47 protein-coding genes and 1 pseudogene (1 of these 48 running past the window's edge) are annotated in these 57,671 nt (G+C 60.9%); 27 read left to right on the plus strand and 21 right to left on the minus strand.

The window, feature by feature from the left end:
- Positions 1-870: 870 nt before the first annotated feature.
- The 4 genes and pseudogenes from ACR0LW_RS15130 to ACR0LW_RS15145 form a co-directional block, all read left to right on the plus strand.
- A complete protein-coding gene (locus ACR0LW_RS15130) occupies positions 871-2,346 on the plus strand; it encodes a hypothetical protein (RefSeq protein WP_480883132.1) in 1,476 nt (491 codons plus the stop codon).
- A 2-nt stretch (positions 2,347-2,348) separates the two neighbouring features.
- A complete protein-coding gene (locus ACR0LW_RS15135; protein WP_480883133.1) occupies positions 2,349-3,353 on the plus strand; it encodes a caspase family protein in 1,005 nt (334 codons plus the stop codon).
- Complete coding sequence (locus tag ACR0LW_RS15140) at positions 3,334-4,767, plus strand: hypothetical protein (RefSeq protein ID WP_480883134.1); 1,434 nt, start codon at positions 3,334-3,336, stop codon at positions 4,765-4,767. Before ACR0LW_RS15135 ends, ACR0LW_RS15140 begins: the two co-directional genes overlap by 20 nt.
- A gap of 73 nt (positions 4,768-4,840) precedes the next feature.
- Positions 4,841-5,335: pseudogene (locus ACR0LW_RS15145) on the plus strand (IS6 family transposase); the annotation flags it as partial.
- A gap of 176 nt (positions 5,336-5,511) precedes the next feature.
- Here the strand turns inward: ACR0LW_RS15145 and ACR0LW_RS15150 are convergent.
- The 6 genes from ACR0LW_RS15150 to ACR0LW_RS15175 all read right to left on the minus strand — a co-directional run bounded on the left by ACR0LW_RS15150 (position 5,512) and on the right by ACR0LW_RS15175 (position 11,216).
- A complete protein-coding gene (locus tag ACR0LW_RS15150; RefSeq protein ID WP_480883135.1) occupies positions 5,512-6,675 on the minus strand; it encodes a tyrosine-type recombinase/integrase in 1,164 nt (387 codons plus the stop codon).
- Between the two features lie 331 nt (positions 6,676-7,006).
- Complete coding sequence (locus tag ACR0LW_RS15155; protein WP_480583588.1) at positions 7,007-7,549, minus strand: DUF3833 domain-containing protein; 543 nt, start codon at positions 7,547-7,549, stop codon at positions 7,007-7,009.
- Positions 7,546-8,163, minus strand: coding sequence for a DUF3833 domain-containing protein (locus ACR0LW_RS15160; RefSeq protein WP_170521123.1), 618 nt, complete (start codon positions 8,161-8,163; stop codon positions 7,546-7,548). Before ACR0LW_RS15160 ends, ACR0LW_RS15155 begins: the two co-directional genes overlap by 4 nt.
- A complete protein-coding gene (locus ACR0LW_RS15165; protein ID WP_480883136.1) occupies positions 8,160-9,383 on the minus strand; it encodes an MFS transporter in 1,224 nt (407 codons plus the stop codon). Before ACR0LW_RS15165 ends, ACR0LW_RS15160 begins: the two co-directional genes overlap by 4 nt.
- On the minus strand, positions 9,383-9,931 hold the full coding sequence (locus tag ACR0LW_RS15170) for a hypothetical protein (RefSeq protein ID WP_480883137.1): 549 nt from the start codon (positions 9,929-9,931) through the stop codon (positions 9,383-9,385). The genes ACR0LW_RS15165 and ACR0LW_RS15170 overlap by 1 nt, the downstream gene beginning before the upstream one ends.
- Complete coding sequence (locus tag ACR0LW_RS15175) at positions 9,882-11,216, minus strand: NAD(P)/FAD-dependent oxidoreductase (protein ID WP_480883138.1); 1,335 nt, start codon at positions 11,214-11,216, stop codon at positions 9,882-9,884. The genes ACR0LW_RS15170 and ACR0LW_RS15175 overlap by 50 nt, the downstream gene beginning before the upstream one ends.
- Positions 11,217-11,401: 185 nt before the next feature.
- Between ACR0LW_RS15175 and ACR0LW_RS15180 the strand changes: the two genes are divergently transcribed.
- Positions 11,402-12,127, plus strand: coding sequence for an SDR family NAD(P)-dependent oxidoreductase (locus tag ACR0LW_RS15180; RefSeq protein WP_480883139.1), 726 nt, complete (start codon positions 11,402-11,404; stop codon positions 12,125-12,127).
- Positions 12,128-12,130: 3 nt separating this feature from the next.
- Here ACR0LW_RS15180 and ACR0LW_RS15185 read toward each other — a convergent pair whose 3' ends face one another.
- The gene (locus ACR0LW_RS15185) at positions 12,131-13,783 is read right to left on the minus strand and encodes a DUF6504 family protein (protein WP_480883140.1); all 1,653 of its coding nucleotides are present in this window, start codon (positions 13,781-13,783) and stop codon (positions 12,131-12,133) included.
- A gap of 61 nt (positions 13,784-13,844) precedes the next feature.
- On the minus strand, positions 13,845-14,132 hold the full coding sequence (locus tag ACR0LW_RS15190; protein WP_170453529.1) for an I78 family peptidase inhibitor: 288 nt from the start codon (positions 14,130-14,132) through the stop codon (positions 13,845-13,847).
- 130 nt (positions 14,133-14,262) lie between these two features.
- Here ACR0LW_RS15190 and ACR0LW_RS15195 point away from each other — a divergent pair, with 130 nt between their 5' ends.
- Positions 14,263-15,375 (plus strand): S-(hydroxymethyl)glutathione dehydrogenase/class III alcohol dehydrogenase, encoded by a 1,113-nt coding sequence (locus tag ACR0LW_RS15195; RefSeq protein WP_170735689.1) that lies wholly within the window; start codon positions 14,263-14,265, stop codon positions 15,373-15,375.
- A gap of 116 nt (positions 15,376-15,491) precedes the next feature.
- Positions 15,492-16,193: an NYN domain-containing protein gene (locus ACR0LW_RS15200; RefSeq protein ID WP_480883141.1), complete on the plus strand. Its 702-nt coding sequence runs from the start codon at positions 15,492-15,494 to the stop codon at positions 16,191-16,193.
- Positions 16,194-16,202: 9 nt separating this feature from the next.
- Here ACR0LW_RS15200 and ACR0LW_RS15205 read toward each other — a convergent pair whose 3' ends face one another.
- From ACR0LW_RS15205 to ACR0LW_RS15215, 3 genes are all read right to left on the minus strand, one after another.
- Complete coding sequence (locus tag ACR0LW_RS15205) at positions 16,203-17,141, minus strand: DMT family transporter (protein ID WP_170453532.1); 939 nt, start codon at positions 17,139-17,141, stop codon at positions 16,203-16,205.
- Positions 17,142-17,285: 144 nt separating this feature from the next.
- Positions 17,286-17,699, minus strand: a complete 414-nt coding sequence (locus ACR0LW_RS15210) for a group III truncated hemoglobin (RefSeq protein WP_480883142.1) — start codon at positions 17,697-17,699, stop codon at positions 17,286-17,288.
- 48 nt (positions 17,700-17,747) lie between these two features.
- The gene (locus ACR0LW_RS15215; RefSeq protein ID WP_480883143.1) at positions 17,748-20,666 is read right to left on the minus strand and encodes an error-prone DNA polymerase; all 2,919 of its coding nucleotides are present in this window, start codon (positions 20,664-20,666) and stop codon (positions 17,748-17,750) included.
- A gap of 109 nt (positions 20,667-20,775) precedes the next feature.
- On the opposite strand from ACR0LW_RS15215, the gene ACR0LW_RS15220 reads away from it, so the two are divergent.
- Positions 20,776-21,240, plus strand: coding sequence for a DUF1203 domain-containing protein (locus ACR0LW_RS15220; RefSeq protein ID WP_170453535.1), 465 nt, complete (start codon positions 20,776-20,778; stop codon positions 21,238-21,240).
- Here ACR0LW_RS15220 and ACR0LW_RS15225 read toward each other — a convergent pair.
- On the minus strand, positions 21,237-22,226 hold the full coding sequence (locus ACR0LW_RS15225) for an ABC transporter ATP-binding protein (protein ID WP_480883225.1): 990 nt from the start codon (positions 22,224-22,226) through the stop codon (positions 21,237-21,239). The genes ACR0LW_RS15220 and ACR0LW_RS15225 overlap by 4 nt on opposite strands.
- 87 nt (positions 22,227-22,313) lie before the next feature.
- On the opposite strand from ACR0LW_RS15225, the gene ACR0LW_RS15230 reads away from it, so the two are divergent.
- The 3 genes from ACR0LW_RS15230 to polA all read left to right on the plus strand — a co-directional run bounded on the left by ACR0LW_RS15230 (position 22,314) and on the right by polA (position 25,909).
- Positions 22,314-22,490: a zinc-finger domain-containing protein gene (locus tag ACR0LW_RS15230; protein ID WP_480883144.1), complete on the plus strand. Its 177-nt coding sequence runs from the start codon at positions 22,314-22,316 to the stop codon at positions 22,488-22,490.
- A 91-nt stretch (positions 22,491-22,581) separates the two neighbouring features.
- On the plus strand, positions 22,582-23,043 hold the full coding sequence (locus ACR0LW_RS15235; RefSeq protein WP_480883145.1) for a hypothetical protein: 462 nt from the start codon (positions 22,582-22,584) through the stop codon (positions 23,041-23,043).
- A gap of 70 nt (positions 23,044-23,113) precedes the next feature.
- Positions 23,114-25,909, plus strand: coding sequence for a DNA polymerase I (gene polA / locus ACR0LW_RS15240; protein WP_480883146.1), 2,796 nt, complete (start codon positions 23,114-23,116; stop codon positions 25,907-25,909).
- Between the two features lie 45 nt (positions 25,910-25,954).
- Here the strand turns inward: polA and ACR0LW_RS15245 are convergent, their stop codons facing one another.
- Positions 25,955-26,185 (minus strand): DUF2798 domain-containing protein, encoded by a 231-nt coding sequence (locus tag ACR0LW_RS15245; protein ID WP_480883147.1) that lies wholly within the window; start codon positions 26,183-26,185, stop codon positions 25,955-25,957.
- A gap of 73 nt (positions 26,186-26,258) precedes the next feature.
- The gene (locus tag ACR0LW_RS15250; RefSeq protein WP_480883148.1) at positions 26,259-27,011 is read right to left on the minus strand and encodes a hydroxypyruvate isomerase family protein; all 753 of its coding nucleotides are present in this window, start codon (positions 27,009-27,011) and stop codon (positions 26,259-26,261) included.
- Between the two features lie 174 nt (positions 27,012-27,185).
- On the opposite strand from ACR0LW_RS15250, the gene ACR0LW_RS15255 reads away from it, so the two are divergent.
- Positions 27,186-28,130 carry a DMT family transporter gene (locus tag ACR0LW_RS15255; protein WP_480883149.1) on the plus strand — a complete coding sequence of 315 codons (945 nt, stop codon included), beginning with the start codon at positions 27,186-27,188 and terminating at the stop codon, positions 28,128-28,130.
- On the opposite strand, the gene ACR0LW_RS15260 is transcribed toward ACR0LW_RS15255, so the two are convergent.
- Positions 28,127-28,708 carry a DUF1285 domain-containing protein gene (locus tag ACR0LW_RS15260; RefSeq protein ID WP_480883150.1) on the minus strand — a complete coding sequence of 194 codons (582 nt, stop codon included), beginning with the start codon at positions 28,706-28,708 and terminating at the stop codon, positions 28,127-28,129. The two genes, ACR0LW_RS15255 and ACR0LW_RS15260, sit on opposite strands and share 4 nt — an antisense overlap.
- Positions 28,709-28,772: 64 nt before the next feature.
- Between ACR0LW_RS15260 and ACR0LW_RS15265 the strand changes: the two genes are divergently transcribed.
- The 4 genes from ACR0LW_RS15265 to ACR0LW_RS15280 are packed head-to-tail and all read left to right on the plus strand — an operon-like array spanning position 28,773 to position 35,450.
- Positions 28,773-29,780 (plus strand): AAA family ATPase, encoded by a 1,008-nt coding sequence (locus ACR0LW_RS15265; RefSeq protein ID WP_480883151.1) that lies wholly within the window; start codon positions 28,773-28,775, stop codon positions 29,778-29,780.
- On the plus strand, positions 29,777-30,652 hold the full coding sequence (locus ACR0LW_RS15270; RefSeq protein WP_480883152.1) for a DUF58 domain-containing protein: 876 nt from the start codon (positions 29,777-29,779) through the stop codon (positions 30,650-30,652). The genes ACR0LW_RS15265 and ACR0LW_RS15270 overlap by 4 nt, the downstream gene beginning before the upstream one ends.
- Positions 30,649-33,411: a DUF4159 domain-containing protein gene (locus ACR0LW_RS15275; RefSeq protein WP_480883153.1), complete on the plus strand. Its 2,763-nt coding sequence runs from the start codon at positions 30,649-30,651 to the stop codon at positions 33,409-33,411. The genes ACR0LW_RS15270 and ACR0LW_RS15275 overlap by 4 nt, the downstream gene beginning before the upstream one ends.
- A complete protein-coding gene (locus ACR0LW_RS15280; protein ID WP_480883154.1) occupies positions 33,408-35,450 on the plus strand; it encodes a hypothetical protein in 2,043 nt (680 codons plus the stop codon). Before ACR0LW_RS15275 ends, ACR0LW_RS15280 begins: the two co-directional genes overlap by 4 nt.
- Here the strand turns inward: ACR0LW_RS15280 and ACR0LW_RS15285 are convergent.
- Genes ACR0LW_RS15285 through ACR0LW_RS15295 form a run of 3 tightly spaced genes read right to left on the minus strand, consistent with a single transcriptional unit; the run spans position 35,447 to position 43,801 of the window.
- On the minus strand, positions 35,447-36,292 hold the full coding sequence (locus ACR0LW_RS15285; RefSeq protein WP_480883155.1) for a 2-keto-4-pentenoate hydratase: 846 nt from the start codon (positions 36,290-36,292) through the stop codon (positions 35,447-35,449). The two genes, ACR0LW_RS15280 and ACR0LW_RS15285, sit on opposite strands and share 4 nt — an antisense overlap.
- 12 nt (positions 36,293-36,304) lie before the next feature.
- Positions 36,305-38,341, minus strand: coding sequence for a penicillin-binding protein 1C (gene pbpC / locus ACR0LW_RS15290; protein WP_480883156.1), 2,037 nt, complete (start codon positions 38,339-38,341; stop codon positions 36,305-36,307).
- Positions 38,342-38,377: 36 nt separating this feature from the next.
- Positions 38,378-43,801: an alpha-2-macroglobulin family protein gene (locus ACR0LW_RS15295; RefSeq protein WP_480883157.1), complete on the minus strand. Its 5,424-nt coding sequence runs from the start codon at positions 43,799-43,801 to the stop codon at positions 38,378-38,380.
- Between the two features lie 116 nt (positions 43,802-43,917).
- Between ACR0LW_RS15295 and ACR0LW_RS15300 the strand changes: the two genes are divergently transcribed.
- Complete coding sequence (locus ACR0LW_RS15300; protein ID WP_480583654.1) at positions 43,918-46,122, plus strand: response regulator; 2,205 nt, start codon at positions 43,918-43,920, stop codon at positions 46,120-46,122.
- A 146-nt stretch (positions 46,123-46,268) separates the two neighbouring features.
- Here ACR0LW_RS15300 and yaaA read toward each other — a convergent pair whose 3' ends face one another.
- The 3 genes from yaaA to ACR0LW_RS15315 form a co-directional block, all read right to left on the minus strand.
- Positions 46,269-47,039 carry a peroxide stress protein YaaA gene (gene yaaA, locus ACR0LW_RS15305; protein WP_480883158.1) on the minus strand — a complete coding sequence of 257 codons (771 nt, stop codon included), beginning with the start codon at positions 47,037-47,039 and terminating at the stop codon, positions 46,269-46,271.
- A gap of 33 nt (positions 47,040-47,072) precedes the next feature.
- Complete coding sequence (gene recQ, locus ACR0LW_RS15310) at positions 47,073-49,112, minus strand: DNA helicase RecQ (protein ID WP_480883159.1); 2,040 nt, start codon at positions 49,110-49,112, stop codon at positions 47,073-47,075.
- Between the two features lie 78 nt (positions 49,113-49,190).
- Positions 49,191-49,478 (minus strand): YggT family protein, encoded by a 288-nt coding sequence (locus ACR0LW_RS15315; protein WP_170521175.1) that lies wholly within the window; start codon positions 49,476-49,478, stop codon positions 49,191-49,193.
- A gap of 130 nt (positions 49,479-49,608) precedes the next feature.
- Between ACR0LW_RS15315 and ACR0LW_RS15320 the strand changes: the two genes are divergently transcribed.
- From ACR0LW_RS15320 to smpB, 10 genes are all read left to right on the plus strand, one after another.
- Complete coding sequence (locus ACR0LW_RS15320) at positions 49,609-50,976, plus strand: MFS transporter (protein WP_170735725.1); 1,368 nt, start codon at positions 49,609-49,611, stop codon at positions 50,974-50,976.
- Positions 50,973-51,836, plus strand: a complete 864-nt coding sequence (gene mepA, locus ACR0LW_RS15325) for a penicillin-insensitive murein endopeptidase (RefSeq protein ID WP_170735727.1) — start codon at positions 50,973-50,975, stop codon at positions 51,834-51,836. Before ACR0LW_RS15320 ends, mepA begins: the two co-directional genes overlap by 4 nt.
- Positions 51,809-52,693: an esterase-like activity of phytase family protein gene (locus tag ACR0LW_RS15330; RefSeq protein ID WP_480583666.1), complete on the plus strand. Its 885-nt coding sequence runs from the start codon at positions 51,809-51,811 to the stop codon at positions 52,691-52,693. Before mepA ends, ACR0LW_RS15330 begins: the two co-directional genes overlap by 28 nt.
- Positions 52,694-52,784: 91 nt before the next feature.
- Entirely contained in the window at positions 52,785-53,429 is a 645-nt protein-coding gene (locus tag ACR0LW_RS15335) for a queuosine precursor transporter (protein WP_170521184.1), read from the plus strand.
- Positions 53,430-53,691: 262 nt separating this feature from the next.
- Positions 53,692-54,111, plus strand: coding sequence for an alternative ribosome rescue aminoacyl-tRNA hydrolase ArfB (arfB, locus tag ACR0LW_RS15340; protein WP_170453558.1), 420 nt, complete (start codon positions 53,692-53,694; stop codon positions 54,109-54,111).
- A 57-nt stretch (positions 54,112-54,168) separates the two neighbouring features.
- Positions 54,169-54,915, plus strand: coding sequence for an SDR family oxidoreductase (locus ACR0LW_RS15345; RefSeq protein ID WP_170735729.1), 747 nt, complete (start codon positions 54,169-54,171; stop codon positions 54,913-54,915).
- An 81-nt stretch (positions 54,916-54,996) separates the two neighbouring features.
- Entirely contained in the window at positions 54,997-56,010 is a 1,014-nt protein-coding gene (locus ACR0LW_RS15350; RefSeq protein WP_480883160.1) for a P1 family peptidase, read from the plus strand.
- A gap of 114 nt (positions 56,011-56,124) precedes the next feature.
- Complete coding sequence (locus ACR0LW_RS15355; RefSeq protein WP_170453561.1) at positions 56,125-56,538, plus strand: cytochrome c family protein; 414 nt, start codon at positions 56,125-56,127, stop codon at positions 56,536-56,538.
- 201 nt (positions 56,539-56,739) lie between these two features.
- Complete coding sequence (idi, locus tag ACR0LW_RS15360; RefSeq protein ID WP_170453562.1) at positions 56,740-57,282, plus strand: isopentenyl-diphosphate Delta-isomerase; 543 nt, start codon at positions 56,740-56,742, stop codon at positions 57,280-57,282.
- A 58-nt stretch (positions 57,283-57,340) separates the two neighbouring features.
- On the plus strand, positions 57,341-57,671 hold the 5' portion of the coding sequence (smpB, locus tag ACR0LW_RS15365) for an SsrA-binding protein SmpB (RefSeq protein WP_170453563.1). The gene runs 146 nt beyond the window's last position; only the first 331 of its 477 coding nucleotides appear in the window; the start codon lies at positions 57,341-57,343; its stop codon lies off the right edge, out of view.

Here is a 57,671-nt window from a genome sequence, read left to right on the forward strand (position 1 = left end):
CAAAAGCAGCCCAACGGCCCCACCAATGTTGACCGCATTCCCGTCGCCCAACACCTGAACAACAACGTTCCCAGCACCAGAAACGGATGCCTCCTGCATCGGTGAAACTATCCTCAAGCCTATGTCATCAAATAATATCGTATAGAGTGTATCTGCCTGATGTTATCGAGTCGAGAGTTTACGCCATTGATTGCTTTACAATAGTTTTGACAAAGAACCGACCCGCGTTCTCACCGTTGTGAAGGCCGAACAGGCGGTCGCGCCTAACGATGAGCGCACAATTTTAGATGGAGCAATCGTGAGCCACCTCGTCACCAGGCCTTTGAGTTCGTTGCGGCATGTTTTTACTTTCGTAGGCACCTACTTCTCATCAAAACCTAAAAACGCGCGAAATAAGCGAAATACCTGCATGGATTCCGATTTCCCTAAAGCACTCACTGGTCGAACGGCGGGTTTGTCCCGCGTCTAGGTTGTCGGATCAAGCTGCGGCGAAAGAAAGGTATAGGTTGAGTCGAAATCAATACCCTTGAATGACCGGATTGGCACTCCTGTTGCCCGCCGCGCTCGCGGCAAATCCCGTTGCAACGAATGAACTCAACACATTTCGCAAAAGCCAGGCTGACACGCACCGCCGTTCTAGCCGAGTGGCGCGAACTTGGTACGGCATAATGAGCAGCTATACTGGCCTAGCTGAGACGGGTTCGAATTTGTCTGTTAGCACCGGTGGAACAGGTTTGGCCGATGTTTGCTGCAGAGATAGCCCCGCCATCAAGCTACGACTTCGGGCACTGGCATCGCTTTTATACTGTGCCTTTTTCGCGTAAGCTATCGTCGATTGAAAAAAACAATTGCAAAACAAAAGGTCTCTTCATGACTGACAATATTATTCACCTAGCAAATGGGAAGTTGCACGCGGACACGCCCTTATCGAAAGTCGATGATCTCGTCACGCAAGCAATCGAAAGTGGCAACGTCACTTTGCACTTTCATGGCGGGCTGGTTTCAGAGGCAAAGGGCCGTCAGATCGCCGATTTTCTCGCTCCTAAATATGAGGCGGCCGGTGGGTTCCCAATCTTCTTTGTTTGGGAAGCGGGCGCCTGGGAAACCGTTCGAAACAACCTTAGAGAAATAGCAAAAGAAGTGCTTTTCCGGCTCGTGATGAAGCGCGTGCGCTCAATCCTAGACCGAAAAGCCGAACAAACGAACGGTGACCGCGCTGTTGGTGTTCTGCCACAAGTCGATTCCACAGCCCGCGACGCCGAACTTGATGCCGCACTCGATACAATTGGTGGCCCGTCTGTAATTGCGCCGCCTGAGCCATCCACTCCGTCAAGTCAACTCAACCTAATCGAAGAAACTCAACTCGAAATGGAACTCGGTGCGGACTTCTTGCTCCAACAAGCAGTACAAGCGGCGTCCAATGGTCTACGCAAACCGGAAGAGATCTCCTCAGACGCGGCATCCCGCTCTGCAACAACAGTTCAGGGTTCGACTACGACTCTCATGGACCCTGCAAGCCTGGATCGTATGGTGGAGCGCCCGACGGTCGATGCACGTGGTTTGATCTCATCGGCACGAGTGGCCAAAGCGATTATCGCTGTGGCACAGCGTGTGATTGCCCGGTCCTTGGCGGGGCGGGGCCATGGCTTACACGCGACGCTCGTGGAAGAGGTGTTGCGCGAGTTTTATCTTGCCAATGTGGGCGGGTTGATTTGGAAGCATATGAAACAGGACACGAAAGACAGCTTTGGCGACGACCAAAGCTGCGGTGGCACAGCAGTCCTGAAATTGCTGAACGACAAAATCGGGGACGATGATGATGTAACGATTACCCTGGTGGGTCACAGCACCGGTGCTGTCTACATCGCTCATCTTCTGAAAAAGGCGGCCGAGATTCGTCCAGGCGGTTACAACTTCAATATTATATTCTTAGCGCCAGCCGTCACACACGAGTTGATGCATCAAGCCGTGGCGAACTACGGTGATCAAGTCGCCGGAATTCGCGTATTCACCATGACTGATGAGAACGAAAAGAACGATGTTTTGGTTCCGGTGCTCTATCCCCACTCGTTGCTGTATTTCGTTTCTGGTGTAGTAGAGTTCGAACCCGACGCACCGCTTGTTGGAATGGCAAGGTTTTTTGAAGAAGGCGCATTTCCCGACGCCGACTATCCTGCGTTGGGATCGGTGCGAGCCTATCTTAAGCGAGGCGGTGAACGCGTAGTGTGGTCAGTCACACAGGGGGCACCGGCGGGCAAGAATAGCGCCGCTCTCAAACACGGTGATTTTGATAATGAGAGTGAGACATTGGCGAGCGTGGGTCACATAATTGCCAATGGGTTCTAAGCATGGCTGACCATGGGATAATTATTGGTATAGATTGCTATCCCGGAATTTCCGACCTCAGGGGATCCTGTAACGACGCGGATCGGTTTTTTAATTGGTTGACAGACCCCGCGAAAGGAAACGTCGATCCAAACAACGTGCAAAAGGTACGTTCATCGGATTTTCCGGCTCCCAACTCAGCGAGCGAAGCGCATCCTGTCTTGTCTGAGCTGTCTCAGTTGTTTCGGCCCTTCGCCGAAGCCGCGCTTAAAGGCGAGCATCATGACGGACGCTTGTTTCTGTTTGTTGCGGGCCATGGGTTTGCAGACCACCAGGACCCGGACTCAGCGGCGCTTTATGCTGCAAACGCGAGCGTCGCATTTCCTGAACACCTGGCGATGAAGGCCTGGGCAGATTTTGCACGATTGCATTGGTTGTTCGATGAGGTCGTGCTGGTTTCGGATGCGTGCCGCAACACGTTGCCGTTCAATCGGCTTGTTAAACCCTCGCTGCCAGAATTTCCGGCCCACGCCAATGCTAGCAAGGTCAAGCTGTTTCAAGGATATGGGACGGGTTTCAACCAGCTAGCGCGCGAGCGGGATTTTGATGGTGTTACCCACGGCATTTTCACAGAATCTTTGATGGATGCTCTGGAAATGGCCCGACCAAATCACCTTGGTCGCGTAACGGGAAAGGTGATTAAGGCGCATGTGCACAATGTGATCGACTCCAAAGCGGGTGACGTCGAAATAGATCCACCCGACATCCGAGTGGATGAAGATAAGGACGTACTCTTCATTGAGCGGGGGGCGCCTCCGGGTCGTGATACCACTTTTGTGACCGGGCCTGAACACCAGGGAAACACAATCGTGATCGAAGCCTGGCCGGAAGATGAGCAAGCCCGTGCAGTCATAGAAGCCGAGCAAACGGTTCTACCGCTCCAGCCTGGGCTTTATCGGGCCCGAATAATTGAAACCGGCGACAAGACAACCTTTGAGGTACCAGGTGATGCAATCGTCACGCTATGAAACCGTTCAGTTCCGCGCCAAGGCAGCTGATCTAGCAACCGAGATATTCTTAATTGATGCATCCTTGCGGCGTATCGAAACAGGTGTGGGCAGGTTGGATGCGCAAATTCGCCCCGGGTTCTACAAGGTGCGTTTCCGCGCTGGGACAAGCCAAACTGACGAACTTATCGAAGTTTCCGGAGAAGAAGAAAAGGTAGAAATCACAGGCAAGCCGGTCCTGATTAGGTCTTCAGCACCCATTCTCTACACAGTCGCATTCGACAACGAGCAAGCTACGCAGGCCTCCAAGTGGTCACTCCAGTCGGATGAGATCGGGACCGGGGCTAAGTTATTGTTGTTTTTGCGCACGGAAACGGCGGATACGGAATTCGACGTTGCCGGAATAACGTTGCATGACTTTGAGGGCACCCAAATTGCGGACTTGGCCAATGGGCGGCACAATGCCGCCGCCAAGTGCGCTGGTCTTTCGCTTCGGCTTGATCCAGGGACTTATCGCCTGCGTGTTTCAAAATCTGAAATTGGCGACTATGAGATCTTTGTAACGCTGAGTCACGGGTGGCAGACCCAAGTTTTCCTCGCTCTAGAGGACTTCTTAAGGGGCGACGAGCGAGTTCAGGCGCCGTCGTTGCGTCGGGCTGCAATCTTCATGGCGAAAGAAAAACATGGATTTAATCCCGATGACGCCAATAAGCGGTTTACGGAGCTGGCCAAGCAGGCGCATTTGCAAGGACGCAATATTGTTTCCACCAAAATGATCAACAAATTTCTGGACAAAAAATATGTAGACCCAATGATGGGTATTTTTGCTGCACACATTCTGATGAAAGCCCGTCGCCGGAACACGGAACTGATCCAAATTGTCCTGTATAACCTTAAGAGAATGCTAGGTGACACGCCAGATATCAGGGCTTTGTTTCTTGCGCTTGACCAAGATAATCGAGACCATCAGCCAATTGATAACCCGCCACTTCTGGCTGCCAGTTGGACGATGCTCTCCAAAGCGACCCGCAAAAATGCGCGATTGATATCGCCACATAGTGTGCCAGGCCAAGTGGCGCACAACATCGTCGATGGCGGCGTTTGGCTGTTGCACAGGGTGGTGGACGGAGCCGACGTAAGTCCCCAATCCTTGGTGCATTCTGAAAAGATGTTTCGCGAGATGCTGAATTTGTCGACTGAAACCTTGCGGGCTATTTTATCTGATCGAAGTCGAGTGGCAGAATTGAGCGGGTTGGAGCAAAGTGTGCTCGGTCTGTTGGTCTCAAAAACCTCTATGCGGGAGTCGCTTGAGGACTTGCCGGAAATGGATCGTGGCACGACTGACCCCGGACGACTCATTTGGCGCATTCAAGCCCCGACCTACTCTGTCGCGGCAGCTGTAGAGAGCCTGAGTAAGAAAATGGAGGAATTTTGAGATCCCTAGGCTCAGAGGTCTTGTCAGAAGAACATTGCTTGAGGCGGGCAGGGGGCTTTCGTAGCTTTTGCCCATGACCAAATCTGCCTCTTTCAAGTGCTTCAGAACCAGCCCAGAGATCATCCGCCTTGCGGTGATGCTGTACATCCGCTTCTCGCTGTCGCTTCGGAATGTCGAAGGTCTGCTGCACGAGCGAGGCATCGACGTGAGCCACGAAACTGTCCGATATTGGTGGAACAGGTTTGGCCCGATGTTTGCTGCTGAGATCAGACGGAAGCGTGTTCAGCAACTGCGCGCATTCTCCAAATGAAAGTGGCACGTGGACAAGGTTTTCGTGAAGGTGAATGGCAAGCGTCATTGTCTTTGGCGGGCTGTTGATCACGAAGGCGAAGTGCTGGAAGCCATTGTCACCAAACGTCGAAACAAGCAGGCAGCATTGAAATTCCTCAAGAAATTGATGAAACGACACGGCAAAGCGGAAACCGTCGTCACGGATCGCTTAGCGTCGTATCGGGCTGCCCTCAGAGAGCTCGGCGCTACCGAAAAACAGCAGACGGGCAGGTGGCTTCTGTCCGACTAGTCTGCCTTTGTTCCAGGGCGGACGACGCGTTGTGACAACGGAAAGTAGCGTTTTGGACATCTTAGGTCTCCGTCCAGCCCCTTCCGTCCTAAACATCGACACCATGCCGACAGCTGCAGTCTAATTGCTGCTTGCGTGTTTTCAGCACAGGAAATTCTCAGGTTTCAGGAACTGCCACCGCTGATCTTCTTACCCATCACATCCGCTGCCTGCCGCAACGGGTCATCTGCGAGGTGCGCGTAGCGTTGCGTGGTAGACGGGTTCGTGTGTCCAAGCAATCGACCGACTATAGGCAGACTCAGACCGCTGGAAACGAGATGCGACGCATGCGTATGCCGATTGTCGTGGATACGGTAGTCTTGAAGACCTGCTGATGTGGTGACCGAGCTCCAAAATTTCTTCAGATCTTTGTACGGTTGGTCCGGAGAGCGCCCCGGAAACAACCAACGACTTTCAGGAGATGCCCCTGCTTTCATTGCCGCAAGCAAATCACAGGTTGCTGACGAAATCGGCAGGTGCTCTCGTCGCTTTTGCTTTGTGTGGTGCGACGGCTTTGTCCAGACCGCGCGGTCCAAATCGAAGTCTTCCCATTTTGCCTTCAGCACTTCGCCGATCCGTGCGCCTGTCAGGAGCTGCAGGCGAATAGCGTTCGCTGCAACCTGATTTGGATGCTCTGACAGAGCCACCAAAAGTCTTTGCAGCTCACCATCTGACAACCAGCGGTCCCGCTTTTCCTCGGGGAACTTTTCTATGCCGCGCGCCGGATTGTCAGAACGCTGACCCCAGCGCACAGACAGTCCAAACATTTTCGACATGAGCGCCAGAGTGCGATTGGCTTGGTAGGGCGTATCACGCATTTGATTGTGAAGCTTCTGAACATGCTGATGCGTCACTTCAATAACTTTAAGATCCCCAAGCTTGGGGAGAATGTATCTGTCCAGCATTGACCGATCATTCCGAACGCTACCGGGACGTTTCTTCGGTTCCGCATGTTCGGTCATGTATTGCGTGGCAAGTGAGTTCACCGTTGGTGAATGCCTTAGGCTTTGAGCATCGGCGACAGGATCTGCGCCACGTACCACGTCAGCAAGAAGCGCGCGTGCTATTTCGCGGGCGGCGCCCAAAGACAAGGTCGGCCCATATCGCCCAAGTGTCTTGCGTTTCGACCGACCGGTTTGTTTGTTTCGATATTGAACTAAGAAGCTTTTGACGCCGGTCGTTTTCACGCGGAGTCCAAAACCCGGCAGACCGTCGTCCCAATAGATCGTGTCCCGGTTTGTTGCTGAAATGCGATCGACACTTGATTTTGTTAATCTGACGTTGGGCATAGTGCTTCCAGATGAGATAGGTAAGCACAAGGTAAGCAAAGTGCGGTGAGTTGGGAAGAGCCTTATAGAAATCTCAGCGCGCAATAACTACTGTAATTTAAGAAAATATACTGCCCAATCGATTTGGATATAATGCTATCGAAAATGGGCCAATAAGACTTTTAATCAGTGGGTCGCAGGTTCGAATCCTGCACGGCTCACCACTTTTTCCGCAAGGCAAGCTAGAACAGGCGGGATTTTCCCGCGTCTGCTGCAATCAAGCGGTAGGGAACGGCATAGAAATATGCAAAAGACCGTTGGGGTCGGACGTAGGCGCACCCCACACCTGAAACTACTTCTTCTCGAAGAACAGGATGACCTCTCCGATGCGGACACCGAAGCGTGAGACATAGGCGCGGTTCAGCAGGCGGTCATCCTCCAGCAGCCACATCCAATCGTCGAACTTCACGCGCATGGTGCCGTCCTTGATCGGCAGGTCGATCTTGTATTTCCAGTTGAAGGTGTCACCGCGTTCGATCCCTTCAGCGGTGCCAAGCACGCCGGGGGCGGTGCCGGTCCAGGTATCGGCGTCGGTTTTGGTCAGGGTCCAGATACGCTGCTCGGTCGCGCCGTCATCATAGACGAAATCTTCGACCAAAGTGAGCGTTTCTCCGTCCCAGGTGCCGTCGATATCAACGGTAAAGCGGCGCGGGACGTTGCCGAGGATGTCCTGAAACTGACCGTAGGCAACGGTTTTGCCTTCGAAAAACTCCTCAAGGTTCAAGTCGCGATCCGACAGGAAGGATTTGGGAACCCTCGGTTTGGCCGAGCACGCCGCCAGCACCAACAGACAGGCGATCGCGGCAATGGATATGAGCGCGCGGATACGGATCATTGCAACAGCCTGCCGTCCGCGTCGGCATCATAGCCGTTTGTGCCGGACAGATGCGTGGTCTTGATCTCGGGCGCGGGGCGCATGGTGGCGACCAGCTCGGCCACTTTGATGCCGAATTTGCGCATTTCGGATCGGTTCATGATCGCGCCATTTTCGGTCAGGTACATCCAGTCGGTCACATCCAGCGTATGCCCGCCCGCATCTTCGGGCAGGATGATCCTGTAGGTCAGCTTGACGGTCGAGCCCGAGATCTCACCTTTGCCTTCGCCCACGATGTCATCCGCCGTGGCGATGAAAGTGTTGCCGGTGCCCATGGTCAGATACCATTTGCGGGTCATCTGTTTGCCGTTGGAATAGGTGAACCATTCCGCCAATGTGCCCGAGTTGCCGTCCCATTCGCCGACCATTCGCGCCACGAAGCTGTTCGACATCTTGCCGTTGGGGCCATAGATCAAGCCTTCGGACAGGATCTCGCCATTGAGGTGTTTCTTCAGCGAGAAATCCGGGCCGGTGCCCGTGTAATCGGCAGGCGATTGGGAGCGAAAGCTCAGAAACCGGCCTCGGACCACAAGAACAGTGAGGATGGCGAGCAGAAACACGATAAGCGTATTCATTTGGCTGTAACCTCCGTAGGAAGGGTCAGAACCATCCCGAACGCTCCAAGCTTTAGGATGCAGGGCAGCACGGCGTAGGCGAGGTTGAGCGTGTTCAACGCCTCGGCACTGTTGGTTTGACCGGGTGTAAAGCCGCTGCGTTCCAGAAGCGGCAGAGTGAAAAAGGCAGCGAGCGCAAGGCCCAGCTTGCCAGCGAATGACCAGATGCCAAACGCGGCCGAGGCGTTCAGCCCCGCGCGTGTCAGCACGACGGAAAACATGGCAGGCAGCACCACCATATCCGCCCCAAGCGCCGCGCCGGATGCGACGCAGATGATGGCGAAACCGGTGAGATCTCCGGCGGATAGCGTTGCAGCACCGATGAAGCCCGCGATCGAGAGGGGCATGGCGATGATCAGGGTCTTTTTCGGGCCGATCCGATTGCTGAGCTTGGCCCAAAGCGGCACGCTTGCGCCTGCGCTGAGGAAGAAAAGGATCAGCAGCGGCCCCGCCTTGCCGGGCAGTTGCAGGCGATCTTCGACAAAGAACAGGAACAGTGTGGATGTGATGGCGACCGGCAGGCTGTTGACCAGTGCCAATGCCAGCAGACGCAGCGCTCCGGCCTGCCCAAGACCGGCGAAGGACAGGCCCTGACCGGTGATCGGCGTGCGCCGCCAGATCGGTATTGTCAGAACCAGAGTCAACAGCGCCAACAGGCCGAGAAACAACCCGAAAGCGGGGTAGCCTTGCGCTGAAGCCCCCAAGGCCACGAAAAGGGCAGGCGTGCTGGCCGCGATGACCACGCCCGTCAGTTGCCCGCCTTCACGATAGGCGGCGAGTGTCATCAGTTCTTTCGCATCGGCCTTTTTCGCAAGCGTCGCGCTGCGGCCGTATAGAAGGATTGTGCCCAGGCTGTAGGCCGAAAACAGCAGGATCAGAACCACGATCAGGGCTGTGACGCTTGCACCTTCCGGCAGGCCAAACAGCAAGGGAAAGCCGATGGCCAACCCCAACGCGGCCAAAGCTGCGAACAAAAGCTGCCCCCCCGGCCAGCGGTCGATGGCCCAGCCGATCAGCGGGTCCTGCACCAGATCGACCAGTCGGATCACCAGCAAGACCGTACCGATCACCCCAAGGCCAATGCCCAGATTCACCGCCGCAAAGCGCGGCAAGTGAATATAAAGCGGAATACCCGCCGCAGCGAGCATCAGCGCATAGAGGCTGACACGGGGATACAGCATCACTGACCCTTCAAACTCTGCGTAAAGCTGGCCGACCGGGTGTTGTTGCCCAGAAAGATCGACATAAAGGATTTCTTGATGTCGGTACTCGCCAGCGTGCAGGTTTGGGTGCCATTGCGCCAGAACCCGACCTTGTTGGGCCCTTCCGAGATCGCCAGATAGTTGTCACCTTTGCTGACAGCCTGAAAACAGGCTTCAAGCTGTGCCTGTGTGGGCTGTGGGTTGCCCTGACGGGCCATCTCTTCCAGCGTCGATTCCACAAGTGCCTTTTGTTTTAGGTTCTTGCGGTAGGTCAGTTGCAGGCCAAAATCCTCGGCCCAGTTAAACGCGGCCCCGCCGGGGGTGTAGAGTTTCGCGTCGTAAAGCGGCAGACCCAGAAACCGAAAGGTCCCGCTGCCGATCTGCTTGGGGTCTTTCAATTCGCGCGACAGCGGATCCGCTGCCAGCCCAACCGGGGCCAGCAGCGTCAAAGACAAAAGCCCGGCGCGCCAGAGGCGCCTATTCAGCCGCAACAGCAGGGATGGCCGGGTCTTGTTCCCAAGTGCCATGGTCAGCTCCGATCGTTTGCGGGGTGCCCTTGATGCGATCCACGACATGCATCGCGCTGGCAATCCCGTCTTCGTGAAACCCGTGCCGGTTATACGCTCCGGCGAACCAGGTCCGGTTCTGTCCCTGCATCTCGCGGATTTGCCCTTGTGCTTTCAGGGCGGCCTTGTCGAACACCGGATGGGCGAACTCGACCTGATCATAGATTTTGTCCGCGGGAATTTCTGACGACGCGTTCAGCGTCACGAACAGCGGATCGCTGTCTGGAATGTTCTGCAAACGGTTCATCCAATAGGTGACGCCGACATTCCCGGCTTGCGAGCGATAGGTCCAACTGGACCAGCAAGCACGACGCTTGGGCATTTGACCGGGGTCGCAATGCAGGATGGCGCTGTTGGGCTGATAGCGGATCGCTTCCAATGCTGCAGCTTCGGCGGCGGTGGCATTGTCGCCCAGAATGGCGCGGGACTGATCGGAATGGGTGGCCAGAATGATCTCGTCAAACCGGTCGGTGTGGCCCTGACTTGTCACCGAAACGCCCATGTCGTCACGCTGAACATGATCGACCGGAGCACCCAGACGGATGTCACATCCCCGTTCGCGCAGGGCGGCGTCGATGCGACGCACATACTCGATGCTGCCGCCTTTGACCGTGTACCACTGGTGCTGGTTGGCGCGGCCGCTGGCCAGCAAGGCGTGATTGCGGAAGAACTGCACCAGCGAGCGCGCTGGGAACTGATCCACGAATTCAACCGGCGTCGACCAGATCGCGCCGCACATCGGCATCAGATAGTTTTGCCGGAACCAGTGACCCAGACGCATCTGATCCACCAGCTCTCCGATCGTGGTGTCGTCGTCCTTGGCGGCCTCGGGCGCTTCTTTGCTGAAGCGCAGGATGTCGGCGATCATCTTGTAATACGACGGCCGCGCCAGATTGCGTTTCTGTGCGGTCAGGGTGCGCAGGTTGTTCAGCCCATACTCGATCCGACCGTTGTCGATGGTTGCGCCAAAGCTCATCTCGGATTTGGTGACCGGCACGTTCAATTCGTCGAACAGTTTGGTCAGGTAAGGATAGGTCGCATAGTTGAACACGATGAACCCGGTATCCACCGGTTGATCACCGTTCTTTCCCGCCATGACCGTGCGGGCATGCCCCCCCAGCCGGGGTTCGGCCTCGTAAACTGTGATGTCGTGGTCTTCTGAAAGGTAGTAAGCTGCGGATAGACCTGAAATGCCTGCACCTACGATTGCGATTTTCTTACGTACGCCCCGTGTTTCGTCGAACATGTGATCCCCTTAGTGCGACATTTTACAAAGGGATACGTAGCAGGGTTCACGCCGGATCAATCAGATTAGATTAATTTGCCACGTGCTCTAGACTGTGACGTCTGGGCTGAGTTTCCTGTGTGGTTGCGTGATCCAGCCCTTTGGCCCAACCGTAGAAGATACAGCACAACAGATATGGCCCGGGGATGAGCAGTTTTCACGGAAAAACCTATTGGATCGTAGGCGCCAGCGAAGGGCTGGGCCGGGCCGTGGCCGAGGGGCTGGCCCGCGACGGTGCGCATCTGATCCTGTCGGCGCGCAATGCCGACCGCCTGGCCGAAATCTGCGCCAAGCTGCCCAATGCGCGGTTTGTGCCCTTCGACGTGACCGATCTGGACGCCGTACGCCGCGCCGTGGCCCAGGCCGGAGAGATCGACGGGCTGGTCTACAACGCCGGAGCCTATGAGCCGATGCGCTCAGCCGATTGGGATACCGAGGCGGTTCTGGCCATGACCGACGTGAACTACACCGGCGCGTTGCGGGTACTGGGTGAGACGGTGCCGGGCTTCGTGCGCGCAGGTCGGGGGGACATTACCCTGATCGGCTCTTTGTCCGGCTATCGTGGCCTGCCTGCGGCGGTGGGTTATGCGGCCAGCAAGGCGGCGTTGGTGTCGCTGGCCGAGACGATGCGGTTCGATCTGGCGGGTACGGGGGTCACGGTTCGGATCGTCAATCCGGGTTTCATCAAGACCCGCCTGACCGAAAAGAATGACTTCAAGATGCCGATGCTGATGACGCCTGAGGACGCGGCAGAGCGTGTCATCAAAGCGATGTCGCGCCGTCGTTTTCGCACCGATTTTCCTGCGCCGTTTTCCTGGGTGGTCCGGTTGGTGGACTACCTGCCGGATTGGCTGGTGTATCGTGGAAAATAGACTCTAACCAAACTGCCCCTGACAGAACCAGCCCGCTGACATGGTGCCGCCATGGCCGTAGAACAGCCACAGCCGTTCCCCCTGTTCCGTCACCACCACCCAGTAATCGCGCACGCCGCTGCGCCAGTTGGGATCGTCCAGCCACCATTCCGGTGCGATCCGTTCCGGGCCGGTGGCCTGCGCCAATTGCCAGTCGCGCCCGCGCCAGCGAAAGCTGCCGGGCACATCCGGGGTTTCCGGGGCCATCACCGGCTCGGGCTGCCACATCTGCAAAGGGCGCGGACGTGCCGGCGCAGGCCAATCGCGCGCCGGTTCCGACCAGGCCGCCGCCAGCACCTGCGCCGTCTTCTCGGGGATGTGCGAGGCGGCGGGGTGCCGCCGTGTGATCGCCTCAAGCCCGACCCGCGCGCCCAGCTTGCCGATCAGGTCATCCACGGCTGTATTCCCTTCAAGCCGGTTGCGGGCCACCTGTCTGGCCTCGGCATGTCCTGCCATTGTGCGGGCGTGGATAGGTTCGGTCTGGATCGCCTCAAGCCGCAGCATGTCGATGCCATAGCCAGCGTCGATCTTGTCAATTTTCATCTCTAACAAAGGGCGAATGCGGTGTTTGTCATAGGTCGGTCGGGCCAGGCCGACCTCGATGATCTCAGCCGCCTGATCGGCGCGGTGGGCTTCCAACCGCAGGGTCCGGACGCCGCGCCCTTTCTCTTCCAGCTTGGTACAAAGCGTCGGCAGAACGCGATCAACAGCAGCCATCACGTCCTCGATCAACCCGATCGGGTTGGGCAGGGTCATCCGCACCGCAAACTGATGTGGCGGGCGGGCGGGCGAGACGGGCTCGGGCGCGCTGCCCATGGCCTGATCCAGCCGCAGCACCAGCCCGCGTCCGAACCGCCGCGCCAAACTGGCGCGTGGTTGCCCCAGCAGATCGCCGATCCGGCGCAGGCCCAGACGGTTGAGCTGTGCGACCACCTGATCCTCAAGCCGCAGCGCCGCGATGGGCAGCGGGCTGAGCGCGCCGTAGGATTGCCCCGGCGCGGCGATCCGGGCCCCGCCACCCAGCGCCATCACCTGCGGCGCGGCCCCGCCCCTGGTCCAGTGCCGCCGCTTGCCCGCCCGCGCGCGGGTGGCACGGGCTTCCTGACTGATGGCGTCGCCATTGCGATCCGAGGTGGCCTCTTGCCCTGCATAGCGTGCCAGCGCCCAGGCTGCGCCCAGCGTATCCGCGATCCCCATCTGCACGCTGAGGCCCATATCGGCGCAGTCGGTTTCAAGCACGCTCAGCAGCGCCTCTTCCCCGCCGAACAGATGCGCGCAGCCCGACAGATCGACGATCAGCCCGTCCGGCGCTTCCTCGGCCACCCACGGGCTGAACTTGCCCGCCCAGCGGCGCAGAGCAGTCAGAAAGGCGGCCTCGGCCGGGGCGTTGCGCGGGCGCGTCACAAGGTTGGCGCACATGGCATGGGCGTCGCGCACCGGCTGACCCACGCGCAGCCCGGCATCCTGAGCTTCGGCGTTCAGAGAGGTCACGACCTGCATGTTCGACTGTTCGGCCACGACAGCCAAAGGTCCGCTATGCAGCCCCCGCGCGGCGCGGATCAGCCGTTCAGCCCCCAGACGGGGAAACCACAGTGAAAGTATTCGGCGTTTTGGCATCGGCAGACATCAAAATGTTCCCATTTTGTTCTTACCTGAGAATCAGCGCCCGAGTCCACGCCTACCCGCAGGTCAGACGCTGAATGACGCCCGCACCGTTCACGAAGACATTCAGCCGGTCGATGCGATAATCCTGCGTTGCAATGTCGTTTGGTCCCAAAACCCGCGCCCGTTCGGGCAGATCGGCCTGAATGGAAGACACGGGCTGACCGACCGAGTCAGCAAACGGATCGCCCTGACAAAAGGCCAGATCGACCGGCGCGGCTTCGGGCTCGGTCCGCGCCTCTTCCGGGGCAGGGGGTTCGGCGCAGGCCGCAAGAAGGATCAGGATCGGGATAAATCGGTGCATTGGCGCTCCTCATTCCGGCAATGTCGTTTCTGCAATATCAATCGTTTAACCTGCCTGTCATCAAAGCACAGTTGAAAACACCCTGCAATTGGCGCAGGGTCGGGGCAAACAAGACAGGGAGACAAGCACAATGCGCACCCGTGCCGCCGTCGCCGTTCAGGCGGGCAAACCTTTGGAAGTGATGGACGTGAACCTGGAAGGCCCCAAAGCGGGCGAGGTTCTGGTTGAAATCAAAGCGACCGGCATTTGCCACACCGACGAATTCACCCTGTCGGGCGCCGACCCCGAAGGCCTGTTTCCCGCCATTCTGGGCCACGAAGGCGCAGGCGTGGTGGTCGAAGTCGGCCCCGGTGTCACCAGCCTGAAGCCCGGCGACCATGTGATCCCGCTCTACACTCCCGAATGTCGTGAGTGTGAATACTGTCTGCACCCCAAGACCAATCTGTGTCAGGCGATCCGTGAAACGCAAGGTAAAGGCCTGATGCCCGACGGCACCTCGCGCTTTTCGACGCTGGATGGTGATCCGATCCTGCACTACATGGGCTGCTCGACCTTTTCGAACCACACGGTCCTGCCCGAGATTGCGCTGGCCAAGGTGCGCGAGGACGCGCCGTTTGACAAGATCTGCTATATCGGCTGCGGCGTGACCACCGGTATCGGAGCCGTCATCAACACGGCCAAGGTCGAGATCGGTAGCCGCGCCATCGTATTCGGTCTGGGTGGTATCGGCCTGAACGTCATTCAGGGCCTGCGTCTGGCCGGGGCCGATCAGATCGTGGGCGTTGACCTGAACCCTGCCAAGGTGGAAATGGCGACGAAATTCGGCATGACCGATTTTGTGAACCCCAAAGAGGTCGAAGGCGATCTGGTTCCCTATCTGGTCAACCTCACCAAGGGCGGCGCGGATTATACGTTCGACGCCACCGGCAATGTCGGCGTCATGCGCGACGCACTGGAATCGGCCCACAAGGGCTGGGGTGAATCGATCATCATTGGCGTGGCCCCTGCGGGTGCCGAAATCTCAACCCGTCCGTTCCAACTGGTCACCGGCCGATCCTGGCGCGGTACCGCCTTTGGCGGCGCGCGGGGCCGCACCGACGTTCCCAAGATCGTTGACTGGTACATGGAAGGCAAAATCGAGATTGACCCGATGATCACCCACACCATGGGTCTGGACGACATCAACCACGGCTTCGACCTTATGCATAAAGGTGAGAGCATCCGGTCGGTGGTGGTTTACTGATACAATGAAATGATCTTGAAGGGCGGGCTTTTGCTCGCCCTTTTTTGTGCCTAATTTTCGATGATTGAATGATTTTGAATTGAGGATTTGAAGTGGCAACAGGAAGTACCGACCGATTGGCAGTATTGATTGATGCGGACAATGTGCCCGCAAAGCATGCTGCAGAGATATTCGAAGAAATTGCTACGTTGGGTGAAGCCGGCCTTAGGCGGATTTACGGAGATTTCTCTAACGGTTCGCCTCAGGGTTGGGTTGCCGGATCGTTGGCAGAATTTGCCATTGTTCCTCATCAGCAATTCGCAAACACATCCGGGAAGAACTCTAGTGATATTGCATTGGTGATTGATGCCATGGATATCCTTCACAGCAACCGCTTCAGCGGGTTCGTGTTGGTATCTTCCGATAGCGATTTCACCCGTCTTGCCAGCCGTATCCGCGAGCAAGGGCTTGACGTTTATGGCATCGGGGAGCGCAAGGCACCCAAAGCCTTTGTCGCGGCCTGCAACAGGTTTATTTACATTGAGAACATAGAGAAATCCGAACCAAGTGTATCGCAGCCAAAGAGTGCTGGAACAACAAAGGCGAAGCATGAGTTGAATCATGCTTACCAATTGATCCGAAACGTTGTGCTGAACACGAACGAGGCGGATGGATGGGCAAGTCTCGCTTTTGTCGGTAGTCAATTAGGTAAGATGTATCCGGACTTCGACTCCCGTACTTACGGTCACAAAAGGCTGAGCGATTTGGTTAGAGCCATTGGCCGCTTTGAAGAAGGCAACATAAATGGAGGACTCAAGATCAGGTGCAGTGACACCTGAAGCCTTGGTTCAATCCCCCGGTCGCGACGCCCCCGTATCCGAGCGCGGTGAGCGCACCCGCAAAACCGGGGTGTTGGTCGAGGTGGTATTCGACCGGCTCTCGCGCCAGACCACGAATACACCAGACGCGATGATGACACTGGCCCCGACCGCGACCCAGCCGTCCGGGCGTTCACCGAAGAAGATCATGCCAAACAGCGTCGCCCAGATGATCTGGCTGTATTGGCTGGGGGCGACAACGCCGGCGGGCGCGGCGCGGTAGGCCAGGATGATCAGGTGTTGCGCTATGACCGAGAACACGCCGACCAGCGCCATCATCGCCAGATGCAGCAGCGAGGGCGGCTGGTAGACGGCGGGTTGCAGCAAGCTCATGACAACAATAGCCAGCAGCATGGGGTAGAGGATCAGCACGGCCGAGCGTTCCTCATTCCCGATCTTTCGCACCAGAACGGATGCGAAGGCGCTGCAAAACGCAGCCGTCAGGGCGGCGAGGTGGCCCAAAGTGATATCCGTTGAACCGGGGCGCAGCACGATCAGAACGCCGATCAGTCCGACGCCAACGGCGGCCCAGCGCTGGGCGCGGACAACTTCCCCCAGAATCGGGATCGACAGGACCGTGACGATCAGCGGGAAGGAAAACAGCAGCGAATAGACCTCGGCCAGCGGCAGGACCGAGAAGGCGTAAAAGGCGCAGGACATGGCCGTGACCATCAGCGCCGAGCGCAGCAGCACCAGCCACGGGTGATGCGGCAGGAAGTTGCCCGTTGTCCGGTCGGTCAGGATTGTGACCGCCATCGGCACAAAGGAAAACAGCGTGGCGAAGAAGATGATCTGCATCACCGAATAGGTCCCGCCCAGCACTTTGATCAGCGCGTCATGGCTGGCAAAGACCGCGAATCCCGCAAACGCGAAACCAAGTCCCCGAAGGGTGGTGTTTTGAGTGCTCATCGATATGGCCTCGGGTGATGTCGGTGTGGTGGCACTGTGCCGTCGCAGCGCAAAAAGGCTGTCTTGCCCCTGAGTAAACCGATTTTACCGGGGCGCATAGCCCCTATTTTACCGCTAACATCGCAAAGCCGCCATGTTCAGGGATCAACGCAGGATCGGCGGAGCGTCCTTGGGTTGGCGGGCCGATTGCACACCGGCCTTCATCCCGACCCCGATACGCCGGGCCAGCGCGACCCATGGGGTTGCGGTTTCCGGGGGCAGGGTTTGGGCGGCGACCTCTTCGAAGAGGTCCAGCCAATGGGCGAACATCTCGGGCTTCACGTCGGGCCGCTCGATATGGACGCGTTGGGGATTGCCGTCATAGCAGCGCTCGAACAGGATGGCGTTGCGCCAGAAGGCGGCGATCTTTTCCTCATGGCTGGGCCAGTCGGTGACATGGTTGCCAAAGACCGGACCCAGCACAGCATCCTCGCGGACGCGGGAATAGAAGGCGCGGACCTGAGCGTTGATCTGATCGGGCGTTGCCGGAAAGCGCGGCGGCAGGGCGGGTCTGGTCATGAGGGCACCGGTTTCGACTCTGTTCCGGGCCAATATCCCGTTCTGTCGTCACGCGACAGGCGTGGTTTTGTCGCGCTGATCCGGCGTCAGCAGATGCCGCAGCAGGGCGACCGGATGCGCCCGCAGGCTGAGGCGGGTGGCGACGTAATCCTCGACCACCTGCTCGCCCAACGTCATCCGCGGCAGATAGGCTTCGGGTTCGTCCAGCGCCTCACCCTCCAGATCCTGCGAGAACAGCGGCAAGGGTTTGGCGGTGGCAATCGCCTTGGCCTGCCACAACGCCTCGCGCCGGGTCAGATCGCAGGAGGCGAAGGCGTCGGCTTCGGCCAGTCGCTCGATCACCGACGGGCCCAACCCCGCCCGGCGCCAGACGTCATCGACCTGATGGTAGCCGTTGCCGCGTGCGGCGGTCAGCCAACTGGCGTCTTCCTCGCTGAGGCCCTTGATCTGGCGGAACCCCAGCCGCAGGGCCAGCCCACCATGGCCGTCGGGCTCCATCACATTGTCCCAGAAGCTGGCATTGATGCAGACCGGGCGCACCTGAACCCCGTGTTCTCGCGCATCGCGCACGATCTGGGCGGGCGCATAGAACCCCATAGGCTGCGAATTCAGCAGGGCGCAGGCGAAGATGCCGGGGTGATGACATTTGATCCAGGCCGAGGCATAGACCAGCAGCGCAAAGCTGGCCGCGTGGCTTTCAGGGAAGCCATAGGACCCGAACCCTTCGATCTGTGAGAAACAGCGTTCCGCAAAATCCTGTTCATACCCGTTGCGCTTCATCCCGCGCAGGAACAGCGCGCGAAACTCGCTGACATTGCCATGCTTCTTGAAGGTTGCCAGAGACCGCCGCAGCCGGTCGGCCTGTTCCGGGGTGAACCCCGCGCCGACAATTGCGATCTGCATCGCTTGTTCCTGAAACAACGGTACGCCCAGCGTTTTACCCAGCACCTCGCCCAGTTCGTCCGAGGGGAAGCTGACCTCTTCCTCGCCATTCCGGCGGCGGATATAGGGGTGGACCATGTCGCCCTGAATGGGTCCGGGGCGGATGATGGCGACCTCGATCACCAGATCATAGAAATTGCGCGGCCGCATGCGGGGCAGGAAATTCATCTGTGCCCGTGATTCCACCTGAAACACGCCAACCGAATCCGCTTTGCACAGCATATCGTATACTTGGGGATCTTCGGGCGGCAGGGTGGCCAGCGTGTAGCTGGTCTGGTGGTGCTGGCCAATCAGGTCGAACGCCTTGCGAATGCAGGTCAGCATACCAAGGCTCAGCACATCGACCTTGAGGATACCAAGCGAGTCGATATCATCCTTGTCCCAGCAAATGACGGTGCGGTCCTCCATCGTGGCATTTTCGATGGGGACAAGTTCGTCCAAACGCCCCTCGGTGATGATGAACCCGCCGACATGTTGGGACAGGTGACGGGGGAAGCCATCGATCTCATAGACCAAAGACAGGGTCTGTTTCAGGCGGCGATCTTCGGGGTCGAGGCCAATCTCGCGCATCCGGTGCGCCTCGAGCCCGACGGTTGAGAAGAAACCCCATAACTGTGAGGACAGCGCCGAGATCGTGTCTTCGGTCAGACCCATGGCCCGCCCAACCTCGCGAATGGCGCGTTTACCACGGTAATGCACCACCGTGGCGCAGAGGCCCGCGCGGTCCCGGCCATAGCGGTCGTAGATGTGCTGAATCACCTCCTCGCGGCGTTCGTGTTCGAAATCCACGTCGATATCGGGCGGTTCGTCGCGGGCCTCAGAGACAAAGCGTTCGAACACCATCGTGCCCAGTTCGGGGCTGACCTCGGTGATGCCAAGGCAGTAGCAGACCACCGAATTGGCCGCCGAGCCGCGCCCCTGACACAGGATATCGCGGGACCGCGCGAATTTGACGATGTCCCGGACGGTCAGAAAGTAGGGTTCGTATTTCAGCTTGCCGATCAGGGTGAGCTCATGGGCCAGCATCTTCCTGGCCTTCTCGGATGCGCCCGCCGGGTAGCGCCATTTCAGCCCCTCATGGGCCAGACGGTGCAGGCGTTCGGTTGGGGTTTCCTGCGCGCTGCCCTCGCTGGGGTATTCATAGCGCAATTCATCCAGCGAGAAGGTAAGCCGTTCGCTGAGGTCATGGGCGCGGGCGACAGCCCCTTCATGCCCCTTGAAGATGCGCAGCATCTCAGCCTCGGATCGCAGGCGCTGTTCGCCATTGGCCAGTGCGTCCCGGCCCAGATCATCCACCTTGCGGCGCAGGCGGATGGCGGTCAGCACATCGCCCAGTTTGCGGCGGGCTCCGTGATGCATCATCGGCGTGGCGCTGGCGAGGGTGGGGATGCCGAGATGTTTGGATTCAGTCTCTAATAAAGAGAAATAGATGCTGTCTGCGCCATCATACCGGGGGTGCATCAACAGATGCATCCGCCCGGCAAAGCGGCGCGTCAGCTGCTGCGCCTGTGTCCGCCAAGGGCTCGCGCCGCCCGGGGGTCGATCCGCCTGTGGCCAGAGCAGCAGGTGGAGACCGTCGGAAAACTCCAAAAGATCGGACAGGTGCAGGATGCAATCGCCTTTCTCGGCGCGCAGGCGGCCCGCCGACAGGATACGGCACAGGTTGCCCCAGCCCTGCCGGTTCAAGGGCAGGGCGGTGACAGTAGGTGCATCGGTAAAGATCAGTCGCGCGGCTGGGATCAGGCGGGGCACCGCATGGATGGGGTAAGAGGGCGGTTTGGGGATATGGTCCGGGCAGGGCGGGCCGATGGAGGTGTTCTGCGCCTCCCACTCCAGCCGCTCGCGGACCTTGCGGGCGATCTCGCGCCCTTGGGTATGGGCGCGCACGATTCCGGCGACCGAGTTGTCATCGGCAATGGCGATGGCGGGCAGGTTCAGGGTGACGGCACGCTCCATATACTCCTCGGGGTGAGAGGCCCCGGTGAGGAAGGTGAAGCTCGACGTGATCGACAGCTCGGCATACATGACGATTCCACATTATATTCACGTTTTGTTCTTTTTCGAGTCCTTTGCGCAGGAAACGGGTCGATTGAGGCCGATGAGGCGGGCAGGGTCAGGAAAAAGGAGGCCCGATATGTTCAAGATCACCGCATTATCCACCGACGATGTCCGCGCCCTTCAGGCAGGCGGCCCGGATGCCTATGGTGTCCCGCCCGAGCGGGCCGTTTCGACCGGCGCCGGCAATCCCTGCCGCCATTGCCTGCGCAACATTCCGGAAGGCGAAGAGATGCTGATCCTGGCGCATCGGCCCTTTTTAGAGACACATCCCTATGCAGAAACCGGCCCGATCTTTCTGTGTACGTCGCCTTGTCAGCGGTATGAGGGCACGGAACTGCCCGAGATTCTGACCACCTCGCCGGACTATCTGATCAAAGGCTATGGGGTGGACAACCGGATCGTTTATGGCACCGGGGCGATCACGCCCACGGATCAGATCGGCACAAAGGTCCGGGATATCTTTGCCCGCCCGGATATCGCCTATATCCATGTCCGATCTGCACGCAACAACTGCTATCAGGCGCGGATCGACCGGGTCTAAAGCTTGACCCGGTGCATCCCCCGGCGCGGCTGGTCCTGATCGTCCGCCGGTTCATCCGCGCGCGAGGATGTCAGGGCGAGGAAGACATCTTCAAGGTCGGCTTCCTCGGTCCGGACATCGCGAATGCGAATACCTGCGGCGCGGACGGCTTCCAGAACCTGCTCGGCGCTGGTCTGGGCGCTGCGGTAGTTCAACACCAGATTGCCATCGTCACGCAGCGTGGCTTCGACGCCCTCGGCCGCGGGCAAATCGGTGACAGGACGGTCGGGGACAATCACCATGGTGCGGCTGTCCATGCGGCCCAGCAGGTTTGCTGTGCTGTCCTGCGCGATCTTTTCGCCGTGGTTGATGATGGCGATCTGGTCGCACATTTCCTGCGCTTCTTCCAGGTAATGCGTGGTCAGGATGATGGTCATGCCCTGTTCGTTCAGCTTGCGCACATTGGCCCACAGCATCTGGCGCAGCTCGATATCCACGCCCGCCGTGGGTTCGTCCAGCACCAGCACTTTGGGATGATGCACCAGCGCCTTGGCCAGCAGCAACCGCCTGCGCATCCCGCCCGACAGGGTGCGGGCATAGGCCTCGGCTTTGTCGCTGAGACCGACCAGTTCGAGGATCTCATCGCTGCGGCGTTGCGCCTTTGGAACACCGTACAGCCCGGCCTGAACCTCTAGCGCGCCGCGTGGGGTGAAGAACGGGTCGAGGTTCAGTTCCTGCGGCATCACGCCAATGGCGGCGCGGGATTGGCGCGGGTTCTGATCCTGATCGAAGCCCCAGATCGACACATTGCCCGAGGATTTCACCACCAGACCGGCCAGAATATTGATCAGCGTCGATTTCCCGGCCCCGTTTGGCCCCAGCAGCCCAAAGACCGACCCGCGCGGGATGGTCAGATCAATACCCTTCAGCGCCTGTTTCTCGGGCTGGCCCTTGCTGCCGCGATAGGTCTTGCGCAGCCCTTCGATCCTGATTGCCGCATCGGCCATGTGGCTCTTGCCCCCGGTTTGCTCATCGCTCATAAACGCACCTAGTACATGCCCGCGAGGCCGACAACCGCAGAAGGATCGCCAGCCGTGACCATCGAAGCCCCGGAAACCAGGATCGTCGAAACCACCCGTATCGCCTGTGACGGGGGTGAGGGCGCATTGGGTCATCCGCGCGTCTGGCTGCAGATCCCCGAGGATACCGGCTGGGTCGAATGCCCCTATTGCGACTGCAAATATGTTCTGAGGGGCACAGAGCAAAGCTGATCGTCCACGGCTTCGGTCGCTGCCCAAATCTTGCCGCGTTTTTCATGGTAACTCTTTGGTGGGACCAACGCGGGTGAGTGCGATGACCGACATGACTGCTACACAGAACGCCAGCCCGGTTTTTGGCTGGATCGGATTTTGCCTGGCGGCGATGGCGTTGTTTGCCGCGCTGTTTGTGTTCTGGGCCGGGCCGTTTGCGCCGCAGCAATCAACCGGCGTGTCGCTGGGGGAACTGGCCGCCGAGATTGGAAAATCGACCCTCCGCGCTGCCGCTGGGCTGGAACAGCCTGAACCGGTCGCCCAAACCCGCGATCTGGACGATTTCCTGCAAATCGGCGTGGCCATGCTGGGCGGGCTGGCGATTGTTGTCTCGGTAATTGGCATTCTGCGCCACGAACCGATGCGCCCTGCTGTCGCGGGTGTCACCATCGGTATCGGTGCGATCCTGTTCCAGTTCTTCGCCTTTGCCTTTTTCGCCTTCCTTGGCGTGCTGGTGATCATGGCGCTTCTGAACAGCTTCTCGGACGTTTTCAGCGGCCTCTTTGGTGGTTAACCCACGTTCCTGACTGGTCAGTCGCCTGCCCCTGTGGCAGAACCATCCCTGACCGACAGGGAGAGCGCGCATGAGCAATTTCGGAAAAGGGTGTCACCTGCATCTTATCGACGGATCGGCCTTTATTTTCAGGGCCTATCACGCGCTGCCTCCGCTGACGCGCAAATCCGATGGGCTGCCGATCGGGGCGGTTTCGGGGTTCTGCAACATGCTGCAGAAATATGTCGAAGGGAACGCCGGGCCAGATGCGCCGACCCATGTGGCGGTGATTTTCGACAAGGGCTCGCACACGTTCCGCAATGATCTGTACGATCTCTACAAAGCCAACCGCGAGGCGATGCCCGAGGATCTGCGCCCGCAGATGCCCCTGACCCGCGAGGCGACGAAAGCGTTCAACATCGCCTGCAAAGAGGTTGAGGGCTATGAGGCTGACGACATCATAGCCACGCTGGCCGTTCAGGCGCGTGAGGCCGGGGGGCGTGTGACCATCGTCAGTTCCGACAAGGATCTGATGCAACTGGTCGGCGACGGCGTGGAAATGCTGGATGCGATGAAGAACAAGCGCATCGACCGCGATGGGGTGTTCGAGAAGTTCGGCGTTGGGCCGGAACGGGTGGTTGATGTGCAGGCGCTGGCCGGGGATTCGGTGGACAACGTGCCGGGCGCGCCGGGAATCGGAATCAAGACCGCCGCTTTGCTGATCAATGAATATGGCGATCTGGAAACGCTGTTGGACAATGCCGAGAAGATCAAACAGCCCAAGCGCCGCCAGACCCTGATCGAAAAGCGCGACCAGATCGAGCTGTCGAAGAAGCTGGTGCAATTGGATGAGCAAACGCCGCTGAATTTCACGCTGGACGATCTTGAGGTGAAAGACCCCGATCCAGAAACCCTGTTGGGGTTTCTGGCCGAGATGGAATTTCGCACCCTCACCAAGCGCATCGCCGACAAGCTGGGGGCCGAGGCCCCGGTGATTGCTGATGCGCCCGCGCCGGTCGAAGAGGTTGAGGCCGAGGCCATTCCATTTGATGCATCGAAATACGAATGCGTGCGCGATGCCGGGGCGCTGCAAAAATGGATCGATCAGGCCTATGAGCGCGGCTGGGTTGCGGTGGATACCGAGACCACCGGGTTGAACGAGATGATTGCCGATCTGGTCGGTATTTCGCTGTGCATTGAGCCGGGCGAGGCTTGTTACATCCCGTTGATCCACCGGCAAAGCGCGACCGATGATCTGTTTGGAACCGATGCGCTGGCCGAAGGGCAGATGCCGCTGGATGAGGCTCTGAATCTGCTGAAACCGGTATTCGAGGATCCGTCGATCCTGAAGATCGGGCAGAATATGAAGTATGATGCCAAGATTTTCGCGCGGTACGGCATCAACGTGGCCCCCATCGATGACACGATGCTGATGTCTTATGCCATGCATGGCGGCGCGCATGGGCATGGTATGGATACGCTATCCGAACGCTATCTGAACCACACGCCGATCCCGATCAAACCGCTGCTGGGCTCGGGCAAGTCGGCGATCACCTTTGACAAGGTGCCGATTGACGAAGCCACCGCCTATGCCGCCGAAGACGCCGATATCACCCTGCGCCTGTGGCAATTGTTCAAGCCGCAACTGCATCAGGTGCAGGTGACGACGGTGTATGAGACCCTCGAACGCCCGCTGGTGCCGGTGCTGGCCGAGATGGAGATGCATGGCATCAAGGTTGACCGCGATGTTCTCAGCCGCATGTCCAACGCATTCGCCCAGAAAATGGCCGGGTTAGAGGCTGAAATCCACGAATTGGCCGGTGAGAATTTCAACGTCGGCTCACCCGCGCAGTTGGGAGAGATCCTGTTCGACAAGATGGGGCTGGAAGGCGGCAAGAAGGGCAAGACCGGGAAATACTCGACCGGGGCGGATGTGCTTGAGGATCTGGCGACCGAGCATGAATTGCCGCGCCGGGTGCTGGATTGGCGGCAGCTGTCCAAGCTGAAATCGACCTACACGGATGCTTTGCAGACCCATATCAACCCCGATACCGGGCGGGTGCATACGTCTTATTCGATCACCGGGGCCAGCACGGGGCGTCTGGCCTCGACCGATCCGAACCTGCAGAATATTCCCGTTCGTACCGAGGAAGGGCGGCGCATTCGCGAGGCGTTTATTGCCGAGCCAGGCAATGTGCTGGTCAGCCTCGACTACAGCCAGATCGAGCTGCGGATATTGGCGCATATCGCCGGGATTGACGCGTTGAAACAGGCGTTCTCGGACGGGTTGGACATTCATGCCATGACCGCCTCGGAAATGTTTGATGTGCCACTGGACGAGATGACGCCGGATATCCGTCGTCAGGCCAAGGCGATCAATTTTGGGGTGATCTATGGCATCTCGGGCTTTGGTCTGGCGCGCAACCTGCGCATTCCGCGGGCCGAGGCGCAGGGGTTCATCGACCGATATTTCGAGCGCTTCCCGGGCATTCGCCAGTACATGGACGATACGGTCGCGTTCGCCAAGGAACATGGGTACGTCCAGACCCTGTTCGGGCGCAAAATCCATACGCCCGAGATCAATGCCAAGGGGCCACATGCCGGATTCTCGCGCCGGGCGGCGATCAACGCGCCGATCCAGGGGACGGCGGCGGATGTGATCCGGCGCGCGATGGTGCGGATGCCGGATGCGATCAACGGTCTGCCTGCCAAGATGCTGTTGCAGGTGCATGACGAATTGCTGTTCGAAGTGGCCGAAGATGCAGTGGATCAGGTGATCAGTGTGGCGCGCGACGTGATGGAGGGTGCATCGGACCCTGCCGTCAAACTGGATGTGAAGCTGGATGTGGATGCCGGGCAGGGGGCCAACTGGGCCGAAGCGCATTAAGGAAGGCGCTGCTCATCAGGCCCGGCGGGCCCTCTTCGCAGCGGGTCAGGCTTTGGGCCTGACCAGTCTGTCGACCAGCCGTTTCACTGAAGGCCCAAGAACCACAATGACCGCGAAGGCGATGGGCCAGCAGAACATCCACGAGGCCATCCAGTCCGAGACGGTGGTGGGACCCAGCCCCACGGCCTTGACCGTCGCAATACCGGTTACGATGCAGGACATCAGCCCTGACATGATCAGGCAAAACACGACATGCGATAAGCGGGCGGCGGTCATGGGCATCATCCGTTCATTGGCCTTGGCAACATGTGGGGTATTTTGGCCGCAAATGCCAGTGGTTGCTGTCAGGCTACCGCATCCAGCCCAGCGACTCCTTGGTCCGGCGCGTTGAAGGCGTGTATTCCGCGCTGACCCACCCAGAATAGCCGCTATTGTCCATCGCACTGAAAAGCCTGTCGAAATCCGTGTGTCCGCTGCCGGGTTCCGACCGATCCGGCGCGGCCCCGATCTGAGCGTGCACCACGCGATCATGGTATTGATCCCAGACGGCCAACGCGTCGCCATGGATCATATCGGCGTGAAAGCTGTCATATTGCAGACCGATATTGCGGCGATCCACCTGGTCCAGAACCTCCGCGGCCAGCGCGTAGTCGTTCAGGAAGTAGCCCGGTTGGGACACCGGGTTCAGCGGCTCGATGGTGAACTGCTGGGTGGGCGCGATCTCGGCCGCCCATTGCAGGTTTTGCACGAAGCTGGCCATCGCCTGTGGCCCGGACGCATAGCCGGACATGATATGGATGATCTTCGGGCGCAGCGCGTCGGCGTAGCGCAGAACCCGGCGGATATCGGATTGAAACCGCGCCTCGCCGCCGGGAAGTGCTGCGTAACCCGGCTGCCCGCCGGTGTAGTTGGGCGGTGGGGCGTTGATCAGAACCAGTTTCAGCCCATTGGCCAACAGGGAGCGGCGGGTCTCTTTCGCGGCCAGATCATAGGGGAACAGAATCTCGACCGCCTTGAACCCGGCCTCGGCTGCGGCGGCAAAGCGATCCAGGTAGGGCAGCTCGGTAAAGAGCAGCGAGATATTGGCGGCAAATCTGGGCATGAGCAGTCCGGGTGTTTGGTCCCCGGACCTTAGCGAGCGGGCGGTTTTCAGGAAAGGGACTGAAAACGACAGATTGTCGAAAATCGACCAGATCAAGGATCGGGTCTGAGGGACCATCTGCCCCAATGCGGCGAATCATGTCCGGCGTCGCTTTGACAAAAAGGCCCGATCTTTATGGCTTACAGCCCCGACCCCGCGCGCGGGACCGCACTCGCTTTGCCCGCCGACCGCAATGCTGCGCTGTCCGGCAACGGGTTGGCGGTCGCGTCGATGCTGACATGGGCGGCAGGGTTTCCGGCGGCAGAGGTCCTGTTGCAAAGCTGGCCTCCGATTGCGCTGTTTGCCGCGCGGATGGCGTTGGCTTTGGCCTTCATGGTTCCGATCTGGATCTGGCTTGACGGTCCGGCGCGGGTGCTGAACGCCCGCTGGGGCCGGGCGCTGTATGTCGGAGCGGTGGGGTTCGGCGGCGGCATGTTCCTGATCCTTCTGGCGCAAAAGCTGACCGATCCGGTAACGGTGGCGATCATCGCATCCTGCGCACCTTTGGCCGCCACTTTGCTTGAAATGGCAACCGGCACACGACGCCTGCGATGGAACTTTGCCCTCGGCGTCCTGGTCTCGATTATCGGAGGGATCATCGCCACCAGTGCGCTGGCACCGGCACAACTGGGTCTGGGGGCGGCCTGCGCGGTTGTATCCACGTTTCTGTTCTGCTGGGGCAGCATGGCCACAGCGAGGGACTTTCCTGAACTCAGCCAGATGGGCCGGTCGACGATCACTTTTGTCGGCGCGTTGATGATGGCGGCAGTGCTGCTGTTGGGGGCGTATCTGCTTGGGTTTGATCTGCGCCCCTCACGGCCCGTTGATTTTGCCCAAGGCGCGATGCTGGTGATTTATGCGCTGGTCTCAATGGGCATCAGCCAGGTGTTCTTCATTGCCGCTGTTGGCAAAATGGGCGTCGCGCTGACCTCGTTCCACATCAATGTCGCGCCCTTCTACGTCATGATCATCATGCTGGTGCTGGGCGAGGCATGGGACTGGACCCGCGCGCTGGGCGCGGGGATCGTAGCTTTGGCGGTGGTGGTCGCGCAGGACCGCAGGTTCCCGCGCCCGGCCTAAACGTCGGTCAGTGCCTCTGCCGCAATCAACGGGAAAAACTGCCCGCCGGACCAGACACCGAACCACCCCTCGTGCTCGGTCCCGATATCGACCAGCCGGTAAAAACTTTTGCGGTCGATGCGCGCCTCAAGGTTGGCGCGGATCAATATATAGGGTGCGGGTTCCTCTGTTTCGGGATCGGTGACAATGCGGATGGGGTGGTCCGGCCCGGCCACTGCCGTATCGCCCACATGGGTTGTGAATGTCAGCTCCTGCGCGGCGCCTTCGCCCGTTTGGTCAAAGTCCACGGCGACAAAGGGCGCATCCTCGACGGTGATTCCCACCTTCTCGACCGGGGTCACAAGGTAGTATCTGTCGCCTTCTTTCTTAAGAATTGAGGAAAATAGCTTCACCAACTCGAACCGGTTGATCGGCGACCCTAAGTAACTCCAGGTACCATCCCGTGCGATCCGGATGTCCAGATCGCCGCAAAACGGAGGATTCCACAGGTGAACGGGTGGTAAACCCCTGGTTTTGGCCGCTTTGACTGATGCAGCCAGACCATCCGGCGAAGGTTTCACAGGTTTTTGTCCGCTCATTGCTTTTGCCATTTCCTCTTAGCGCGATACACTTCATTTATAATAGTCCACGGAAGGGAAAGTCATGACCGAACCTGCCGACCTCGTGTCCGAGATCGAAGCGCTGGAAACAAAACTGCAAGAGGCCAAGTCCTCGATCACCCGCCGCTTCATCGGGCAGGAACGGGTTGTGGAGCTGACCTTGACCGCGCTTCTGTGCGGTGGGCATGCGCTGTTGATCGGTTTGCCCGGTCTGGGCAAGACACGTTTGGTCGAGACGCTGTCGACCGTGATGGGCCTGCATGGTAACCGCATCCAGTTCACGCCGGACCTGATGCCCGCCGATATTCTGGGGTCCGAGGTTCTGGACACCGCCGATGATGGCACCCGTCATTTCCGCTTTATCTCGGGTCCGATCTTTTGCCAGTTGCTGATGGCGGATGAGATCAACCGCGCCAGCCCGCGCACCCAGTCGGCGCTGCTGCAGGCGATGCAGGAACGCACGGTGACCGTGGCGGGCGAGGATCGCTCGCTGGGTGTGCCGTTCCACGTTCTGGCCACGCAGAACCCGATTGAGCAAGAGGGCACCTATCCGCTGCCCGAGGCGCAACTGGACCGGTTCCTTGTTCAGATCGACGTTGAATACCCGGATCGCCAGACCGAGCGGGATATTTTGTTGGCGACAACAGGCGTCGAAGAGGATGCGGCGCATCAGATTTTCACGAAGGAAGAGTTGCTGGCCGCGCAGGTCCTGCTGCGACGGATGCCTGTGGGGGATTCAGTTGTCGAATTGATCCTCGATCTGGTCCGCGCCTTCCGCCCTGATGAGCCCGGAGCCTCGGAACGTGTCGCCGAAACCGTCGCTTGGGGCCCCGGCCCGCGTGCGGCGCAGGCATTGATGATGACCGTGCGGGCGCGCGCGATGCTGCAAGGGCGGCTGGCCCCGAATGCCGAGGATGTGCTGGATATGGCCCGCCCGGTCCTGAGCCACCGTATGGCGCTGAACTTTGCGGCGCGGGCGCGGGGCGACAGCCTGTCTGAACTGATCGAATCCACCGCCACCGGTCTGATCCGGACCGAGGCTGCGGCGTGAATGCCGCGCTGACCCTTCGCGAAAGATCCGAGGCCGAGGCATCCCGGCTGCCGCCCCTGTTGGCGCGTGCCGAGCATCTGGCCGGAACCGTCCTGCTGGGCGATCACGGGCGGCGGCGCTCGGGGTTGGGCGATGATTTTTGGCAGTACCGCCCGGCGCAGATCGGTGACAGTCGGCGGATGATCGATCACAGGCGATCAGCGCGCGGGGATCAGCAATTTGTGCGCGAACGCGAATGGCAGATTGCGCAATCGGTGATGCTGTGGGTCGATCAGGGTGCCTCGATGCGCTTTGCGTCGAACAAAGAGTTGCCGACCAAGGCCGACCGGGCGCGTTTGCTGGGATTGGCAACCTCGATCCTATTGGTGCGCGGGGGCGAGCGTGTGGGCCTGACCGGCACCACCCTGCCGCCCCGGCGCGGCAATGCGCAGATCATCCGGCTGGCGCAGGCGTGGTCCGAGGATGCCGAACCTGACTATGCCCCGCCCGAACACCGGGCGATGATCCCGCATGCGCGGGCCGTGTTCATCTCCGATTTCCTCGGCCCGATGGATGAGGTCGAACTGGCCTTGACCAAAGCCGCCGACCGGGGCGTGCGGGGCGTAATCCTGCAGGTGTTGGACCCAAGCGAAGAGAGCTTCCCCTATCGCGGCCGCACCATCTTCGAAAGCATTGGCGGCACCGCCCGGCACGAGACATTAAAGGCCGGAGACCTGCGTGATCGTTATCTGGACCGGTTGGCACAGCGCAAGGACGCGCTGACCCAATTGTGCCGCGCAACTGGCTGGCAACTGGGTTTGCACCATACCGGAGATAGCGCACAAGCGGCTCTGTTATGGCTCTATCGGGCGCTGGACGGGGGAATGCGATGACGGTTCTGGCGGGCATCGGTTTTACCGCCCCATGGGTGCTGCTGGGTTTGCTGACCCTGCCGATCCTGTGGCTGATCCTGCGCGCCGTACCGCCCGCGCCGATCCGGCGTTTGTTCCCGGCGGTAACTTTGCTGCTGGGGTTGAAGGATGACGAGAGTGTCTCGGACCGCACCCCGTGGTGGCTGCTCATGCTGCGGATGCTGGCAGCGGCGGCGATCATCATCGGGTTGGCCGGTCCGGTTCTGAACCCCTCACGCGATCAGACGGGCACCGGGCCGTTGCTGTTGGTGCTGGATGCCAGCTGGGCCGGGGCGACGCGCTGGTCGGCGACGCTGGACCAGATCGATGCGCAACTGACCGAGGCCGGGCGTGCAGGGCGTCCTGTCTCGATCCTGCGCCTGACCGAGCCGGAAACGCCGGTGTTTCAGGCGGCTGAGGCGTGGCGGAACCGTTTGCCGGGGCTGGCCCCGAACCCGTGGCAACCGACCGCAACGCAGATCGCACAGGTCTTTGCGGCGCTGGAGCAGGTCGATGGCGGCTTTGACACCCATTGGTTCAGCGACCGGCTGATCTATGAGGGTCACGCCGATTTAGTGTCTGATCTGCAATCCCGTGGCGAGGTCACGGTGTATCAGCCCAATTCCGGCGCGGTGGCGTTGTTGCCTGCGGCCTATCAGGACGGGGTGATCCAATTGACCGCGCTGCGGGCCGAACCCGGATCGGAACAGCGCGTCACCGTTTTGGCGCAGGGTCGCGATCCGGCGGGAACCGCGCGCGTACTGCAATCCGCAGAAATGACATTTGAGAATGGCGCAACCGAGGCGCGGATCGAACTGGCTTTGCCTTCTGAACTACGCGCCCGGATCACCCGGTTCGAGCTTCAGGGCCAGCGTTCCGCCGGGGCCGTCACCCTGACCGACGACAGCCTGCGTCGGCGCGAGGTCGCGCTGATTGCCGGATCGATCAACCGCGAAGGGTTGGAGTTGCTATCACCCTTGCACTACCTGACTCAGGTGCTGGTCCCCACAGCGGATTTTGTCGAAGGCGGGTTGCTTGAGGTTTTGCCTGCGAATCCGGATGTCATCGTTCTGTCGGATGTGGCCCAGATGTCAGCCATGGAAGAGGCTGATCTGACCGCATGGGTCGAACAGGGCGGGCTGCTGCTGCGCTTTGCTGGGCCACGTATGGCGGCCAGCGATCTGGGCCGCGATGAGGAAGATACGCTGTTGCCGGTAAGGCTGCGCAGCGGCGGTCGCACCGTTGGCGGCGCGATGAGTTGGGGTGAGGCCAAGACGCTGGCCCCGTTCCCCGAAGACTCGCCCTTCTATGGGCTGCAAATCCCGGATGACGTGGTGGTTTCAACACAGGTCATGGCGCAACCAGACCCTAATCTGGCGGATCGGGTGATTGCGTCGCTGTCGGACGGAACACCTCTGGTCACGCGCAAGGCGCTGGGTTTGGGGCAGGTCGTGCTGTTCCACGTGACGGCGGATGCGGAATGGTCCAGCCTGCCGTTGTCGGGCCTGTTCGTGGAAATGCTGGACCGTCTGGCTGTCGCCTCGGCGGCCAAATCCCGGCAAGTGGAGCAGTTGCAAGGCACCACGTGGGAGCCGGTTCAGATCATGGACGGTTTTGGCGTGCTGTCCGACGCGGGTACTCTGGCCGGTGTGGACGGGGTGGAACTTGTCTCGGGTCAGATCGGCCCCGACATTCGCCCGGGTCTATATGAAAGCGGCAAGCAGAAGCTGGCGCGCAACGTTCTGTCCGAGGAGTCGGTGCTGAGCCCGGTGGTCTGGCCCTCGGACGTGCCGATCCGGGGGCAGGAGGTCACGACCGAGACGCCGTTGGGTGGCCTGCTGCTCAGCCTCGCGCTGATCCTGCTGACCATCGACGTGATCGCTTCACTCGCGCTGTCGGGCCGGTTGGGTCTGGCCAAGGCGACCGCAGCGGCCCTTGCGGGCATGCTGCTGGTGCCCGAGGCGCAGGCGCAAACGTCGGATGAGACGGATTTCGCCCTGGCCGCCACCCATGAATTGGTTCTGGCCCACGTCCTGACCGGGGATTCTCAGGTGGACGACATCGCGCAGGCGGGCCTGCGCGGGCTGGCGCAAACGCTGTTCTACCGCACATCCGTGGAACCGGCGGAACCCATCGGCGTGGATCTGGAACGCGATGAACTGGCCTTTTTCCCGCTGCTCTATTGGCCGATCACGCCCGATCAGTCGCAACCCTCAGCCGAGGCTTATGCCAAGCTGAACGCCTATCTGCGCTCGGGCGGGATGATCCTGTTCGACACGCGGGACGCCGATATCGCAGGGTTCGGGGCCTCAAGCCCCAATGGGCGCAAGCTGCAACAACTGGCCGGGCCGCTGAATATTCCCGCGTTAGAGCCGATTCCCCGCGACCATGTCCTGACGCGAACCTTCTATCTGTTGCAGGACTTCCCGGGCCGTTATTCAGGCACCGAGGTTTGGGTCGAAGCCGCGCCGTTGGATGCGGAACAGATCGAGGGGATGCCCTTCCGTAACCTCAACGACAATGTGACGCCGGTGGTGATCGGCGGCAATGACTGGGCCGGGGCCTGGGCCGTGGACCGCAACGGGCAGGCCCTGCTGCCGGTGGGTCGCGGCTATGCGGGTGAGCGTCAGCGCGAACTGGCCAGTCGCTTTGGCGTTAATCTGGTGATGCATGTGCTGACCGGGAATTACAAATCCGATCAGGTGCATGTGCCTGCTCTGCTGGACAGGTTGGGACAATGACCGGAACCGTCATATTCGATCCGCTGATCCCATGGCCCGTTCTGGCCATTGTCGCCGCGCTTGCGGTGGGCGGGGTGATTCTGGCCGTCTGGCGCGGCCTGTCCGGCTGGGCGCTGCGGGGCCTGGCGGCTTTGGTATTGATCGCTGCGCTGGCCGGTCCCGTATACCAGATCGAAGACCGCGCGCCCCTGACCGACATTGTCCTGATGATTGAGGATGAAAGCGCCAGTCAGACACTCTCGGACCGCGCGGATCAGACTGCCGAGGCTGCCGAGGCGCTGGCCGCCGAGATCGAATCCCGCGACAACACCGAACTGCGCCGCATTCGCGTTGGCGACGGGGACGGTGATGAGGGCACGCAGGTCATGGCCGCCGTCAACGCCGCTTTGGCCGAGGAACCGCGCGCACGGATTGCGGGCATTCTGGTCGTCTCGGACGGGATCGTGCACGACGTCGATCAGGCCCCGGATCTGCCTGCGCCCCTGCATCTGCTGCAAACCGGGCGCGAAAGTGATTGGGACCGCAGGCTGATCGTCCGCAACGCACCCGCCTTTGCCATCATCGGCGAGCCTGTGACCCTGACCCTGCGCGTCGAGGACAGCGGTGCCGCGCCGGGCGGAGCGCCCAACGCGCCGCTTCAGATCTCGGTCGACGGTGGAGAGGCGGAAGAGTTCCGTATCCCGATCGGTGTGGATGTAGAACTGCCGATCACGCTGCCCCATGGCGGGCGCAACGTGATCCAGTTCTCGGTCCCGCAGGCCGAAGGCGAATTGACCGATCGCAACAACACTGCGCTGATCCAGATGAACGGCGTGCGCGACCGGCTGCGCGTTCTGCTGGTCTCGGGTGAGCCGCATCCGGGGGGGCGCACCTGGCGGAACCTTTTGAAATCAGACAGTTCCGTTGATCTGGTGCATTTCACCATTCTGCGCCCGCCGGAAAAGCAGGATGGTGTGCCTGTCGATGAACTGTCACTGATCGCCTTCCCGACGCGCGAGCTGTTTCTGGAGAAGATCAACGATTTCGACCTGATCATTTTTGATCGGTACAAACGTCGCGGTATCCTGCCCGCGATCTATCTGGATAACGTGACCGATTACATCAACGGCGGCGGTGCCGTGCTGATTGCCGCCGGTCCCGATTTCGCCAGTGCAGACAGTATCTTCCGTTCTCCGCTTGCGCCCATCCTGCCCGCGCAACCCACGGCGCGGGTGATCGAGGAACGCTATGTGCCCATGGTCAGTGATCTGGGGCATCGGCATCCGGTGACCACCAATCTGGGCGATTCCGAAGATTGGGGCGCATGGCTGCGTCAGATCGATGTGAACCAGCGCTCGGGTCAGGTTCTGATGACCGGTCTGGACGAACGCCCGCTGCTGGTACTGGACCGCGTGGGCGAGGGGCGCGTCGCGATGCTGGCCTCGGACCATGCGTGGCTGTGGAGCCGGGGTTACGAGGGTGGCGGCCCGCAGCTAGAGCTGCTGCGCCGGTTGGCCCATTGGATGATGAAAGAGCCCGAGCTTGAGGAAGAGGCGCTATGGGCCGAGGCCAATGGTCAATCCATGCGCATCATCCGCCAGACGCTTGAGGATGAGGTCGGGCCGGTCACAATCACCCGCCCAAATGGCGAAACGCTTGAGATCACGTTGGACGAGGTCACTCCGGGCCGGTTCGAAGCGCAGTATTTCGGGCCTGAGATCGGCCTTTACCGTTTGCAGGAAGGCGAGTTGATGGCGGTGATCGGCCTTGGACCCGCTGCACCCAAGGAATTTGAACGCACCATCGCCACCGGCGATGTGCTTGATCCTGTAATCGCGCAGATGCGTGGCGGGGTAATCCGCTTGGAAGATGGCTTGCCCTCGATCCGCAGTGTCCGGGCCGGGCGTCCTGCGGCGGGACGCGGCTGGATCGGGCTGACCCCGCGCGAGGCTTATGAGACCCGCGATGTCACGCAGGCCGGATTGCTGCCGCCCTGGCTGGTTCTGTTGCTGGCGGGTGGGTTCCTGCTGGGTGGCTGGCTGCGCGAAGGCCGTCGTTAGTCTTCGCTGAAAATAGCGCTGACCGATGGGTTCCCCGGCAGACCCTCATAGCTGACGGACGCGCCGCCTTTGCCTTTGGCCGGCGGAAACAGCGGACCAAAAGAACCGACTGAAACCATGTCGCCGGGCTTAAAGGTGATGCCTTTGGAGGTCAGCCAAATCACGGCATTGGCCGGATGCCCCAGAACTGCCCGCCCCGGCGCTTGCGCCAGTATTTCGCCATCTGCTGCGCTGAGCGTGACCGTCATGTCACCCAGCGCCGTTGTCATGGCCAATGGGTCCGTTACGGCGATTTCCGAGCCTAACACGCCCAGTTTCGGCCCCACACCAATGGCCGTAAGGGTCACCGGGGTGATCGGTTGCCCCTCGGCCAGTGTCAGATCGGACAGTTCGATGAACGGACGAATGGCCGAGACGTTGCGGATGACCTCCTCGGGCGTTGTGGCCTGATTGATTGCGGTATTGCCCACGACAAGGATCAGGTCGGCCTCGAATACGGGCCGGGCCCCCCAATTCGCCGGAACCGTGGCCCCATCGTCCAGCATCATGTCCCGGTACAGAAGACCCTGAACCGGTTCGGACGCCCCAAACCGGTCCTGCGCCGGTGCGCTGGTCAGGCCCGCCTTGTAGCCGATGACCGGGCCCAGATGCGGTTTCATGGCCTCGGCCAGCTTGGCCTGGGTGCACAGCGCATCCTCCATCGTCCCATCCGGCGACAGGGCGGTTGTTGGGGTGTTGGCGAGATAATCGCGCACAAAGGCGTCGATCTGCGCGTCCGAGGCACATTCGGCAGACGCCGAAGAGGCCGTGATCGCGACCGCCAGGGTTATCCATGTCCGCATATCGATCTCCTTTCAGTCGATCCGAACCGAAACCCGGTCAGACGCGCCATGGGCGTCAACCACCACCAGCGCGGAAAACCCCGGTCCCGGGTTGGGTATTTCGAACTCGCGGTGCCGCTGTCCGGTCAAAACCGGAACCCCGTCGGCCAGCAGGGCAAACGGCCCGACCCCGCCGCGCAGCTTGACGGTCAAAGGGGCTCCGCCCGTCTCTAACACGGCATTATTTGGCGGGAAAATCACGTCAGGGGCGCTCGGGTCATCCTCAAACGCCGCTCCGCGGGGCTGAAACCGTTGCAGGGGATGCGGCAGTTCTGCGGCCCCGACAATCAGGGTTGAGGGTGGGGGCGGGCGTAAGGGAGCGGGGATGGATTTCAGATGCCCAAACGCCTCAAACAGCAGGGGCGCGGCCAGTTCGCCGCCAAACGCGCCGGGCACCGGCGTTCCGTCTGCACGGCCCAGCCAGACGCCGATCGCATGCTGGCCGTCAAAGCCAATGGCCCAGGCATCCCGATGCCCGTAGGATGTGCCGGTCTTGTAGGCCAACCCCTGCGCGGCGGCCCCCGGTGGCGGGGCGAGTCCAGCCAATACGTCGCTCACCTGCCACGCGGCGACGACCGACAGGGCGCGGGCGGTTTCGGTCCGCTCGGCCAGTGCGTCATGATGCAGAACCGGCCCTTGCCCGCCTGCCGCAAGCGTGGCGTAGAGTTGCACCAGATCGTGCAGGCTAAGCCCCACACCACCCAGCGAGATGGCAAGTCCCGGTGTCCCGCCGCCAAGTTGCGGATCACTTCCGGCCTGTTGCAGCGCGGCCATCACCCGCGCGGGACCAAGCGCGTCGGTCAGGCGCACCACCGGGATGTTCAGCGACAATTGCAGCGCGTCACGCACCCGGATGTCCCCCCGAAAGACACCATCGAAATTGCGCGGCGCATAGCGCCCGAACATCACCGGGCTGTCGCTGATCAGGGTTTCGGGATGGGCCAGCCCCTGATCGAAGGCCAGCCCATAGATCATGGGCTTCAGCGTGGACCCCGGCGACCGCAATGCGCGGGTCATGTCGACAAAGCCTTGCCGGTCGTCCTGATAACCCGCCGATCCGACCGAGGCCAGAATCTCTCCGCTGCGATGGTCGGCCACAATCAGGGCACCGGAGATTCGCGGCCCCGCTTGATCGGCGGCCTGAGCCACCAGCGATTCCAGGCGGGCCTGCAACCCGGCGTCCAATGTCAAATCCAGCGCCTCGGCCTCGGGGTTTGCACGCTGGGCCCGGTCGGTCAGATGAGGTGCGAGGCGCGGGAAGGCCTTCATCTGCGTGGGAACCGGTTCCGACAGCGCGCTGTGCATCCGGGCGTCAGACAGCACCCCGTGCCGCTGCATCCGTCGCAGAACCCGGTCGCGCGCTTTTCGGGCGGTTTTGGCGGCGCGGTCGGGTCGCCGCGTTTCCGGGGATTGGGGCAGGGCGACCAGCAAGGCAGCCTGCGCGGGCGTCAGGCGAACCGGATCTTTGCCGAACCATGCCCGCGTCCCGGCGCGAATGCCTTCCAGGTTGCCGCCATAGGGCGCATGGGTCAGATACAGGCCCAGAATCTGATGTTTGCTCAGGCGTCGTTCCAGCGCCAAAGCGACCCTAACCTGGCGGATCTTGCCGCTCCAGCGTCCGGTGGGGCCGTCTTCGATCAGCCGCGCGACCTGCATGGTCAGGGTCGATCCGCCCGAAATGGTGCGCCCGTTCCACAGCGCTTGCCCCGCAGCGCGGATCATCGCCACTGGATCAACGCCGGAATGGGACCAGAACCGCTTATCCTCGTACCGGATCAGCATGTCGGTAAAGGCGGGATCGACCGCGCCGGGGCGCAACCGCCAGATCCCGTCTTCGACCGGGAAGGCGCGCAACAACGTGCCGTTCCGGTCCCGCATCTCGACCGAGGTTTCCGCGAGAACCGGGGGCAGGATGGTCGCATCCACCCACTCCGCCGCCCGGTCCCGCGCAAAGGCGGCCAGGTAAAGCACACCGGCCAGTGCCAGCAATATCGCGGCGCTTTTAGGCATCCCGACGCTCTGCCAGTTGATATGTCGGGCGACCGATCACCGAACCTCGACCCGCCCGGTCCCGGTCCGGGCGCGGTTTTGCGGGCGGTACATATCCTCGACCGAGGCCGCCGGGTGGTGGAACGTGCCCGGCGTGACCGCGCGGGCCACATAGGCCAGCGTCACGATCTCACCGCCGGACAGATCAACCGCGGCCAGAAACCGGTCCGAGCGGAACTCGGTATGCGTTGCCTCGGACAGGTCCAACCAGTCCAGCGCACGCACATCGCCCGAACGCAGCAGGTTCGGATTGTCGATCTCGATCCCCGCCGCCAGAGGGTCATCTACCATCAGCCGCGCGCCACCGCGCTCAAAGGGTGTGACCGTCAGGACCGTGACAAACCGGTCACCGGTGGCGAAGTTGGTAGGGTCCAGCGGCTCACCGTCCATCGAATAATAGCTGCGCTCGATTGCATAGCCGGTGCCGCCAGCCTCGGGCGGTGTGGTCGGGATGCCGGTGACGGTCAACGTGATGTCGGTTGGGTTTGCGTCTGTGGCGGTGATGTTCAGCTCATCCGTCAATCCACTTTCCAGCACCTGAACGAAGGGGCCAGAGACCGGCGCGCCGTTCACCATCAGCCCCGACCCGGACGGGTCCGAGACCAGCGCGTGGGCTGCCAGCAGGGACCATGACGCCTCTTGCGTCGACAGATACCCGCGCCCGGCGCTGACGCGCTGAATCAGAGCGTCGCGATCCGCCGCCTGACTGCCCGCGTCCACGGCCAGCGTCAGCAGACCGGCGGCATCGCGCAGATCGGTGCCGTAATCCGCGCGCCACAGGTATTTCTCTTGCGCGGGGCGGCGTTGCAACATTTGGGCGGCACGGGCAAACATGGCGTCAGCGCGGGTCTGATCCCCGTATGAGGCCAGCGCTGCCCCCAATTGAGCCGCAGCCAGCGGAGTGCCGAACGCATCGCCCTTGGCGTCTGCGTAATAGCGCAAATCGCCCATCGAGGCCGCCCCTTCGCGCGCCAGCACCATCAGGGCATAGGCAATGTCCTGACCCCCCTTGTCGAAGTCGGGCGCATAGTTGATGCGGTTGCGCAGGTTGTCCATGGATTGGGCAAAGGCGCGGTCGGACACCGGGTGCCCCTGCGCACGGGCGCGCGACAGGAAGTCGGTGACATAGGCGTCCAGCCAGAAGTCCCCGCTGCCCGCGCGCCACAGGCCAAAGGCGCCGTTCGGGGCCTGCCGGGTCAGGATGCTGCGGATCGAGTCGGTGATGCGCTGATCCATCGCCGGGCCATCCCCCAGCCCCGAGGCTTGCGCGACAGATGACAGATAGAGCAGGGGCAGCGCCTTGCTGGTGATCTGTTCGGTGCAGCCATAGGGGTAGCGATTCAGTTGGTCCAGCAGTCCGGGCGTGTCGAATTTCGCCAGCGCTCCGGCGGACAGGATGGCCTTGGCCGAACCGGGCTGGAACCCTTCGAACACATCCTGTGTAAGCAGGAAACTGTCGCCATCGCCCAGCGAAAACCGCCGTGTTTGAGCCACAACGGGGTCATTTGCACGGATAGGCATTCTCAGGGTCTGCGACAGATCGCGGCCATCCGGAGTGGTGATCGCAACGCTGATTTCGGGGTCGCCAACCGCAAGAGCGCTGACCGGGATCTCGAACGTGGTTTTGCCGCCGTCTTCCAGCACGAAACTGCTGGGCGCTGAGCCCAGTTGCAGCGTGGATGAGGATGTCAGCCCCAGTGCCATTTCCCCGCTTGGCCCGTCGGCATGGACGATTTCCAACAGCATTCGGCTTTGATCGCCGGGGGCTAGAAAGCGTGGCAGGCTGGCGGTGACGACCACCGGGTCGCGGACGATCATTTCGGCCTCGGCCTGACCGACGGCAGCGTTTGACCACGCCACAGCCATCAGGCGCACGGTTCCGTTGAAGGCGGGCAGGGGGATGTCAATCTCGACCTCGCCATTTGCATCGACCTGAACCGGTCCGCTGAAAACGGCCATCAGGTCCTGCGTTGGTGGCGGAGATTGTCGGCGTGTGCCAGCGTTGTCACCGCCCGAGCGGATCGTTCCCATCGCACCGTTCATGCCATCGATCAGACGCCCATAGACATCGCGCAGGTCCACGCCCAGACGACGCTGGCCAAAGAAATATCCCTGCGGGTCCGGGGTTTCGAATCCGGTCAGGTTGAGGATGCCCACATCCACAGCCGCCAAGGTCAGCCAGACCGGGTCGCCTTCGCGCGCATTTTCGACCCTGATACGGGCTTTTTGTGTTTGCCGCGGCGCGGTCACCTGGGGCACGTCGATGGCCACATCCAGCATGCGCCCCACCGGTTCGACCGTCGCATGGGCCACACCCATGGCCCGCGCCGGGTTCTGGCCTGCGGCGACGTCCATCGGGCGGATCACCGTGGCGGTGACATAGGCGCCCGCGCCCCAGTCTTCGGTGATTTCGATGGGGATCACGGATTCGCCTTCGGGCACCTCGACCATCTGGCGGTGGATCAGGCGGTTCGATAGCACTTCGATCTGTGCCATACCGGCCATACGTGGGACGATCCGCAATTGCGCGGTGTCGCCGGGGCGATAGCTGTCGCGGTCCAGCGACATCTCCAACCGGTCGGGCGAGGTGGATGCATCTGCCGCCTGATACCAACCTGCCGAGAACTCAACCGCCGTCTCGGCGTAAGCGCCATCAAGGCGTTGAACGACCAGTTCATACTGCCCCCAATCTACGGGCTGCGTCAGGGTCAGCGGGTCTGTGGTCGTTTCGACCTCACCCGTGGCAATGCGGGTGCGGCGGGTGGTCGGCTCCCAATTCCAGTCGCCGTATAGCTGGTACCACTGATAGCGGGTTTCCACCTTGTTCAGCGTCCAGCGCAGGCGCATGGGTTCCGGGGTCAGGTCGGGCGACAGGCCGACGATCTGAAAGGCGGCCTCGGTCCCCTCGGGGATCACATCGTCGAACAAGGGCCGGACACCGATCATCGCTTGCGCAGATCTGACTGGGGCTGTCAGCCGACGCTCCACCGGACGACCTGATCCATCGGACAGACGGGCGATGACAACCGCTTCGACTGGAGCGCCATCGGTCTCTAACACAGGGATTTCCACGGCAATTGTGGCTTGCCCGGCGGCATCCGTGCGGGCGTCACCGAAATAAGTGCTTTTGGTCGAGGTTTCGGCGTCGTACCGGCCAAAGCGATAGGTTTCATAGCCGGGAACGGTGTCCGCAGGGCGGGCGATGACCTGACCGTCGATGCCCAGATCCGACCCCGGCGCGCCGAACAGATAACGCGCGTCGATCTGCAAGGGCGGCGTGTCGCCGGGGCGCAGCGGGGCGTCCGGCAGGGTCAGGTCAAAGTCGATGCGTTCGGGCAGGAAATCCTCGATCAGAACGGTTTGGCGGGCCAGCGCCGCGCCCTTGGGATCGGACTTGATTTCGATCTTCCACGCCCCGCGCGGCACATCGGCCGCGACGGGCAAAGCAAAGACATGCCCCCCGGCGACCCCACCATCCGAGATTGCGCGGCGGTACTCCACCCCATCCGGGCGCGAAAGAATGGCCGTCAGCGGCAGGCCGTCAATCGCCTGCGCTGTGCTATCGCGCGTCAACGCGGTGACATGGATCACCTCGCCCGCGCGATAGGCCCCCCGGTCGGTGGTCAGGAACACATCCACCGGCCCGGCAGGCGCGCGCCCTTCGACCCCGCGATCCGAAAGGTCAAAGGCCGGGTCGGTCAGAGACAGAAAGCTGAAATCTGTATCCCCGTCGGATACCATCACCAAAGCAGGCGCGCTTGCGCCCGTGCCGCGAGTCAAACCGGGTTCAAACCGCACGTAGCCACTGTCATCGGTCTGCGCCTGGGCAATCACGGCATTGGCGTTGGACACCAGCGAGACGTCGATCCCCGCCCGAGGCGCGGCATCATGAAGCCCACGCACGGTCACATGCAGACCGTCAGTGCCCAAAGCCGTGCTGATCCCCAGATCGGTCAGGACAAACCATTGCGTCGCACCCGGATCGTCATAGGGATCGACGCCCGGAACACGCGCCGTCAGCGCGTAGATGCCTGCGGGCTGCTCGGCAATCGCCTCGGCCATCGGCAGACGGGCGGTCATGGTTTGGTTCAACTCGTTCGAAATATCAGCTGTGCCGGTCCAGATATCCTCGGCGATCTCTTCCGAGAACGTCTCTTCCTGCCAATCGCTTAGCGGGCGGCCAAAGAAATCCTGCTGCACCGCGCGGATCAGGTTGCGGTCACTGACACGCCGCAGGGTCAGGTCCAGAGATGCGGTATTTACCGTTTCGACCGGCAGGGCGGCATCCGCCGATTTCGGCAGCACATAGCTGCGTCCGGGAAAGCGGACCGACGGCGCGCGATCCCGTACGTAATGCGTCAATTCCACCGTGCGGTTCAAAGCCTCGCCCGATGCGGCTGGAAGCCCCTCACGCAAGCTCAGACGATAGCGTTGGCCGTGCGCCACGCCATCAACGCAGAGGTTTTTGCCTTCAACCTGCACCACCAACCCCTCGGTGCTGCGCTGCACATAGGGGTCATAGTCGACCCCGGCCTTGACCAGCGGTTCCGAGAACTCAACACAGATACGCGGCGCGGCGGCGTTGCTTTCAACGGTGCTGTCGATGACGCGGAAGCCATATTTCCCGATTGCCTCATCCAACGCGGCCAGCACATCCGCACGCGGCTGAACCTGTTCCGCCAGACGCAGGGCAGACACCATGTCCCGCCCGCGATCCGCCGCTTCCAGCGCGTCCGCCAGGATCATCAAAGCCGCGATCTGAGTCCCCGGCGCATCCGAACGTAGATACCCGTTGACGGCTGCGTTCAGGGCACGTTCGCGCAACTCACGCCCTTCGCGATAGCCATTGGGGTCCAGCCCCAGCAACAGCCTTGCATATTCCGCCCACAATTCTGGCGCATCGCTGAGGGTCACAGCCGCCCCGGTCCAGAGCATTGCCAACCTGTCGGTATCCGCGTTCCGGGCTGCATCCAGCAAAGTCTGCAGATCACGATCCCCGGCATTGTGCAAAAACCCAAGGTCGCGCGCCTGCTGCGCTGCGCTGTTGAGGTCTTTCTGACGGATGAAGGTCATTGCCTCCGCGCGCATTTTCGCCAGTGTTAGGGTCTGTTCCGACGTCGCCACCTTCTGCGCCGACACTGCGCCCTGATAGGGCTCCTGCCGGTTCACGCCGCTTTTGGGAAAACAGGCATCGGATCGGGTGTTGTAGGTGAACGCTGTGCATCGCTGATTGGCCGAGCACGCCCGAATGCAGGATTGCAGATCCGTGTCGAACAGCGCGTCCAGATCCGAGCCATAAAAATCCGCATCCCGCGTGGTGATATAGCGGAATTCCGGCACCGTTGTCTGGGCCACTGACGCCATGGGCAGGATCAGCAAAGAAAAGGTGTAAACAATTGAAATAAAAACAAAGCGGTGCATCGGGGCCTCCTATTCCCCATCAATCTCGCATGCGGCCCGCGGGTCACGCAACGGCTTAAACACTTTTTCATCGGTTGGCCGGATGCTGGCTGCGGATCAGACCGGAATTGAACATCATGAGCCTTGCACAGAAACTGGCACAGGAACGGCGCGCGCGCCTTGCAGCCGAGCGGATGCTGGAAATGAAACAGGCCGAACTCTACGCGGCCAATCGCAAACTGGGTCGCCACGCCATGGCCCTGACCAAGCGCATCGGTGAGACTCAGGCCGAGGTTGAGACGGTCCGGGATGAAAACGAAAAGGTCAAATCCGATCTGACAGTGGCGCATGCCAAGGTCGAGGTTGCAGAACGCCGCCTGTGGCATTCGATCCAGACGATTCAGGACGGGTTCGCATTTTTTGACGGTGAAAGCCGCCTGATCAGCGCCAACACCGCTTATCTGAGCGTGTTTGAGGGGTTGGATGAGGTCGCGCCGGGTATCTCATACACCCGGATTCTCGACCTGCTGACGACCGAGGGGATCGTGGATATCGGCGATGAGAAAGCCGCCGCATGGCGCGCCCGGATGCAGGATCGATGGGCATTGGCAAATCCGCCGTCCGAGGTAATTCAATTGTGGAACGGCGAATACATCCGTCTGATCGATCAACGCGGCAATGGCGGCGATGTGGTCAGCCTGGCGCTGAACATTACCGCCTCGGTCCGGCACGAGGCTGAATTGCAGGCCGCCCGCGACCGGGCCGAGGCCGCCAACCGCGCCAAGTCGGCTTTCCTCGCGAATATGAGCCACGAAATTCGCACACCGATGAACGGCATCGTCGGCATGACCGAGTTGCTGTCCGAAACCCCGATGGACGAGGAACAACGCCTTTACGTCAACACCATCCGTAACTCGGGCGAGGCGCTGCTGGTTATCATCAATGACGTGCTGGATTATTCGAAGATCGAAGCCGACAAGCTGATCCTGCATCCCGAACAGTTCGATCTGGAACGCTGCATTCTGGAAGTGGCGATGCTGTTGCAGCCCAGCGTGCGGGACAAGGGGCTGACGTTGCTGGTGGATTACGACCTGTTCCTGCCGACGCTGTTTGTGGGCGATCCGGGTCGGGTGCGGCAGGTGCTGACCAACTTGGTGGGCAACGCCGTCAAATTCACCAGCGACGGTCATGTCCTGATCCGGGTCACCGGTGTGCCGCATCCGGACACGCAGGAATGCGACATCCATATCGCGATCGAAGACACCGGCATCGGGATCGAACCCGACAAGATCAGCCACATCTTTGGCGAGTTCAATCAGGTCGAGGATGAGCGTAATCGCCAATTCGAAGGCACCGGGCTGGGTCTTGCGATCACCAAGCGCCTGATCACCATGATGGGCGGCACAGTCTGGGTCGAAAGCGAAGTGGGGCAGGGCTCTTGCTTTGGGTTCCGGGTGTCGCTGCCCACCGCCGAAGGTCCGCAACCCGCGCCGCCTGATCTGGATGGTCGCCTGAAACATGTGATGGTGGTCGAGGATATGGCCGTGAACCGCGCCATCCTTGCCAAGCAACTCGGCCGCCTTGGCGCAGACGTCACCATGTGCGCCTCGGGGGGTGAGGCTTTGGCAAAGCTGGATGCAACCGTTGATCTGGTCCTGTGTGACCACGACCTGCCGGATATGGACGGGCTGGAACTGGCGACAACTGTGAAAGATCGCGGCTGGTCAGAGCTGCCGGTGGTGATCATGTCGGCAAATCCGGGCGTCATCTACGCCGATCCCGCCCGGCACCTGATCGAAGGCGTTCTGCAAAAGCCAATCCCGCGATCCGAGCTTTACAGCCGCCTCATGGCGCTGGGCAGCGCCGCGTTGAAACCCGACATCCCGGATGTGGCCGAAGCTGGCTCTGCGCAGAAACCAGAAAGCCAAAGGCGGATGCGCGTCCTTGCGGCCGAGGACAATCGCACCAATCAACTGATCCTGAAGAAGATGGTGAAAGACCTGAACATCGATCTCCAGTTTGCAGGCAATGGGCTAGAGGCGGTTGAAACCTATCAGGAATTCGCCCCTGACCTGATTTTCATGGACATTTCCATGCCTAAAATGGACGGCAAGCAGGCGACCGCCGAAATCCGGCGGCACGAGATTGAAACGGGCGGCCATGTCCCCATTGTTGCCCTGACTGCGCATGCCATGGCGGGTGACGATCAGGGCATCCTGTCCGCCGGGCTTGATCACTACCTGACAAAACCGCTGCACAAGAAACTGATCCACCAGATGATTCTGGACCACCGCCCGGATGAAGCCCAGCCGGTCTCGGACAGTCCTGCTCCGACAGGCTAGAACCCCTCGCCCCACACACGCCACGCTTCAAACCGCGCAACCGGATCCCCTTCATCTGGCCAAAAATATCCCGGGGAGCGCGAGGGGCAGCGCCCCTCGCTCCGCCATCAACAACCAGGACCACAGGCCGGTTTCATGCGTAAGGTTCAAGCCTGATAAGGGCGCAGGAAAACCGGCTTGTTTTCCTCAGACAGTTCCGGGCGGTATTCATACCCGCCGCTGTCGAAATCGAGCAGCCCTTTGGGATCGGTCAACCGATGTTGAATGATATAGCGCGCCATCGCGCCGCGCGCTTTCTTGGCAAAGAAGCTGACGATCTTGGGTGTGCCGCCCTTGTCTTCCATGAACACGGGCGTGATCACGCGCAGTTTCAGCGCCTTCAGGTCGACCGCACCGAAATATTCCTGACTGGCGCAGTTCACCAGAACATCGCCGCCAATCTCTTCGGCCTGCGCGTTCAGCGCCTTGCTCAACTGGTCGCGCCAGTATTCATAAAGGTTCTTGCCGCGGCGGGTCTTCAGTTTGCTGCCCATCTCCAACCGATAGGGCTGAATCGCATCCAGCGGGCGCAGGACACCGTAAAGACCCGACAGAATGCGCAGATGATCCTGCGCCCAGGCCATCTCGTCCGCGTCCAGCGAGGCTGCCTCGAGCCCCTGATAGGTATCCCCGGCAAAGGCCAGCGCGGCGGGGCGGGTGGCGTCCGCCTCGGGCGCGTCAGAAAAGGCGCGATAGCGGTCGCGGTTCAGGCGGGCCAGATCGTCGCTCAGCTCCATTAGCTTTTTCAGATCGCCCAGCGTCAGGTTGCGGGCGGTTTTTGACAGGCGGATCGCGTCGTCCTGAAAATCGGGTGCTGTGACCTCAATATCCCGCTCTGCCCAGTCCAGCCGTTTGGCCGGGGAAATCACTACCAGCATATCCGCCCTCGTTCCTTGCCTGATGCCGGGTATTTAGCCCGCATCCCGCAGCACGTCCAGAAAGGCCGCGCCAAACCTTTCGTGACGGCGGTCGCCCAGAACCTGTTCGAGCGCGCGCGGATCGTCGGGGCGCAGCTGCGCCACCTTGGCCAATAGCGAGGCGGAGCAGGTCAGCGGTTTGTCGATCCCGTCCGGGCCACGCGACAGCTGAGATTGCACCTCGAGCAAACGGTCATAAATCTCGCCCTGATCGCGGCCTGCCAGCTTGCGGCGCGCGGGGTGAAGGGCCTCGACCGCGCCCGCAATCACCTCCATAAACGTATCGCCGTAGCGTTCCAGCTTCTTCGCGCCGACCCCGCCGATCCGGGCCATGTCGTCCAGCGTCGCGGGGCGGGTCTCGGCCATTTCGATCAGGGTGCGGTCAGGGAAAATGACATAAGCCGGAACCCGTGCGGATTCCGCCAGCGCGCGGCGCTTGGCCTTGAGCGCGGACAGCAGCGGCGCGTCTTCCTCGGACACCATCGCCTTGACCGCTGGCCGCCGGGTGGCCTTGCGGATCGTGTCTTTGCGCAGGTTGATCTGCGTCTCGCCTTTCAGGATCGGTTTGGCGGCCTCGGTCATGCGCAGCGCGCCGTGGCGGTCGGGATCGGGGCGGACCAGATCGTGACCCATCATCTGCCGGAAAATCGCCTGCCATTGGGGCCGTGACCAATCCTTGCCGATGCCGTAAGTGGACAGGTTGTCGTGACGGCGGGCGCGGATCTTGTCGGTCTCATTGCCCAGCAGAATGTCGATCAGATGGCCCGCGCCGAACCATTCCTCGGTCCGCAGGATCGCGGACAGGGCCATGCGGACAGGGGTGGTGCCGTCGAAGACCTCGGGCGGAGTATCGCACAGGTCGCATTTGCCACAGGGTTCGATCTGCTCGCCGAAATAGCCCAGCAGGGTCTGACGGCGGCAAATCAACGCTTCGGCCAGCCCCAGCAAGGCGTTCAGCCGCGCATGATCGGCCATGCGCCGTTCAGGTGGGGCCAGACCTTCGTCGATCTGGGACCGACGCAGGCGGATGTCATCCGGCCCAAACAGGGTCAGCGTCTCGGCGGGGCCGCCATCGCGTCCGGCGCGGCCGATTTCCTGATAGTATGCCTCGATGGATTTGGGCAGGTCGGCATGGGCGACCCAGCGGATATCGGGTTTGTCTATGCCCATGCCAAAGGCGACCGTGGCGACCACGATCAGCCCATCTTCGCGCGCGAACCGGGTTTCGACGATGCGGCGATCCTCGGCCTCCATCCCGCCGTGGTAATGACAGGCCGAGTGGCCCTCGGCCCGCAGCGCCTGCGCCAGCACCTCGGTCTTGTTGCGGGTGCCGCAATAGACGATGCCGGACTGGCCTTTGCGGGCGGCGGCAAAGTCGAGGACCTGCTTGCGCGGGCCATCCTTGGCGCTAAAGGCCAGATGGATATTGGGCCGGTCGAACCCGCGCAGAAATTTGCGCGGGGCCGTGCCGTCGAACAGTTTCTCGACAATCTCGTCCTGCGTTTCCGCATCCGCCGTGGCGGTGAAGGCGGCCAGTGGCACGTTCAGCGCGCGCCGTAGCTCTCCGATCCGCAGGTAATCGGGGCGGAAATCGTGGCCCCATTGGCTAACGCAATGCGCCTCGTCCACGGCGATCAGGCTGACATTGATCCGGCGCAGCATCCCCAGCGCCGACCCGGCAGCCAGACGTTCGGGGGCCATATAGAGCAGTTTCAGCCGCCCGGCCTCCAACGCCTCCCACACCGCATCGGTTTCTTCCTGTGTATTGCCGGATGTCAGCGCCCCGGCCTCAACGCCCGCTTCCTGCAAGCCGCGCACCTGATCGCGCATCAGGGCGATGAGCGGAGAGATCACCACCGTCACCCCGTCGCGCAGCAGGGCAGGCAGTTGGAAACACAAGGATTTACCGCCCCCCGTGGGCATGATCGCCAGCACGTTTTCGCCAGCGGTCACGGCGTCGACGATCTCTTCCTGCCCGGGACGGAAGGCGTCGAATCCAAAGACATCTCGCAGCAAAGGCGCGGAGTCGAACATCTGCGGGGGTGCCCTGTTTTAAGGTTTATCTGCTCTTAAGACAGGACAATCACATACTAAGATTCGGTGAACAAGGCCTCAGACGAAATAGCCCATATTGTTGATCAGAATGATCCGCAGCGCATAGACCCCGATCAGCACCACCAGAGGCGTCAGATCCAGCCCGCCCATATTGGGCAGAACACGGCGGATCGGGCCATATATAGGCTCTAACAAACGGTTCAGGCCGTACCAGATTTGCGCGACCAGTTGTTGATGCAGGTTGAGCACCTGAAAGTTGATCAGCCAGCTCATGATCACATGGGCAAGGATGATGAACCAGACAATGTCCAGGATCAGCAGCAGGATTTGGATCAGCGACAGCATGGGCACTCCGTTCTTTCACCGAACAGAGACCTAAGCGCCCCTGTCGTAAAGAGCAAGTCCGGCCCAACTGAAAGCTTGCGAATTGGGACAAAGCCCCGTCTTATGAAGACAAAGAAGAACAGGGGCAGTCATGGCAGAGATTTCCAAGCGCAAGCGCATCTGGGGCTGGTGGTTTTTCGACTGGGCCAGCCAGCCCTATCACACTCTGCTGGTGACATTTGTGTTTGGCCCCTATTTCGCAGGGGTCGCCGCCGGGTATTACGCCAATACCGGGCTGGGTGCCGAGGCCGCCGCCGCGCAGGCGCAGACGGTCTGGGCAAACTGCCTGACCATCACCGGTCTGATCATCGCATTCGGAGCACCCTTGCTGGGCGCAATGGCGGATGTGTCGGGGCGGCGCATCCCGTGGATATTTGCCTTTTCGGTGATGTACGCGGTGGGCTCGGCCGCGCTGTGGTACACGCTGCCAGATGGCTCGAACATGTGGCTGATGCTGTCGGCCTTTGGTCTGGGCTTTGTAGGGGCAGAATATGCGCTGATCTTCATCAATTCTCAGCTGCCCGATCTGGGGGACGATAACGAAGTGGGCGAGATTTCCGGCTCGGGCTTTGCGTTCGGGTATTTCGGCGGTCTGATCTCGCTCGCAATCATGCTGGCGCTGTTTGTGGAACAGCCCAATGGCAAGACCCTGATCGGAATGGAGCCCTTGTTCGGGCTGGACGCCGCCGCGCGCGAGGGCACGCGTTTTGTCGGTCCGTTCACCGCCGGGTGGTTCGTTCTGTTCATGGTGCCCTATTTCCTGTGGGTGCGCGATGATCCGCAAACCGAAAAGAAGGGCAGCGTCGGAGAGGCGTTGCGCCTTTTAGGCAAGTCGATCGCCGCCTTGCGTCATCGGGGCAGTCTGGCGGCTTATCTGGGTTCGTCCATGTTCTACCGCGACGCGCTGAACGGGCTTTACAGCTTTGGCGGCGTTTACGCGCGGCTGGTGCTGGAATGGGACCTGATCAAGATCGGCGTGTTCGGGATCGTCAGCGTTCTGGCCTCGGCCATCTTTGCTTGGATCGGCGGCAAGATGGATCGGAAATACGGCCCTAAACCGGTGATTTTGACCGCGATCTGGGTGCTGATCTTTGTTTGCGCCACCGTGGTGATGATGGACCGGACGCAGATTTATGGCATCTCCCTGCCCGAAGGGTCCAACCTGCCGGATCTGGTGTTCTTTGGCTGCGGCGTTCTGATCGGCGGCATGGGGGGGATTCTGCAATCGGCCAGCCGCTCGATGATGGTGCGCCACACGGATCCCGCCACCCCGGTTGAAAGCTTTGGGCTTTATGGTCTGTCGGGTCGCGCCACAGCCTTTGCCGCGCCGCTGCTGATCGGGATTGCCACAACCGTGACTGGCAGCGCGCGACTGGGGGTGTCACCCATCGTCCTGTTGTTTATTCTGGGGCTGTTCCTAATGCGCTGGGTGAAACCGGAAGGGGATCAGAGCAGATGATTTTACGACGTTTTTTGATAGTTTTGGCCGCGCTTACCCTGGCAAGTACAGCAGCGGCCGAGCCTTTGGCCAAACAGTTATTTGGCGCGCAGAGGGCCAGTTCACAGCAAAAACCGGCCGCTTTCGGCAGTTATTCGCGCGGCTGTGCTGCCGGTTCAGTGCAGTTGCCGGAAACCGGACCCACATGGCAGGCAATGCGGCTGTCGCGGAACCGAAACTGGGGCCATCCAGAGGCAATCGACTACGTGCAGGACCTCAGTCGCTTTGCCGCCAAACAACCGGGGTGGAACGGCCTTTATGTCGGGGATATCAGCCAGCCGAGGGGCGGGCCGATGACCTCGGGCCATCGCTCGCATCAACTTGGGTTGGACATCGATATCTGGATGCTGCCCGGCGGGGACATGCGCCTTAGCCGCACAGCGCGCGAGAACCTGTCGTCGATTTCCTTGCGCCGCTCTGGCGGGGCCTTTGTGAACGGCAACTGGACCCCTCAGCACCACGCGATCCTGCGTGAAGCTGCCAAAGACAAGCGCGTGGCGCGGATCTTTGTCTTTCCTGGTGCCAAGGTTCAGATGTGCAACAACGAGACAGGCAACCGCGCCTATCTGCGCAAGATCAGGCCGTGGTGGGGGCATCACTATCACTTCCACGTCCGTCTGAAATGCCCGCGCGGATCGCGTGGTTGCGTCAATCAGGATCCGCCGCCCCGGGGCGACGGGTGCGCTCAGGCGCAGGAATGGGTGAACAACATCCTCAACCCTCCGCCACCCGACCCGAACGCCCCAGCCCCCAAGAAACGCCGGGAGTATGTTCTGGCTGATTTACCCCAGCAATGCGCCGCCGTTTTGTCGTCCAACTGATAGCAGCGGCTGCCCTTGCAGGGTCGGTTGGGGCGGTCGAGGTCAAAACCGCCACGCAACTTGGCAGCTATGTCTGGAGGCATAACGCCGAATGGTTCGGCGGGTTTTCGGCCATCCATATGTCGGAAAACGGCACTCACATCACCGTGCTCAGCGACCGGGCAACACTGGTCACGGCCCGCATCACCCGTGACGGGGATCAGATCACCGACATCCGAATTCTGGGCCATTGGCCTGTTCTGTCCAGCGCGGGCCGCATCATGCTGGGCTATGCGGGGGATTCCGAAGGCATCGCAATGGCGCCGGATGGCGGGTTCTATATTTCGTTCGAAGGCGTGCATCGGGTGGCCTATTACCCGGCGCCGGGAACAAGGGCCCAGGTCTTGCCCCGGCCCAAGGCGTTTGACGGTCTGGATCGCAATGGCTCGTTCGAAGGGCTGGCAATCGACGATCAGGGTCGCCTTTTTACCCTGACCGAGAAAAGCCGCACGGCGCAGGGGGACATCCCTGTCTATCGCTGGAACGGGCGCGCGTGGTCCACGCCCTTTGTCGTGCCGCAACGCGGGGATTTCCAGCCTGTGGCTGCCGATTTCGGCCCGGATGGGCGGTTTTATGTGCTGGAACGCACCGCATCCATAACCGGCTTTCGGTCGCGCCTGCGGCGGTGGGATGTCTCGGAAGACACGCCAAAGGCCGAAGAAACTCTGATTGAGACAGGCAAAGGCGCGCATGACAACCTCGAAGGGCTGTCGGTCTGGCGCGATGATCAGGGCCGATTGCGCGCCACCATGATCTCGGATGACAACTTTCTGGCGCTGCAACGGACCGAGTTGGTGGAATACCTGCTGCCCGATTGACAGGCCGCAGGCAAAGGTCTAAACGCACGGCTTGCCTTGGGATGAGCCCTTGGCCAAGTCGCCGCTACCTTGTCAAAACGGGCATCAAAATATGCAACGCAGCTTTATTCCCGGCATTCTTGCCATGGCCGCCATTGTCGTGGCCTCGAACATCCTGGTCCAGTTCCTGATCCTTGACGGGCTGTTGACCTGGGGTGCCTTCACCTATCCGCTGGCCTTTCTGGTCACTGACATCATGAACCGCGTCTATGGCGTAGGCCCGGCCCGCAAGGTCGTGTTTGCCGGGTTTGTCACCGGTATCATCTGCTCGCTGATCGGCAGCCAGATCGTGCTGCAAGGGGACGGCTTCACCTATACCGCCGTACCGCTGCGGATCGCAGTTGCGTCGGGTACCGCCTTCCTGATCGCACAGCTGACCGATGTGACCATCTTCAATTCGCTGCGCGGCGGTCGCTGGTGGCGCGCGCCGCTGGTCTCGACCCTTGTGGGCTCGGCATTGGACACCGCGATCTTCTTTACCCTCGCCTTCTCGGCCTCGGTCACGGTCTTCGGTGCTGGCGCAGACGCAGCCATCAGCTGGGCGTGGGAGCCTGTGCCCTTCATGCTGTCCGGCCCGATGGCCCCGCTGTGGGTCACACTGGCCTTTGCGGATTGGCTGGTGAAACTGTCCCTGGCGCTGATCGCGCTGATTCCGTTCAAGGTGATTGTTTCCCGCCTGACCGCGCAGCCTGCGTAAAAAACGTTTGGAGAATGGCACAACTTGTGCCACCATCCTTTTCAACCGCAACAGATAGAAAAGGAGGTGATCCAGTGTCGAGAAAGAGATTGGAGAGAAGTGTCGGAACAACCGGGGGGATCGCCTGCTAGGGCAGCCCTTGGCGGAGCGCTCGCTCCGGCTGGTCGATTGATCTAACCGACCCGACCTCCTGTACTTTCGAAGGGCCGTCCCGCCGGGGCGGCCCTTTCTGTTTCTGTGCGGCCCCTGTAAGGTCCGCCTCATGTTGCGCATCACCGACGAGATCACCCTGCAGGACTGGGAAATGACGGAAAGCTTCGTGCGGTCCTCTGGCCCCGGCGGGCAGAACGTCAACAAGGTGTCCACCGCCGTCGAGTTGCGGTTCGAAGCCGCGCGCTCGCCTTCACTGCCCGACCCGGTGAAGAACAGACTGAAACGGCTGGCCGGGCGGCGCTGGACCAAGGATGGCGCGATCATCATCCAATGCGAAGAAACCCGGTCGCAGGCCCGCAACCGCGAACTTGCCCGCGCCCGACTGGCCGAATTGATCGCCCGCGCGCTGGTCAAACCCAAACGGCGGGTCGCGACGAAGCCGACCTATGGGTCGGTCAAACGGCGGTTGGCAGCGAAAAAGGCGCGTGGTGACGTCAAGGCGCTGCGTGGCAAAGTGTCGGAAGAATGATCTGGCATCTTTGCGATGCGTTGCTACTCTGCCCCCGACAGGCAGGAGGGCAACATCATGAGGCTGGACGGAAAAACCGCAATCGTGACCGGCGCGGCGTCCGGGTTCGGGGCAGGGATCGCACAGAAGTTTCTGGCCGAAGGGGCCCGTGTGATGATCGCCGATATAAACGGCGACGCAGCGCAGGACATGGCCACGCAACTTGGACCAAACGCCTTGGCGCAACAGGTGGATGTGGGTGATAGTGTCTCGGTCCAGGCCATGGCCGAGGCAGCCCATGGCACATACGAACATCTCGACATTCTGGTCAACAACGCCGGTGTCACGCATCTGCCCACACCGCTGGAAGATGTAAGCGAAGACGACTTTGACCGCGTCTTCAACGTGAACATGAAATCCGTCTACCTGACCGCCCGCGCCATTGTCCCCGCGATGAAAGCCCGCGGCACGGGCGCAATCCTCAACGTTGCCTCCACCGCCGGGCTGTCACCGCGCCCCAACCTGAACTGGTATAACGCCTCCAAGGGCTGGATGATCACCGCGACCAAGACCATGGCCGTTGAACTCGCCCCGTCCGGCCTGCGCGTCAACGCCATCTGCCCGGTGGCGGGTGAAACCCCGCTGCTGAAATCCTTCATGGGCGAAGACACGCCCGAGATTCGCGCCAAGTTCCTCTCAACCATCCCGCTCGGCCGCTTCTCCACCCCCGAGGACATGGCCAACGCCGCCCTGTTCCTGTGCTCGGACGAGGCCAGCATGATCACCGGCACAGCATTGGAGGTCGACGGTGGCCGCTGCATCTGATCCGCTCTTCTTCTGTTCAAAAATACCTCCGCCGGAGGCAGCGCGCCTGCGCGCTTCCCGGCCCCAACCTCAACAAAATCAATGACCCCTGGACCCAGAAACCTGATCACCGATGTCCCCGGCTTAAAGGTCGGCAACGCACAGGATGTTGCGCTGAAATCCGGCGCAACTGTCCTGACTGCAGACGACGCCTTTGCGGCCTCGGTCCATGTCATGGGCGGCGCGCCGGGAACGCGCGAAACCGATCTGCTTGCGCCGGACAAATCGGTTACACGGGTTGATGCGATTGCGCTGTCCGGTGGTTCGGCCTTCGGGCTGGATGCGTGTTCGGGCGTCTCCGATGCGCTGCGGGCGCGGGGCCGGGGGTTTCCGGTCGGGGACACTGTGGTTCCGATCGTGCCGGGCGCGATCCTGTTTGATCTGATGAATGGCGGCGACAAGGAGTGGGAGGAAAACCCCTATCGCGCATTGGGGCGCAGCGCGTTCGAAAACGCCGGTGAGGATTTCGCTCTGGGCACGGCTGGCGCGGGCACGGGTGCTCTGGCGGCGATGCACAAGGGCGGGCTGGGCTCGGCCTCGCTGGTGCTGGACAGCGGAATCACCGTTGGCGCGCTGGTTGCGGCCAACCCGCTGGGCAGCGTCACCACGCCGGGTGAGCGTCATTTCTGGGCGGCGCCGTTTGAAATCGGGGATGAATTCGGCGGTTTAGGCCCTGATCCCAATGCCGGTCTGGGTCACCCGCCCCCCAGTCGCAAGGCACAGGCGATGCGCGGCGATCCCGAGAAAACAAACACCACGATCGCGATTGTCGCCACCGATGCCGCTTTGTCCAAACCTCAGTGCCAGCGCGTTGCCGTGGCGGCCCATGACGGCATCGCCCGCGCTGTTCTGCCGGCGCATACGCCGGGCGACGGCGATCTGGTCTTTGGGGTCAGTACCGGGGCAAAGGCACTGTCCTCTGACGCCGAGCTTGGGATGATCGGCCACGCAGCTTCGATCTGCCTGGCACGTGCCATTGCGCGCGCGGTTTATCTGGCGACCCCGGCACAAGGCGATCTGTTGCCCTGTTGGTCCGTGTTACATGACTTAAGTTAAGGACAGCCTCTATGTCGCAGTGGCAGAGTGTCGTCACGCGGCAATCTGCCGGTTGACTCTTTTTTGCACCGACGGTCCATTCGGTGCAGCCAATTTCGTATCGGAGCTAAGACAATGAATCGTATCCTCGCTACCGCAATTGTCGGCCTGCTGGCCCTGCCAGCCTATGCAGAAGGTGATGCCGAGGCCGGCAAGAAAGCCTTCAACAAGTGTAAATCCTGCCACCTGATCGCTGACCCCGCGGGCGAAGTGATCGTGAAAGGCGGCAAGACCGGACCCAACCTGTACGGCGTCGCAGGCCGGACCGCTGGCACCTATGAAGGGTTCAAATATGGCGACAGCATCGTCGCCGCCGGTGAAAACGGGCTGGTCTGGGACGAGGAAACCTTTGTCGCCTATTCGCAGGACCCCAAGGCGTTCCTGAAAGACTATCTGGATGACACCGCGGCCAAGTCGAAAATGACCTTCAAGCTGAAATCCGGGGCCGAGGACGTTTTTGCCTATATCGTCAGCGTCTCTGGTGAATAAATTCACACGTTCATGACAGGTGACATGACGAAAGGCCGCAGCCCCGCGGCCTTTCGTGCGCTTGATAAGTGGCCTTAACGTTGCCAGTTTGACCTCACGTGGCGCAACAACACTCCGACGGGGCCGCGACGCCAAGCCGATCCGGCCTTAGCTTTTCTTTTTACTTCCCCCGTCCTACGGATCGGCAGCAGGAGACGACCGATGGGAATCATGATCCCGGCCTGGGTTGATGGCGAACTGACCCCAGTAGACAAGCTGGAGGCACATCAGAAAGGCCTCAGGCACAAGGCGGTGTCGGTTTTCGTTATTCGCGGGACCGAGATTTTGCTGCAGCGGCGCGCGCTGGGCAAATATCACACGCCTGGCCTGTGGGCGAATACCTGTTGCACCCATCCCGACTGGGGCGAAAACGCCTCGACTTGTGCCGTGCGCCGCTTGCGGGAAGAGCTTGGGATCACCGGTCTTTACCCGGAATACCGCCACCGGCTGGAATATCACGCCGATGTCGGCAACGACATGGTCGAACATGAGGTGGTGGATGTCTTTCTGGCCCATGTGCGCGGCCCGCTGAAGATCGAGCCGAACCCGGACGAGGTGATGGAGATCCGCTGGATCGACTATCACGACCTGCTGGCCGAAGTGCAGCGCCATCCGGACCGGTTTACGCCGTGGTTGAAGATCTATCTGCACAACCACGCCGACACGATTTTTGGCCCCGACCTGATCATTTCCGCAAAATCCTGAGGCGCAGGGCATATCCTTGCCTTGCATGGCTGCTGCAAGCGGCCTAAATCAACGCGTCATGGCCAAGCAGAAGACCGACCCGAATTACAAAGTGATCGCCGAAAACCGGCGCGCCCGCTTCGATTACGCAATCGAAGAGGATATCGAGTGCGGCATCGTGCTGGAAGGCTCCGAGGTCAAATCCCTGCGGGCCGGTGGCTCGAACATTGCCGAAAGCTATGCCTCGGTCGATGACGGAGAGCTGTGGCTGATCAACAGCTACATTGCACCGTATGAGCAGGCCAAGGTGTTCAAACACGAAGAACGCCGCCGCCGCAAACTGCTGGTCTCACGCAAGGAGTTGTCCAACCTGTGGAATGCGACCCAGCGCAAGGGTATGACGCTGGTGC

Source organism: Ruegeria sp. N4 (genome assembly GCF_056531425.1).

Coding starts and splice junctions, on each gene's coding strand:
- ACR0LW_RS15160 (WP_170521123.1), bottom strand. CDS start 8,163: ATGAATACGCTTATCGTGTTTCTGCTCGCCATCCTCACTGTTCTTGTG.
- ACR0LW_RS15265 (WP_480883151.1), top strand. CDS start 28,773: ATGACCGAACCTGCCGACCTCGTGTCCGAGATCGAAGCGCTGGAAACA.
- ACR0LW_RS15185 (WP_480883140.1), bottom strand. CDS start 13,783: ATGCCAAAACGCCGAATACTTTCACTGTGGTTTCCCCGTCTGGGGGCT.
- ACR0LW_RS15140 (WP_480883134.1), top strand. CDS start 3,334: ATGCAATCGTCACGCTATGAAACCGTTCAGTTCCGCGCCAAGGCAGCT.
- ACR0LW_RS15215 (WP_480883143.1), bottom strand. CDS start 20,666: ATGTATGCCGAGCTGTCGATCACGTCGAGCTTCACCTTCCTCACCGGG.
- ACR0LW_RS15280 (WP_480883154.1), top strand. CDS start 33,408: ATGACCGGAACCGTCATATTCGATCCGCTGATCCCATGGCCCGTTCTG.
- polA (WP_480883146.1), top strand. CDS start 23,114: ATGAGCAATTTCGGAAAAGGGTGTCACCTGCATCTTATCGACGGATCG.
- recQ (WP_480883159.1), bottom strand. CDS start 49,112: ATGTTCGACTCCGCGCCTTTGCTGCGAGATGTCTTTGGATTCGACGCC.
- ACR0LW_RS15250 (WP_480883148.1), bottom strand. CDS start 27,011: ATGCCCAGATTTGCCGCCAATATCTCGCTGCTCTTTACCGAGCTGCCC.
- ACR0LW_RS15155 (WP_480583588.1), bottom strand. CDS start 7,549: ATGATCCGTATCCGCGCGCTCATATCCATTGCCGCGATCGCCTGTCTG.
- ACR0LW_RS15195 (WP_170735689.1), top strand. CDS start 14,263: ATGCGCACCCGTGCCGCCGTCGCCGTTCAGGCGGGCAAACCTTTGGAA.
- ACR0LW_RS15190 (WP_170453529.1), bottom strand. CDS start 14,132: ATGCACCGATTTATCCCGATCCTGATCCTTCTTGCGGCCTGCGCCGAA.
- ACR0LW_RS15350 (WP_480883160.1), top strand. CDS start 54,997: ATGACCCCTGGACCCAGAAACCTGATCACCGATGTCCCCGGCTTAAAG.
- ACR0LW_RS15170 (WP_480883137.1), bottom strand. CDS start 9,931: ATGGCACTTGGGAACAAGACCCGGCCATCCCTGCTGTTGCGGCTGAAT.
- ACR0LW_RS15130 (WP_480883132.1), top strand. CDS start 871: ATGACTGACAATATTATTCACCTAGCAAATGGGAAGTTGCACGCGGAC.
- ACR0LW_RS15295 (WP_480883157.1), bottom strand. CDS start 43,801: ATGCACCGCTTTGTTTTTATTTCAATTGTTTACACCTTTTCTTTGCTG.
- ACR0LW_RS15180 (WP_480883139.1), top strand. CDS start 11,402: ATGAGCAGTTTTCACGGAAAAACCTATTGGATCGTAGGCGCCAGCGAA.
- ACR0LW_RS15330 (WP_480583666.1), top strand. CDS start 51,809: ATGCGCCGCCGTTTTGTCGTCCAACTGATAGCAGCGGCTGCCCTTGCA.
- arfB (WP_170453558.1), top strand. CDS start 53,692: ATGTTGCGCATCACCGACGAGATCACCCTGCAGGACTGGGAAATGACG.
- ACR0LW_RS15205 (WP_170453532.1), bottom strand. CDS start 17,141: ATGAGCACTCAAAACACCACCCTTCGGGGACTTGGTTTCGCGTTTGCG.
- yaaA (WP_480883158.1), bottom strand. CDS start 47,039: ATGCTGGTAGTGATTTCCCCGGCCAAACGGCTGGACTGGGCAGAGCGG.
- ACR0LW_RS15355 (WP_170453561.1), top strand. CDS start 56,125: ATGAATCGTATCCTCGCTACCGCAATTGTCGGCCTGCTGGCCCTGCCA.
- ACR0LW_RS15300 (WP_480583654.1), top strand. CDS start 43,918: ATGAGCCTTGCACAGAAACTGGCACAGGAACGGCGCGCGCGCCTTGCA.
- ACR0LW_RS15285 (WP_480883155.1), bottom strand. CDS start 36,292: ATGCGGACATGGATAACCCTGGCGGTCGCGATCACGGCCTCTTCGGCG.
- mepA (WP_170735727.1), top strand. CDS start 50,973: ATGATTTTACGACGTTTTTTGATAGTTTTGGCCGCGCTTACCCTGGCA.
- ACR0LW_RS15245 (WP_480883147.1), bottom strand. CDS start 26,185: ATGACCGCCGCCCGCTTATCGCATGTCGTGTTTTGCCTGATCATGTCA.
- ACR0LW_RS15165 (WP_480883136.1), bottom strand. CDS start 9,383: ATGCTGTATCCCCGTGTCAGCCTCTATGCGCTGATGCTCGCTGCGGCG.
- ACR0LW_RS15315 (WP_170521175.1), bottom strand. CDS start 49,478: ATGCTGTCGCTGATCCAAATCCTGCTGCTGATCCTGGACATTGTCTGG.
- ACR0LW_RS15260 (WP_480883150.1), bottom strand. CDS start 28,708: ATGAGCGGACAAAAACCTGTGAAACCTTCGCCGGATGGTCTGGCTGCA.
- ACR0LW_RS15255 (WP_480883149.1), top strand. CDS start 27,186: ATGGCTTACAGCCCCGACCCCGCGCGCGGGACCGCACTCGCTTTGCCC.
- ACR0LW_RS15345 (WP_170735729.1), top strand. CDS start 54,169: ATGAGGCTGGACGGAAAAACCGCAATCGTGACCGGCGCGGCGTCCGGG.
- ACR0LW_RS15220 (WP_170453535.1), top strand. CDS start 20,776: ATGTTCAAGATCACCGCATTATCCACCGACGATGTCCGCGCCCTTCAG.
- pbpC (WP_480883156.1), bottom strand. CDS start 38,341: ATGCCTAAAAGCGCCGCGATATTGCTGGCACTGGCCGGTGTGCTTTAC.
- ACR0LW_RS15175 (WP_480883138.1), bottom strand. CDS start 11,216: ATGTTCGACGAAACACGGGGCGTACGTAAGAAAATCGCAATCGTAGGT.
- ACR0LW_RS15225 (WP_480883225.1), bottom strand. CDS start 22,226: ATGGCCGATGCGGCAATCAGGATCGAAGGGCTGCGCAAGACCTATCGC.
- ACR0LW_RS15275 (WP_480883153.1), top strand. CDS start 30,649: ATGACGGTTCTGGCGGGCATCGGTTTTACCGCCCCATGGGTGCTGCTG.
- ACR0LW_RS15235 (WP_480883145.1), top strand. CDS start 22,582: ATGACTGCTACACAGAACGCCAGCCCGGTTTTTGGCTGGATCGGATTT.
- ACR0LW_RS15335 (WP_170521184.1), top strand. CDS start 52,785: ATGCAACGCAGCTTTATTCCCGGCATTCTTGCCATGGCCGCCATTGTC.
- ACR0LW_RS15135 (WP_480883133.1), top strand. CDS start 2,349: ATGGCTGACCATGGGATAATTATTGGTATAGATTGCTATCCCGGAATT.
- ACR0LW_RS15210 (WP_480883142.1), bottom strand. CDS start 17,699: ATGACCAGACCCGCCCTGCCGCCGCGCTTTCCGGCAACGCCCGATCAG.
- idi (WP_170453562.1), top strand. CDS start 56,740: ATGGGAATCATGATCCCGGCCTGGGTTGATGGCGAACTGACCCCAGTA.
- ACR0LW_RS15320 (WP_170735725.1), top strand. CDS start 49,609: ATGGCAGAGATTTCCAAGCGCAAGCGCATCTGGGGCTGGTGGTTTTTC.
- ACR0LW_RS15150 (WP_480883135.1), bottom strand. CDS start 6,675: ATGCCCAACGTCAGATTAACAAAATCAAGTGTCGATCGCATTTCAGCA.